Origin of the sequence: Acinetobacter sp. A47 (assembly GCF_000805455.1) — a bacterium.
Lineage (GTDB): Bacteria > Pseudomonadota > Gammaproteobacteria > Pseudomonadales > Moraxellaceae > Acinetobacter.
On record NZ_JSUS01000064.1, the window covers coordinates 115,344 to 173,014 of the forward strand.

A 57,671-nucleotide genomic window follows, 5' to 3' on the forward strand; every position below is an offset into this window, starting at 1 on the left:
GCCGCACACCCTTAAAATCGTAGAAAGGACGCTGCAACACATCGCAAGTGCGCCTATGGTTTAGGTGTTGATCTATATCATTTACGTCATATGCATAAAAAACTACAAAATATCGCCATAATTGGACTACAAATGTGCATTATTCGTGAGTACTATTTATTTCCTAAATGTTGAATCACTTTACATACAGTCAGATTATTCGGTTTCGGGGACTGATTGGTGTAAATTATGCACTTCGCCAAAATTCTTTTTGCAGAAGAATTTCAGCAACAAAATTTTATATATTTGACGGATAATCTCAAGAGTAAGGTATGCCTGCGAACCCGAGTAAAATCAAAAAACCTTTATATATTCCTTATGCTGGGAATGCTCTTTTAGAACTTCCGCTGTTAAATAAAGGCTCTGCTTTCTCTGAAGAAGAAAGAGAAAATTTTAATTTACATGGTCTCGTCCCATACAACATTGAGAACATCGAAGAGCAGACCCAACGCTCTTACCAACAGTACCTTTCATTTGACAGTGACCTGAACAAGCATATTTATTTAAGAAATATCCAGGATACCAATGAAACCCTGTTCTATCGTTTATTGAGTCAGCATCTGGACGAAATGCTGCCGATCATCTATACCCCGACGGTCGGGGAAGCCTGCCAGCGTTTTTCTGATATCTACCGCCGTCACCGGGGTATCTTCATTTCTTATCCGGAACGTAAGTATATTGACCAGATTATTCATAATGTGAATAAGAAAAACGTCAAGGTGATCGTGATTACAGATGGTGAACGTATCCTCGGTCTAGGCGATCAGGGCATTGGCGGTATGGGGATTCCGATCGGGAAACTGTCTCTGTATACCGCCTGTGGCGGAATCAGTCCTGCCTATACCTTACCGATTACCATTGATGTCGGCACCAACAATGAAGCCTTGCTCAACGACCCGATCTATATGGGCTGGAAACAGCCGCGTATCCGTGGCGAGGAATACTACCAGTTTGTTGAGCAGATCATTACTGCGGTGCGTCAGCGCTGGCCGGATGTCCTGATCCAGTTTGAAGATTTTGCCCAGATGAATGCCATGCCGTTACTGACCCGGTACCGCGACAAGATCTGCTGTTTCAATGACGATATTCAGGGAACGGCAGCCGTAACGGCAGCGACCCTGATCGCGGCTTCCCGTTCACAAGGCAAGCAGTTGAAAGACCAGACCATTACCTTTGTGGGTGCGGGTTCGGCCGGTTGTGGCATTGCAGAGCAGATCGTCCGCCAGATGATGGATGAAGGCCTGAGTGACCATGAGGCACGTTCTCGCATCTTTATGGTAGACCGTTTCGGTCTCATGACCGATCAACAGCCAAACTTGCTCGATTTCCAGCAAAAACTGGCAACCCCGGTGAATGCAATCAGTGACTGGGATTATACGGGTGAATACGTCGGTTTACTGGATGTGGTGAAAAATGCCAAACCAAGTATCCTGATCGGGGTGTCTGGACAGGCTGGCCTATTCAGCGAGGAGGTCATCAAGACGCTGGCGAAATATTATAAGCATCCGATTGTCCTGCCACTGTCGAACCCGACTTCACAAGTGGAAGCACAACCTAAAGATATTATCGAATGGACCGATGGGGCGGCGATTGTTGCCACAGGCAGTCCGTTTGCACCGGTTTATTATCAGGGCAAGGCCTATAGCATTGCGCAATGTAATAACTCGTATATTTTCCCGGGCATTGGTCTGGGTGTCATTGCCTGTGGTGCAACCCATATCAGTGATGCAATGCTGATGGCTGCAAGTACCGCATTGGCAGATTGTTCGCCACGCCTGAAAAATCCGGCAGCGGATTTATTGCCGAATATTAATGATATTCAGCAGGTGTCCAAGTTTATTGCCTTTAAAGTGGCAAAAGCCGCGATGGCAGATGGTCTGGCAGTGCCGATGAGCAATGATCTGTTGAAAACGGTGATTGATGATAATTTCTGGACTCCGGAATATCGCAGTTACCGCCGCGTCACGGCTTAAGCCATCAGTGATTTTTGGAGGGCGCATGATCATGTGATTATGCGCCCTTATTTATGTCTTTAAGCTTTAAGTTCTGGTCAGATCAAGTTTTATAGGTCGACAGTAAGATACTGGTTTCACTGTTATAAATGCCTGAAATATTTCGGATTCGCTCAAGCGCCTTATCAAAGTTTTCCAGACTGTCAGATTGCAACTCAACCAGAATATCCCACTTGCCATTGGTGGTATGCAGACGCTCTACCGCAGATTCGAGGCGTAATTCCCGGATGACCGCCTGTGCGCGTGTTCCTTCAACCATAATATTCATCCAGGCCCGGATAATGTTTTTCTCTGCATTGGGGCGAAAACGCACGGTATAACCGGTGATCACGCCAGTCGATTCCATATACTCGATTCGCTTTTGCACGGTTGCACGCGATACCCGGGTTCTGGCCGCCAGATCGGTAATTGACATCCGTGCGTTATCTTTGAGTAATCCTAATATAATATGGTCGATATTGTTCATTTTGATACTTACTATTGGCAATTTGATAAAAAATAATTCATTTTAGTTACTATAACAAATTTTGTGAATCAATTTGATTCTTAATAATAATGACTATACAACACCCCAAACATTTTTACGTTCGCAAAAAAGAACAAAAAATGTAGGCCAGGGAGGATGGGGTAGGATGCCCTGAAACAAAGGGAATCTGTGAATAACAGGGACAATGGATGAATGAAGGAATAAATAATGTCTTTATCATATGCGGCTCAAAATGGCAGTGCTTGGCAAACCTTTCTTACTCAAGTTGATCGGGTAGCTCCTTATCTGGATGCTGACCTCAGCAACTTTGTCAACACTTTGAAAACCCCCAAACGTACCCTGATTGTTGATGTTCCAATCGTGATGGATGATGGCACAATCCGCCATTTTGAAGGCTATCGCGTACAACACAACCTATCACGCGGGCCGGGTAAAGGCGGTATCCGCTATCATCAGGATGTGGAACTGAATGAAGTGATGGCCTTGTCTGCATGGATGACCATTAAGACTGCCGTACTCAACTTGCCTTTCGGCGGTGCCAAAGGCGGTATCCGTGTGAATCCAAAAGAATTGTCAACACGTGAACTAGAGCGTTTAACCCGCCGTTTTACCAGTGAAATCAGCCCGATTATCGGCCCACAAATTGATATTCCGGCACCGGATGTCGGCACCAATGCCAACATTATGGGCTGGATGATGGACACTTACTCAAGTATCAAGGGACATACCGTTACAGGCGTGGTGACGGGTAAACCTGTTCATCTGGGCGGCTCGCTGGGCCGTGTCCGTGCTACAGGCCGTGGTGTATTTGTAACCGGTATGCAGGTGGCAGAACGTATCAAGTTACCGGTCGAAGGCAGTAAGGTCGCAGTACAGGGGTTTGGTAACGTCGGTAATGAAGCTGCTTACCTGTTTAACCATGCCGGTGCAAAAATTGTTGCGGTCCAAGATCATACCGGCACTATTTTCAATGCCGAAGGTCTGGATGTAAAAGCACTGCAAAAGCATGTGGTTGAAACAGGCGGTGTCAAAGGCTTTGCCGGTTCCAGCGTAATTTCAGATGAGGAATTCTGGACGGTCGATATGGACATCCTGATTCCAGCTGCACTGGAAGGCCAGATTACGGTTGAACGCGCACAAAAACTCAAAGCCAAAATCGTACTTGAAGGGGCCAATGGTCCAACCTACCCGGAAGCCGATGATGTCTTTGTCAGCCGTAACATCACGGTGGTGCCGGATGTGATCTGTAACGCAGGCGGGGTAACGGTCAGTTATTTTGAATGGGTTCAGGATATGGCGAGTTACTTCTGGAGTGAAGACGAGATCAATGAACGTCTGGACAAATTGATGATCCAGGCTATTGCAGATGTCTGGAACACGGCAGCACAAAAAGAATGCAGCTTGCGTACCGCAGCATATATTCTGGCGTGTGAGCGTATTCTGAAAGCACGTAAAGAACGCGGGATTTTCCCAGGCTAATTGGCCCGTCAGACCATCAGTGTACAGGCCTGTTGAGCATTCAACAGGCTGGAAGATTAAAACAGGAAGTGAGTAAATAAAATGAGCAATGTCGCAATTACACGTAGCAACTTTAACGACTGGATGGTACCGGTTTTTGCCCCGGCAAATTTCATTTTAGTACGTGGCGAAGGTTCTCGTCTTTGGGATCAAAACGATAAAGAATATATTGATTTCGCGGGTGGAATTGCAGTAAATGCCTTGGGTCATGCACATCCTGTAGCGGTCAATGCCTTAACTGAACAGGCACAGAAACTCTGGCATATCGGCAATGGTTATACCAACGAGCCGGTATTGCGTCTTGCCAAACAACTGGTCGATAACACGTTTGCAGACAAGGTGTTTTTCTGTAACTCAGGTGCAGAAGCCAACGAAGCTGCACTGAAACTGGCACGTAAAGTCGGTTTGCTCAGCGGCAATGCAAACAAGAACCAGATTGTTGCCTTTAAAAATGCCTTCCACGGCCGTACCCTGTTTACTGTTACGGCAGGCGGCCAACCAAAATATTCTCAGGACTTTGCACCACTCCCGGGGGGGATTGAACACACGGCATTTAATGACCTTGAGGCAGCCAAGGCCGTCATTAATGAAAATACCTGTGCCGTGATTGTTGAACCGATTCAGGGTGAAGGCGGGGTTGTCCCGGCAGATATCGAGTTTTTGAAAGGCCTGCGCGCGCTATGTGATGAAAAAGGTGCGGTACTGATTTTTGATGAAGTACAAACCGGTGTTGGCCGTACTGGTTCACTGTATGCCTATATGAACACCGGTGTCACACCAGACATTCTGACCACGGCAAAAGCATTGGGCGGTGGTTTCCCGATTGGTGCCATGATCACCACAGATCATTATGCCAACATGTATGCCGTAGGCGATCATGGTACTACTTATGGCGGTAACCCGCTGGCCTGTGCTGTTGCAGGCGCGGTACTTGAGTTTATCAATACGCCTGAAGTATTAGACGGGGTAAAACAGCGTCATCTGTATTTCATTGATGCCCTGAATAAAATCAATGCCGAATATGGTCTGTTCAAGGAAATTCGTGGGCAAGGCCTGTTAATTGGCTGTGTATTAAAAGATGAATATGCAGGTAAGGCAAAGAATATTGTGACTTTGGCGGGTGAAGAAGGCTTGTTGGCTTTGGTGGCCGGTGCCGATGTAGTGCGTTTTACGCCTTCACTGATCATTCCACAACAGGATATTGATGAAGGTCTAAGCCGTTTTGCCCGTGCATTAGCACGTCTCTAAGTCTGTTGTGAGCATCTAACCATGATGATTGTTAGACATGCAGCGCATCGGGACTTAGATGATATTTATCGTTTGGCGCAAAGAGCGGGGGAGTCGGGCATTGGCCTGACATCCTTACCACAAAATAGAGACATCCTGGCTGAACGCATTGCCCGTACTACCCGTACCCTGGATGGCCTGGCTGAAAAGTGCGAGGCAAGTTACCTGTTTGTACTGGAAGATACCAGCATCCATAAGGTGGTGGGGGTCAGTGCAATTGAAGTTGCAGTCGGGCTGAATGAACCGTTTTACAACTTCCGTGTGGCAAAACAGGTTCATGCCTCTAAGGCCTTAAATGTGTACAAGACCTTGGACACCCTGTTTTTAAGTAATGATCATACCGGATGCAGCGAACTGTGCACCCTGTTCCTTGATCCGGACTATCGTAAAAACCAGAACGGCAAATTTTTATCCAAGGTTCGTTTTCTGTTTATCGCAGCTTTCCGTTCTTTTTTTGAAGAACGGCTGATTGCAGAGATGCGGGGTTTTTCCGACCAGAATGGACGTTCGCCGTTTTGGGACTCGCTTGGTTATCTGTTTTTCAATATGGATTTTGCTGCGGCAGATTACTTGAGCGGTGTCGGGCAAAAAGCCTTTATTGCAGAGCTGATGCCCAGATTTCCGGTCTATGTAGATTTGCTGACTGTGGATGCGCGTGAGGTGATTGCCGAAGTGCATCCGCATACCTTGCCAGCAGCCAAGGTTTTAATGTCTGAAGGGCTGACCTATCAAGGCTATGTCGATATTTTTGATGCAGGCCCGACCCTGGAAGCCAATACGGCCGATCTTCGCGCTGTAAAGGAAAGCTGTCTGTTTAAAGTCAGGATTAGTGAAGAGGTTGAGTGTACCGAAACACATGTTCTGGTGGCCAATGACCAATATAAAGATTACGCCGTGTTGCTGGTCAATAACCGACTCGATGAGAGCGGAATATTGCAGTTAACCGCAGCACAAGCACGGGCACTGAATATTGCTGAACACGATGAAGTACGCGTTTTAGCATTAGAAAAAATGGAGAAAAAAGAATGTCACAAGGCGCATTATTAATTGATGGTGTCTGGGTTCAGGGACAAGGAAACTCATTCAGTAAAACCAATCCGGTCAGTAACCAGCAAATCTGGACCGGACATGAAGCCAGCGCAGCTGATGTTGCACAGGCATGCACTGCCGCACGTCAGGCATTTCCAGCTTGGGCACGCTTAGCCTTAGATGAACGTATTGCCATCATTGAGCGTTTTGCCGGCTTATTGGAACAACATAAAACCCGGCTGGCTGAAGTGATCAGTCAGGAAACCAGCAAACCGCTTTGGGAAACCTTGACCGAAGTACAATCGATGATTGGTAAAGTGGCGATTTCAATCCGTGCTTATCATCAACGCACAGGGTTCAGCGAAACTCAAATGCCAGATGGCGTGGCGTCGTTACGTCACCGCCCGCATGGCGTTCTGGCTGTGTTTGGCCCATATAACTTCCCGGGTCACTTGCCAAATGGTCATATTGTTCCTGCCCTGATTGCTGGCAATACCGTGGTATTTAAGCCAAGTGAACTGACCCCTTGGACTGCAGAAGAAACTGCAAAATTATGGCAACAGGCCGGTTTACCCAAAGGTGTGCTGAACCTTGTACAAGGCGGACGCAGCACAGGTGAAGCGCTTGCGGCGGCTGAGCAGATTGACGGTTTACTGTTCACAGGCAGTGCCAATACCGGTTATCACCTGCATAAACAGATGGCCGGTGCGCCTGAAAAAATTCTGGCTCTGGAAATGGGCGGCAATAATGCCCTGATCATTGATGAAGCAACCGATATTGATGCGGTGGTGAATTTAGCCATTCAATCGGCTTTTGTTTCTGCGGGACAACGTTGTACCTGTGCACGCCGTATTATTGTTAAACAGGGTGCCAATGGCGATGCCTTCATTCAACGTTTTGTTGAAGTTGCTAAAAACTTGGTGGTTGGTGCGTGGAATGCAGAACCGCAACCGTTTATGGGCGGGGTGATTTCTGCACATGCCGCAGAACAGATGCTGGCAGCGCAAAGCAAACTGATGGCTTTAGGTGCAAAAGCATTGTTGGAAATGACGCGTCCACAAGCAGACAGTTCCTTGCTTACGGCGGGTATCTTAGACCTGACTCAAGTGTCCGATATCCCTGATGATGAATATTTTGGTCCATTGACCACGATCTATCGTTATCACAGCTTCGAGGAAGCCCTAAACATTGCCAATAATACCCGTTTTGGACTGGCGGTGGGTCTGGTGTCACCAGATCGAGAGCTGTTTGAACGTGTATTGATTGAAGCCCGCGCAGGCATTGTGAACTGGAACAAACCATTAACAGGTGCATCTAGTGCAGCACCGTTTGGTGGGGTGGGTGCATCTGGCAATCACCGTGCCAGTGCCTTCTATGCAGCGGACTATAGCGCATGGCCAATGGCATCACTGGAAAGTGACAGCGTTACTTTACCTTCAAAATTATCACCGGGCATTGTGCTGTAAGTCGGCTTGTATCGGGACACAGGGAGAAAAAAATGTCAGGTTATGAAATTAATTTTGATGGTTTAGTGGGACCGACCCATCATTATGCGGGTTTATCGTATGGCAATGTGGCATCGACTAAAAACCGGAATAATGCATCAAATCCGAAGTTAGCCGCCAAGCAAGGCTTAAAGAAAATGAAAGCCCTTGCCGATTTGGGACTCAAGCAAGGTGTGTTTGCCCCACAAGAGCGTCCGCATGTGCCAACGCTACGCCGTTTGGGTTTTACCGGCAGTGATATTGACGTGATTACCCAGGCCATGCGCACTGCACCGGCATTGTTATCATCATTGAGTTCGGCCTCATCGATGTGGACGGCGAACTCCTGTACGGTGTCGCCATCGGCAGATAGCGCTGATGGTCGTATGCACTTTACTGCGGCAAACTTGAACAACAAATTCCATCGTTCAATTGAGCATCATACCACCACACGTATTTTGCAGGCGATGTTCAACAATGATGTATATTTTGCGCATCATGAAGCATTGCCTGAAGCAGCACTGTTCGGTGATGAAGGTGCAGCCAATCATAACCGTCTCGGGGGGGACTATGATCAGGCCGGTGTACAGGTTTTTGTTTATGGTCAGCAACAGCTCGGTGGCAAGGTTGCACCGCAGAAATTCCCTGCACGGCAAACCCGTGAGGCGAGTGAAGCGATTGCGCGTTTACATCGTTTAGATGCGAAACGCACGGTGTTCATTCAGCAAAACCCGCATGTGATTGATCAGGGCGTGTTCCATAACGATGTGATTGCGGTGAGTAACCAGCAGGTCTTGTTCCATCATCAGCATGCCTTTCTGGATCAGGCGGCAGCTCTGGATGAAATCCGTAAAAAAATGGCGGGGATCGGGCAAGAGTTTATCTCGATTGAAGTACCGGAAAGTCGTGTCAGTGTTGATGATGCCGTGGCTACCTATTTGTTTAACAGCCAGATTCTGACCCGTGCAGATGGCGGTATGAGTATCGTGGTCCCTGAAGAGTCGCGTCAGAACAAAGCGGTGTGGGACTATTTGAGTAACATGATTCAAATGGGTACGCCTATTGATGACATCAAGGTGTTTGATTTGCGTGAAAGTATGCGTAATGGCGGCGGCCCGGCATGTCTGCGCTTACGTGTGGCGGTAAATGACGCGGAACTTGCTGCGGTGAATCCAAACCTGTTTATGAATGATGCCCTGTTCAAAACCCTGAACCAGTGGGTCGATCAGCATTATCGTGACGAGTTAACCCAGGACGATTTGGCCGATCCAAATTTATTGATCGAGAGCCGTACCGCGCTGGATGAACTCACCAAGATTCTGGGTTTAGGCTCGGTTTATCACTTCCAGAGATAAGCACGCAATAACGGCTTTTAAGGATGAAAGTACATGGTTGATCTACTCGCGTTGACTTTGGCGCAACAGACCCCTGAGCAGACACAGGGAGAAACGGCTGGGTTTAGCTGGCAGTGGCTGGGTGAAGGGCTATTGCAATGCACGCCCAAAACCGCTTATGAAAAAACCATGGTGCTTTCTGCCGGTATTCATGGCAATGAAACAGCACCGATCGAACTGCTGGCACAGATCATTCACGATCTGTTTGCCGGCCAGCTGGCTTTGGCGGTTCGGGTGCTGTTTGTATTGGGGAATCCTGCTGCGATCCGGCAAGGGGTACGTTATCTGGAAAATGATATGAACCGCATGTTTTGCGGGGCCTATCAGAGTTTACCGCAGGATCAGGAAACTGCCCGGGCTGCACAATTAGAGCAGGCGGTAGCAGCATTCTTTGAACAGGATCAACTTGCGACGCAACGTTATCACTATGATTTGCATACTGCCATTCGTGCTTCGCTATTGCCTGTATTTGCCTTATTTCCTTACCAGACGCGGCCCTATGATGAGGCTATGCTGCAAAGCCTAAATGCTGCCAATCTGGATGCGCTGGTTTATCACAATGCGGCGGGCAAAACCTTTACCCATTTTACCACTGAGCATTTCCAGGCTGCGAGCAGCACCCTGGAGTTAGGCAAGGCCAAACCATTTGGCCAAAATGATCTGGCCGATTTTGCCAGCATTGATCAGGTGTTACGTGCCGTACTGGCAGAGCAGGCCTTACCCGCCAGACAGAAGCCTGCGATTCGCCAGTTCAAGGTAGTAGATTCCATCTTAAAGCAAAGTGAAGATTTTCAGCTGAATCTGGGTACCGATGCGCCGAATTTTTCTACCTTTCAGCAAGGTGAGCTGATTGCTTCTCAGCAGGCAGGTGACTATGTGGCACAGCAGCAAGTCTGGATTTTATTCCCGAATCCGAATGTAAAGACCGGACTCAGGGCTGGACTGGTATTAAAAGAAATGTAATAAGGCTTTGCCAATAAAGCGGTCAGATGTCGGTATGTAAGGCACATGGATGGAGTTTGAAGATGGATGTTCAGTGAATCAAGACAGGTCAAGAAATATCGTTTAGATATTCATTTTTATGAAAGTGAAACAGCAAGGACAGGTTGTCATAAGGATACAGTGGGAGTGACCGTGTATGAGTAACAATAATGAAAAGACATTTCCCTCAGCAGAGTTTCTGGGCGGACAATGTGCACCACAGCAGGATGCTGCCAGTTTGTCAGGTCTTTGCAGTGCCGGAGCAGAGACGGGTAAGCCGTTAAAGCGTGCCATGACCAAACGACATCTGGTGATGATTTCACTGGGTGGTGCAATTGGAACCGGACTATTTCTGGGTTCCGGTGATGTTATTTCTCAGGCAGGTCCGGTGGGGGCAATTTTTTCTTACCTGCTAGGTGGCGTGATTGCTTACATGGTGATGCTGTGTCTGGGCGAGCTGGCGGTGCAGATGCCGGTTTCCGGTTCTTTTGGAGAATATGCCAGAACCTATATCGGGCCGGGTACCGGTTATATGATTACCTGGCTCTACTGGCTGACCTGGACAGCAACGTTAGGAACCGAATTTACCGCAGCGGCGTTACTGATGCAGGAATGGTTTCCTTCAATTTCCATGTGGACATGGACCTTGTTATTTGCCGGCCTGATATTTGGCCTGAATGTCAGCTCCACCCGTTTATTTGCCGAATCCGAATTCTGGCTGTCTCTGGTCAAGGTCTTGACCATTATCTGTTTTATCGGATTAGGTCTGGCGGCAATTTTCGGATTAATTTCTTATCATGGACACGAATCTGCGCCTTTATTCAGTAAACTGACTGAACATGGCTGGTTCCCGAATGGTATTTTCCCGATTTTTGCAACCATGCTGATCGTAAATTTTGCCTTCTCCGGGACTGAACTGATCGGGGTTGCCGCAGGAGAAGCAGAGGAACCTGCCAAAACCGTACCTAAGGCAATCAATGCCGCAATCTGGCGGTTGCTGATTTTCTTTGTGGGAACCATTGTGGTGATCTGTGCATTACTGCCTTACGAGATGGCTGGTCTCAATGCCAACAGTGTCAGCAATAGCCCGTTCGTTACCGTATTTAACTATATCGGCATTCCATACGCAGAAGACATTATCCGTTTCGTGATCATTACTGCACTTTTATCGGCAGCAAACTCGGGCTTGTTTGCCGCTTCACGCATGATGTGGTCATTATCGGCAAAAAACCAGTTACCTAAAGTTTTTTCAAAATTGACACGTTCCGGTACACCGATTATTGCCATCATTGTGACCATGTTTGGCGCCATTCCGGGATTATTGTCAGAACAATTTGCACCAGAAACGATTTTCAAGAATTTACTGGGCGTAGCCGCTTTTACCATGGTGGTGGTATGGATTTCGATTTGTGTCTGTCAGTTTAACTTCCGCAGACAATGGATCAAATCGGGTAAAACCGTGAAAGACCTGAAATTTGCAGCGCCTTTATTTCCCCTGACGCCGATTCTGGGTGGGCTGTTCTGTGTGATCACCTGTATCAGTATGGTGACGGACCCTTCCATGCAGGTGGGCTTTGTTTGCTGTATCTTGTTCATCGTGGCATGTTATGTCAGCTATTATGTTTTTTATCGGGATAAAACCGCCTGACAGATTTGTTCATATCAAATCGCTTGCTGCACAAAATAGGTTACAGAGGCTGTCTGTAACCTATTTGTTTTTATGGTGAGGCAGCAGCGGTTAACAAGCTTTGGCCGTCAGTTTTTTGTTTTTTCGCTACACTTTCGCGCGCACATGCGCTACTTTTATGCAACAGCCAGCTGACCTGCCCATGTGTCTGGAGTCGTTTTAAAAAAACACTGGTGCAGGCTGGATTAGCAAAATAACGGTATCACTGGTTAATATTAATATTTGAATATGACAACATCTGGGTAACGGGCAAGGCATCATGGCGAATAAAAATCAGCAGCCCTGGCGAATGGCTCAACCGGTCCGGTTAACAGAGCTGGCAGGTTGTGAAGAATGCGATGCGGTTTATCGCAGGATCGAGCTTGCCGCCGGAGAGCGGGCTTATTGTACCTGTTGTGGTGCAGAACTGTATCGTAGAGGCCAGTCATTTTCCTCTTTGCTCGCACTGGTGGTTACGGCGCTGATTGTTTTCGTGATTGCCAACAGTTTTCCAATCGTGATAGTCGAGTTGCAGGGCAATACCTCTCAAACTACCCTGATTGGTGCTGCATGGACCATGTTCCATATCGATCGGGCGCTGGTCGGGGTCTTGATCCTGATAACCACGTTTATCGTCCCTCTGGTTGAGCTGTTATTGCTGAGCTATGTGCTTTTCAGTATCGGTTTTCTCCAGCGTCGACCGAAATATTTAACCCCGGCCCTTAGAATCTTGTTTTTATTCCGTACCTGGGGAATGGTCGAGGTATTTTTAATCGGTGTGCTGGTCACCTTGGTCAAACTGGTGGGAATGGTGACGGTCATTCCGGGCATTGCACTGTGGGCATTTACCTTATTAAGTATCCTTTTGGTTTATATTGCTTCGCTCAAGATCAAGGATCTCTGGGACGAAGTAGACCGGAGCCTGCAATGAATGAATCCTATCCGGACGAGATCGGCATCATTACACCGCATCTGCCTGCCGAAGACTTAAAGATCAGGCCTTACCTGCGGGCAAAGGATGCCGGATGGATCCAGTGTCACTGTTGTGGTTTGCTAAATGTCGTAACCGCTAACAGGCGCTCGCAGCAGCCTTCCCGTTGCACAAGATGCAAAAGCCCTTTACATCAGCGTAAACCACAAAGCCTGAACCGTACTTTTGCTTTGGTAGTTGCTGCCGCTATTTTATATATTCCAGCCAATGTCTTGCCGATGACGGTTACAGACTCGTTATTGGGCCGTCAGCAAGATACCATTATTAGCGGTGTCATTTATTTCTGGAACAATGGAGATTATCTGGTCGCGACCGTGATTTTTATGGCCAGCATTTTTATTCCGATACTTAAACTGCTGATTCTGTTATTTTTGCTAATTGCCGTTTATATGCAGTCTTCGTCCCGATGGCATTTTTCACCGGAACATTGTGCCTTGTTGTACCGGATTGTGGAGTTTATCGGGCGCTGGTCAATGATTGATGTGTTTGTCGTCGCCTTATTAACTGCCCTTATCCAGATTCAGTCACTTGCCACCATACTGGCAGGGCCCGGCGCGGTTGCATTCGGGGCAGTGGTGGTCTTGACCATGCTGGCATCCATGAGTTTTGATCCGCGTATGATCTGGGATAATTATTTTCAGGCCAAAGCAAGGCACGATCAACGAGCAAACCCTATAAACCCGACACCAACCCGGCAATTGAAAAGTTAGAATTGTATACGTAACCTGTTTTGACCTATAAAAGAACGATCACTATGTCAGAAAATACACAAAATGGCCAAGATTCTGAACAGAGCTTGAATGAGTTCAACCAGAACGATGAGGCCTTTGCCGAACCTGAAAAAAAGAAAGGACGCTGGAGACCAGCGCTGATCTGGCTGGTGCCTTTTGTTGCACTATTAATTGCGCTGTCACTGGCGGCAAAGGCTGTGCTGGCGACCGGCCCGACCATTGAGGTCTCGTTCCGTACCGCTGAAGGGCTGGTGGCGGGCAAAACCACAGTCCGCTATAAACAGGTCGATATCGGACTGGTGCGCCAGATTGATCTTTCTGAAGATCGTTCTCATATTGTTGCCAAGATCGAGCTGCGTAAGGATGCCAGCAATTTTGCTGCCAAGGACTCGCGTTTCTGGGTGGTAAGACCGCGTATAGGCACCGGCGGGATTTCGGGCATTGATACATTATTATCTGGTGCCTACATTGGGGTTGATGGCGGCAAGGCAGAGGAAAAACAGGAACATTTTATCGGGCTGGAAGTACCGCCTGTGGTTTCCTCCGATATACCGGGCAAGGTTTTTTTCCTGAAGGCTCAGGATTTAGGATCGCTGGATATCGGGGTGCCTATTTATTATCGTAGAATCAATGTCGGACAGATTACTGCCTACAAGCTGGCCAATGATGGTAAAAGCGTCGAATTACAGACCTTTATCCAATCGCCTTATGACAAGTTTGTCACCACAGATGCCCGTTTCTGGCAGGCCAGCGGGGTAGATGTCACCTTAAATGCCTCCGGATTTAATTTAGACACCCAGTCCCTTGCCAGTATCGTTGCCGGCGGGATCGCATTTGGCTATCCAGAAAACTCGCATGGCGAGATTGCACCGAACCATAGTTATTTTACCTTGTCAGATTCACGCAAGGAGGCCATGAAGGAACCTGATGGCAAACCACGTCAGATCATCATGTATTTTGATCATTCCTTACGGGGGCTCAGTGCGGATGCACCAATTGACTTTATGGGCATTGAAATTGGTAACGTCAAGGCAATCAATGTGGAGTTTGACCAGAATTATACCCATTTGCGTATGCGTGTAGACGCCGTGATCTATCCTTCACGTTTAGCACATGGAAAAGAGCTTGATCCGGATGGTGAGATTTTCAAATACTTTATTGCAAAAGGATGGCGTGCCCAGATGCGGACCGGCAATCTGTTAACAGGCCAGAACTATATTGCCTTTGATAAGTTTCCAAAAGCCAAGCCTGCGACTTTAATCATGCGACCGGATGGACGGGCCGAGGTACCGACCACGGCAACAGAGCTGAGCGGTTTACAGGCACAGGTATCGCAAATTGCCGATAAGGTCAGCAAGTTCCCGCTGGAGGAAATCGGGCAGGACGTTCGTAAAACCCTGAAGAATATGAATACCACCATTGAATCGACTGACAAGCTGGTGAAACAGCTGGACGGTAAAGTAGCTCCTGGTTTACAGGCAACCCTGAATGATGTACGTAAAACCATGCAATCGAGCGAATCAATTTTATCCAGTGATGCACCGATGCAACAGGACGTGCGTAAGGCATTGCAACAAATGACCCGGGCTGCGGCATCATTACAGTTGATGGCCGATTATATTGAACAGCACCCTGAATCATTGATTCGTGGCAAGAAAACAGAGGCAGATAAAAAATGAGAATGATGACAGGCAAAGGGCAATGGACGGTTTTACCCAAGCTCAGTATTTTATCGCTGGCCTTGCTGCTGGGCGCATGTTCAAGCTCACCTACGCCAAACTATTATACGCTGGCAACCCAGGTTACACCGTTGCCAAGTTCTAAAGTGAAAGTGATTGAAGTCTTGCCGGTGGGTTTGCCTGACCGTATTAACCGCGCCCCGATGGTAATTCAGGATGCCACGGGTAAATCAAAAATTCTGGAGAATGAACGCTGGACTTCAACCCTGGCATCAGAATTAAGGGATAACGTGTCAGCCGGTTTACAGCAAAAGCTGGGTGCAGTCGACCGCTATAATAGTGGTATGGCAGGCGGCAAGGTGTCTTATCGGGTGGCGACAGATTTTTCCCATTTTGATGTGGTAACAACCGATGTAGCCAGAAAAAGCATGGCGGTCGCTGTGGCCTGGATTGTCAAGCGTAACGATCCGAATATTACCCTGGACCCGAATTCAAATCAAAACCAGCAGCTGGCCTGCCGGATGAGCTTTAGCCAGCCAATCGGGGGCGACAGCACATCGGTTCAGGATATTGTCCGTGTTGCCAGTGCCTCGTTGGGGCAGGTGATTGATGCAATGGCGGTTTCCATCGCCTCACTGGATAGCAAGGTGCCCCTCAGGATAGAAGGGGCCGTGTGTTCTTAGTTTTTTATAATGAAAGAGTTGCATGATCATGGACGAATGCAACTTATAAAAACATAACCATTAAAAACTGCTTAAACTGGAGTAGAAAATTATTTTTATTCGATGCATAAATTTAATTTTTCTTTAAGCTGTTATTTCTAATCTTGCTGATATTTAGTCATCATGGAACGATTGACAATGTCAGTTCAATCAATGGATATTTATCTATTTAACTGGATTAACTCGGCAGCAATGCAACATCCGGTGCTAGATAAAATGGCAATATTTGCATCACATAATTTAATTGCCAGCTTATTTATATTTTTAATTGCCTCTATATTTTTTAAGGAGAAAAAATATAGAGAGCAGTTTATGAAGACCTTATGCATTGTGCTGGTTTCTTTATTGGTGACGCAGCTTATCCATGCGGTCTATTATCATCCAAGACCTTTTGATCTGGGGATTGGGCATATACTGACCGGGCATGGTTCATCATCTTCATTTCCAAGCCAGCATACCCTGACTGTGGCAACTATTGCTTTTGCATATTTACTTGCGGGCTATCGAAAAATAGGGAGTGCAGCATTAATTCTGGGCTTCATTGTTGGATGGTCACGGATTTATATTGGGGTTCATTTTCCTTTTGATGTATTGGGCTCTTTTATTATTGCGTTTATACTGGTTTTAGCCATGAATATATTGTTTAGGACATTTAACGCTAAAGCTAAACACAAGCAACCACTCCCGGTCACAGATTAAAAAGCTTTTATTTTAAGGTGACTTGTATCCCAGAAATAATCCTGAGCAAAAATAAAACCGGTCTATTGTATAAACCGGTTTTATTTAATTCGAGCCCGTTTTAGCGGGTTCAAGACTCATTTGCACTGGCTGTCAGCTGACCTTCAGCAATCAGCTGATCTGCCATTTCCTTGGTTTTTCTTAAACCTGGCATCCGATACTCGGTATGACCATAATCTTGAATGGATTTCCAGCGGCCACCCCAGGTCAGACCAACCGATTCGGCCACCTGACCATAAAGCTGATAACCCCGCATGGCCCACGGGTCCCGTTCACTAATCACCACTTTTCCATTACGTTTAAAGGCTACATCTGCGGCCAGACCGAATTGGTGATAACTTTGATAACCTTTGGCCCGTGTGGTATTCGGGTTGCCAGCCAGCATGTTTTGACGGCTTGGGCTTCGGTAACCTTCAAGTAATACCAGTTCATAGCCGTGCTGTTCTTTCATGATCTTAAACACCATCAGCAGACGTTGTTTGTAGCGTGGATTGATCTTGTCCCATTTACGATCCACCATGGATGAATCCAGACTACCATGAGAATGGGTTATCGGCACTTCGATTTGTGACGCGTCAATGCTCGGATCGGTTGTATGTTGCGCCTGATAGGCCTCTTCCAGCCGGGTTGCTTCAACAATCGCATCCTGAATCAGGTTTTCATCGACATCGGGAGGTGGACTCAGCAGTTCCCCGTTCAGTAGGGCATAAATCTGAGGGTCGGTTTCTTTTAAATATTCAGCTTCAATCCGTGTAGAGTTGATCGGCCGGGTAAACGCAAAAATGAGGATACTGGCAAATAGAAAGAAACCTGCGATCAGAATCCACCATTGTTGCAAATGCCAATGGGACTGGAGTTTTTCCGGAGATGCCGCCTGATGCATGTGTTCTGCAAACTGCATGGCATTGGCGATCTTTTTTTTCCCGCTTGGCAGTAGGGATTGCAAGAGCTGTGTACATTTGTAACGCAGCTCATAGGACATTAACAGGGTAAGTCCTATGGCAACCCCGACAAAGCAGAGAAAAATAAACCAGATCATCCGTTATTTGAGTTCATTGACAGCAAAAGGCTTCTGGGTCACTTTAATCTGTACGGTTGCATCAGGTGCTTCGGCTTCTGGCTCTTTCGGTGCCACAGCCTTCGCCGGTTGCGGGGCAGGCTTTACTGCTTTTGCCGGTGCGGCTTCATTCTTCGGCGCAATTGCCTTTGCCGGAGTTGTAGCCGGTTGGGCTGGTTTGGCATGAGGTTCATTGGCAAAAGGTGAAACATGAGGTCTGGTCTGGGCCGGCGCAACAGCAGCTGGCGGAGTCCGCTGGAAGAATTTATTCAGATCATTACTGCCCGGTTGTGCAAAGTTGCTATCTTCTACAGACTCTACAGCTTCATGATGAGTTGCTTCTGGCGTTTCTGTGACCGGGATGCTGGCTTTAGGGCTTACATGAGCGACCGGATCGTCCTGTTTTTGCTGGGTCGGGTCGAACGCTTCACGACTTGGTGGTGCATCGGTAGATAACATGAAGAAAAATAATGTGGTCAGGATAATTCCTGACACAAAGCCTATAATTAAATAAATAACCGGAGAAATCGTTTTTTTCTTATTTGTCTGTAAGATGCGTAAAGAGGTTGTTCTTTCCTGACTCATACTTCAATCAACTAAGGCAAATGGATAGTAATATGTGCTTCTTCTGCAGGTGCTGAAATCACATTTTGATAAGGGGTTAACGCATTTTGATTTTGCTTGTTCAGCATAAATTTCAGACCGGCAAAAGTCAGGGCAGCGAACAGGAGCAGGAAAATGAGAATCCAGAAAAAAGGCAATTCATGATGAATAATGTGCTTGATCTGGTCGGGAATCGCGGCAAACGGAGAAAACGCTGCTTTTTTTCCTTTGAGATAGTCAATTTCATCACCGACACGCGCCACTAGATGATTCAGGCTTTCGACAGATTCCAGACGGTATTTGCCCTGAAAACCCAGCAATAAACAATAATGAAAGACTTCCAGTGAAGCCAGGCGTTCTTTACCGCGGCTACGGAGTTGTTCCAGAATCTCGAAAAAACGATAGCCGGCAAGTTGGGAACCAAACAGGCTTAATTGCAACGGGCTGATCAGCCAGCTATTTTGCAGGTTAAAGTAGGCTGCATCCTGTTGCGTGGCAATGGTTTCATCAATCAGGGCACAGAAGGCATATTTGGCATCGTGAATATCGTCTGCAGAAAACTGCAGACGTTTCGCCTGTTGCTCGAAACGGTTGAGCAAATCCAGAATCTTTTCACGAAAATCACCCGGATTTGCAGGGATATAACGGTTGCGTAGCAAGAACACCAGATAAAACCCATCATGTAACAGATCGATCAGGTTGGTAGTTTGTGCCTTGTTCTGTGGCTGGTCAGAGCTGGGTAAGCCTGAACCGATTTTTCCGTCATCGAATAAGGAAGGGATGCCAGCTGGATGTTGAGTCATGGTGATTCTCTTAACTATTCATTACAGCAATCAGTTCAATACTAATGTCTTGGAAACCGGCAGGGACATAGACACAGATCGATTCTGACTCAAGCATACGTTGATAGAGCTCGTGATGCGGTTCGATCTCAAAATAGCTGACGCCCGAGCGAACCGGAATTGCTGTAGGCACCTGCATCAAATGATGGAGCGGAACAGCAGGGAGTGCCGCAATCACACGTTGCTCGACATCAATGGTACTGCCCACCTTAAAGCGTAAAGGGACAATCTGGATGAGCTCATGGGTTTGCATCATGCTGCTTGAGACCGCGATGTAGAGACGCGTATCCCGGGTAATCTTGTCAGATTCGAGGCTGCCAACCCAGTATGACGGACGTGTCTCTTTCAGGGCAATGCTGAAATAGCGGCTTGAAATAATGGTATCGAGTAAATCTCTCAGAATGATATCCAGTTGCTGGAAACTGTCCTGTAGCTGGTGATGCCGATAATGGGGTAAATGATCGACATCATAAGCGGTTGAGAAGGTAAGCAGAGAACCGGTCAGGCGCAATAACTCGGAGAACAGGCGTTCCGGGTGAATCTGCGGATACTGGAGTAGATGATTCAATCCTGCATAGGCCGTATTCAGCGCATTGATCAACCAGAATGAAACAATGTCTCCTGAACGGAATTCGATTAGTTTTTGCTCGTTTTCACGATTGTTGCTTTGAATGGTCTTGATCTTGGCCTTAATCACGTTGAGGGTACGTTTTAGGTTATTGATTAAAGACTCTGATGCAGCAATATGTAAAATGGGCGGAATAAACTTGGCATCCAGTTCAAAGCTGCCTGAACTCTGGCGCTTTAAACGGCCTACTGCCAGATACAGGAAACCGTCAAGATTCTGGGTCGGCTGAATATGGGGTTCAAGCAGTTTGAATTCTGCACGGCGGCGTAGCAGGCTCAGTTCAGCCGGGCTGGCATCTGTAAACAGGTCATGTGTTTCGGACAGGTAGTTATGATAACGGCTCGACAGGGAGCGGCTTTCATCTGCAATATTTTTCTTGTTGGCCTGCAAAATCGGCAGGGCAAGGTAAACGATCATTTCACCTTGCAGGTTCAGGTCGTCCAGCAATAAAGGTTCTGGTAATAGATCCTGTGCAGGGGCATGATAGATTTCGCCATCTTGCCAGATAATTTCAGCCTCTTCCAAGGCCAGAATATGGGTAGAGAGCTGGACTTCATCAAATTTGAGCTTCTGTACACCGTAAGCATAAGGAACTAAGGCCCGAACGGTGTGGTTCAGGCGCTGCTCATGATAGGTATCCTGAATCTGGAAATGCTGGGGGCGCAAAAACAGGCCTTCACCCCAAAGAATTTTCTCTGCTTTAAACATATCGATTTACCAACAATTATTCGTAGTCATTCTTTGGTTGTACACCGAGCGTATCTTGCAGCATTTGTAACGGATGCTCATCTTTAATCACCTGGGTTAACCATTCATGTAGTGGCATTTGGCTCCACTTGATGGTTTTTTGCAACATATAACTCACAGGGCTATGTGGTTCATTCTTCTGGAAGTACGTCGCAATTTCCTGAAGTACCCGCATGGCTTGCTCACGATTTTCAACATGAGATTGAGCTTGAGGCTGGAAGGCGGGTTGCGCTTGTACCAAAGCGGGCTGGCTGGTCACAGGTTGGGGAGAAGTGGTCATCGCAGGTTCATTATCCAAAGCCACGGTGGGCGCTGCTTGCTCAAACAGCTCGGTTTTATAAATTTTCTTGAGACTGGTATGAATACTGTCCAGACTTGAATCGATTGCTGCAAAGCTTGGTGAATCTAGACCAAGTAAACCATCCAGCACATTCTTCAGTGTCGACCACTGTTGAAAAATCTCGGTAAAGTGCTGATAGTTCTGGCGCTGGAAGGTTTTATCGGTGCCCAGCAAAGCCTGCTCAAACTGTTCCAGCTCGCTTGCATTGCCAGTGCTTTCATAGTCGTCGCTCTGCTTGCGGCGGATATTTTCATGGTAGAGAAAATTATCGTAGTCGAGCAAATGATAAAAAGGGGCATGATTGATCAGGGGGACTTTCTTGATCAGCAAGGGCAACTGGTTAATCAGGCCCTGTAATAATCCAATCCGTTGATCCAGATCGTCATCTTCCACTTCAGGATGCAGCGTCAGCCAGTACTGTTCAAGCAAGCGGTGGCTGAGCTCAAGACTTTTGGCAATCCCTTCAAAACCATACAGGTTGGCCCAGGCTTCCGAAAGCCAGGTCAGTATACGGATATCTTTACTCTTGGTTTGCAGCAGTTCAACCGAGGTTGCTGCAACAAAGTCCCAATCGGCCTGTTTGGGCTCGGTGACCCAATCGCCCTGATCCAGCAAAAGATCATCTTGGGTTCTGGCCTTTTTAATGGCATGGAACTCATTTGAAAAAGAGTAATCTTCACCACAAGGTGACTGCTCATTAATCGGGTTCAGTAACGGGTTAATATCCATATGTATCACGGTATTGGCTCAATCTTAAATTTCAGCTTTGGCTTTTTTGCCCGTACGTTTTCTGCTGGTCTTTTCTACAGGATCAAGCTGATAGATGATGTCATCATCTTTGGTATCAATATTGATCAGTTTCGGCAACTTGTGATCAGCCAGCGCCACCAGGATTTCTGTCGCCAGTGCAGGCAATACGGTCGAGTTTAAAATATTATCCACATTTCGGGCACCACTATCGACTTCGGTACAACGGCTTAAAATCAGTTCAATCACGTCTTCTGAATATTGAACTCTGGTTGCATACTGTTTTTCAATCCGGGCGATAATTTTTCCGAGTTTGTGCTTGATGATCCGGACCAGCAAATCATCGTGTAACGGGAAATAAGGCACAATGCGCATACGGCCAATAAATGCCGGCTTGAACTGTTTATACAGGCTTGGTTTCAAATGTTCGATCAAGTCATCGGCATTTGGCCATTCTTCGACAGGTTGGTTTAAGCAGGCTTGCATGATGGCGCTAGAGCCGGTGTTGGAGGTCAGGATGATGGTGGTGTTCTTAAAATCGATGACACGGCCTTCACCATCTTCCAGCGTACCTTTATCGAAGACCTGATAAAACAGTTCCTGAACATCGCTATGCGCTTTTTCAATTTCGTCCAGCAGCACAACGCTATACGGATTACGACGTACCGCTTCGGTTAAAACGCCGCCTTGGCCATAACCGACATAACCGGGAGGCGCACCTTTGAGGGAAGAAACGGTATGGGCTTCCTGATATTCAGACATGTTGATGGTGATAAGATGCTGCTCACCGCCATACAGCTCATTGGCCAAGGCCAGGGCTGTTTCTGTTTTACCCACCCCGCTTGGGCCAATCAGCATGAATACGCCTTGCGGTTTATTTGGGTCTTCTAGTTTGGCTTTCGAGGTCTTGATGCCTTTTACCAATTGATTCAATGCATAATCTTGCCCCATGACGCGCTCAGCGAGCTTATCTTCAAGGGTCAGGATCTGCTTGATTTCGTCATTGACCATATTGCCAACCGGAATACCGGTCCAGTCGGAAATGATCTCATTAATGATCTGGGCGTTGACGCGCTCAAAGACCAAAGGCGTTTGTCCCTGTAACTGGGTCAGTTCTGCTCTTAATGAGGCAATCTGGGTTTTGAGCTGTTCGGTTTCATCTTGTTGGCTCAATTGCTGGATTTGCTTGACCAGTGCAAGCTCTTGTTGCCACTTGACTTCAATGTCCTGTATTTCCTGATCTAAAGAGGCCAGTTGCTGGTTGAGGTCTTCCAGACGTTCATGATGAATCGGAAAATGCTGATGTTCACTGGTTAGAATCTGCTGTTCCAGTTTCAGGTTGTGCTGCTGCGCCTGTAACTGGTCCAGAATCACCGGCTGGGCATTTTGGGTCAGGGCAACACGGGCAGCTGCCGTATCGAGGACGCTAACGGCTTTATCCGGAAGCTGGCGGCCACTGATATAGCGATGAGATGCATGGACTGCTGTAATGATGGCCTGATCTTCGATTTGCAGGTTGAAATGCTTCTGCATGACCGGGATCATGGCACGCAACATGTCAATGGCGACTTCTTCAGTCGGTTCCTCAATTTTCACGACCTGAAAACGGCGGCTTAAAGCAGCATCTTTTTCAAAGTATTGCTTATATTCTGCCCATGTTGTTGCTGCAATGGTTCTTAACTCACCCCGCGCCAAAGCTGGCTTCAGCAGGTTGGCTGCATCATTCTGACCGGCCTGACCACCAGCACCGATCAGGGTATGCGCTTCGTCAATGAACAGGATAATCGGGTGGGTTGAAGACTGAACTTCCTGAATTACCTGTTTTAGGCGGTTCTCAAACTCACCCTTGACACTGGCACCAGCTTGCAATAAGCCCATATCCAGCACATGCAGGTGAACATTCTTTAATGCCTCCGGTACCAGTCCTTGTGCAATTTTCAAGGCAAGACCTTCTACAACGGCAGTTTTACCTACACCGGGCTCACCGGTCAAAATCGGGTTGTTCTGACGGCGACGCATCAGGATGTCGAGCATCAGCCGGATTTCAAACTCACGGCCAATAACCGGATCAATGCCGCCATTCCTGGCTTTCTCTGTCAGGTTGATTGTGTATTGGTCAAGGGCCGGGGTTTTCACCGCTGTCGGCTTGCCGGTTTCGTTTGCAGCCGCTGAGGTATCGGAAGCCGGAGCGGGTTCTGTGGCCGGTTGTTCAGAACTGTTGCCGCAGATATCCAGAAACTTGTGCTTCATGGTATCAATCGGGAAAAGCTCAAACAGGCTGGAGGCCCTGAATGCAATCTGTTGCAAATCGGGAGCAGTAAGCAGTGCGATCAATAAATGGCTGCTGCGAATAACCGGGGTTTGCTCGGCTGAAGCCAGTAACCAGGCCTGCTCGAATAACCTGACGATGGATTTGGCAAAAATAGGGGTACGGGTATTGCCCTTTGGCAGAGAGCCGATTGTTTCTTTTAAGTCGTTAATTAAGGCGTCGGCAGCGATATTATTTTTTTTTAGTAAAATATGTAAATCATTGGCAGGATTCTGGTTTAGTAACTCAACCAGTAAGTGCTCGATCTCAATCTCATAATTCAATTGGTTAATACAGTAATTTGCAGACTTTTCTAATGCAGTACGAGTAGGAGGTGATAGTTTTGTAATTAAAACCTTTAAGTTACTCATTTATTACTCACAATAATTTTTTAAATACCAAGTTCTCTTCGGGCGGTATTAACTTGATATGGTTGTTTTCTCTTAAAAATATTTTTTGAATAAAATCAAAAACTTAGTTCAACTCTGCACGAGTATACAGATTATTCTACAACAAAAAATGTCACATTTAAACAAAAAATGCACGCTATTTAAGTTTTTTTTTACAAGAATGTCTGTCATTAAAACTTAATAATGTTAATAAACGTAAATAGTATTGACTTTATGTGTCTTTTTTTTGTTAAATTCGCGAAATGATGTAAATGTACAAAAATTGACGAGTAAGAGGGTTTTTTAACAATAATTGTCAGCTCTTCAATTATAAGTTAAATAAAATGAGGCATATTTTGAAAAAAGGCATTGTAATATCAATTCTTTGTATCACCGCAGGTTTAATCTCAAACTCAGTTTATGCTGAAGAACAGGCGGTAAAACCGATTAAGCTCAAAAGTAAATGTATCAAGCAATATCCGCTGGCTGCCAACCAGACCGATCATGCATTGCTAGACATTTATCAGCAAGCTTGTGACAAAGATAATGCTTCACGCGTCAATGATTTGTTGGCTCAGGCTGCCATGCGCATGTATGAGCTCAAACAGCCAATGAATGCCTTAAAACTGGCCACACAATTACAAGAGCAAAATGTTCGTGGCGCAACTTTAACCGATGTGACTTTTTTAGCAAGTGTTGAAATCGCCAATCAGGCATTACAGCACATGCGTTCAGATGAAATGCGTTATTTGAGCAATGAACTGACCTATCCACCGGCAAAACAGTTAAGTGATGGCATCCGCGCTGCGGTTCCTGCACCGGATACCTCAACCAGCAAAGCCATAACGGACGAAACACTCAAAAAAGAGTCCCGTAATATCGCACCGGCAAATACAAATACGCGACGTACCACCACTAAAAAAGTACGTACAACCCAACCGGCACGTAATAATGTAACTCAGACTGCTGCTCCGGTTAAAAAACAGGCGGCTGTGGCGCCAGCAGTTACGAAACAACCTACTGTCCAGAAGACAGGTTCGAATCCATTCGATTCGTTGAAATAATAAGCAAGGGTGAAAGTTATGGCAAAGAGAGAAAGCGTCCAGAAGAAACTGCAACGCATACGTCCTCCTCGTGTACAGCTCACATATGATGTTGAAGTCGGCGACGGTAAAGAGTCAAAAGAACTGCCTTTTGTGGTGGGTGTCATGGGGGATTTCTCTGCGGCATCCGAATTAGAGAAAACCAAATTAAAAGACAAGAAATTTATCAATGTAGACCTTGATAACATTGATGAAGTCATGGAATCACTGGCACCACGTGCAGCCTTTCAGGTTGAAAACACCTTGACCGAAGAGGGTGGGCGCATGTCGGTTGACTTAACCTTTAACTCGATGGAAGACTTCCGTCCGGAGCAGGTGGTTCAGCAAGTCGATCCATTACGTAAGCTGGTTGCGGCACGTGAGCGCCTGACTGATCTGCGCAACAAGATTTCTAACAGCGAGCGTCTCGAAGACTTGCTGGATGAAGTATTGAAAAATACCGACCAGGTACGCCAACTGAGTGCGGAGGCAGATAATGAGTAATTTACAGGCAGCCGCTGCAGCAAGCGTAGAAGCCGAATCGGCAAACCTGCTCGACTCAATTGTCGAGCAAAGCCGCATTGCACGTAATGACGATGAACATGTCCGTGCAAAAAGCCTGATTGGCGAGCTGGCAAAAGAAGTGATGGCAGGAACCATTACGGTTTCTGAGAATATGACCTTGTCGATTGACAAGCGTATTGCCGAGATTGATGCCCTGATCTCGAATCAGCTGAGCCAGATCATGCATCATGAACAGTTTCAGAAAATTGAATCGACCTGGCGCGGTCTTTACTACTTCTGTCAGGAAACGCCATCTAACTCCATGATCAAGATTCGTATGTTAAATACGACCAAGAAAGAGTTGGTAAAAGATTTCCAGGGTGCGACCGATTTTGACCAGAGTACACTGTTCAAAAAGATTTATGAAGAAGAATACGGTTCATTTGGTGGTGCGCCATACGCTGCCCTGATTGGTGATTTCGAGTTTGACCGTACTCCATCTGATATGTACTTGCTGGAGCAGATTTCTCATGTCGCTGCGGCGGCACATGCACCATTTGTTTCGGCGGCTAGCCCGAGCATTTTAGGCCTTGAATCATTTACCGACATTGATCGTCCTCGCGATGTTTCAAAAATCTTTGAAACAGCCGAATACGTTCAATGGCGTTCTTTCCGTGACAGCGAAGATTCACGTTACGTTGCATTGACCATGCCGCATGTACTGGGCCGTTTGCCATACCATCCGAAAGAGGGCACGGCAACAGAAGGTTTCAACTTCATCGAAGATGTCTCTGGCGAAAACCATGATGATTATTTATGGATGAATGCAGCCTATGCCTTTGGTACGCGTTTAACCAATGCATTTGACATGCATGGCTGGTGTGCTGCAATTCGTGGTGTAGAAGGCGGTGGTCTGGTTGAGGGCTTGCCGGTACATACCTTCAAGACTTCAGACGGCGAAGTGGTGTTTAAATGCCCGACCGAAATCGCAATTACAGACCGTCGTGAAAAAGAACTGAGCGATCTTGGTTTTATTCCTCTGGTTCACTGTAAAAACACAGACTATGCAGCTTTCTTCGGTGCGCAATCGACGCAAAAACCAAAGAAATATGATAGTGATACGGCAAATGCCAACTCGGCTCTTTCTAGCCAGATCCAGTACATCATGGCGGTGTCGCGTATTGCACATTACTTAAAGGCAATGATGCGTGACAAAGTCGGAAGTTTTGCATCTGCAGGTAACGTTGAGGCCTTCCTGAACGAATGGCTGTCTCAATATGTCCTGCTCGATGATGGTGCATCTCAAGAAGCAAAAGCACAATATCCGCTTCGTGAGGCATCTGTAAAGGTTGTAGAAGATCCTGCTCAACCAGGTCACTACAAGTCTGTGGTTTTCTTAAGACCACATTTCCAGCTGGATGAGTTGTCTGTTTCTTTACGACTCGTGACTGAACTACCTCAGTCCTCAAATTAACAATGAGATCAGCTAGATAATAACTTTAAATAAAATAGAGGTAATGTTTCAATGAAAGATATATATGTTGAGTTTCGTGGTAAATATAAGGTAGACGGAGAATCTCGCGATTCTGAACACAAAGGTTGGCTTGAAGTTAACTCTTGGTCTCATAACATTCGTCAGCCAAAATCTGCGACTTCAAGTAGCGTTGGTGGTCACACTGCTGAACGTGTTGAACACTCAGACATGATCTTCGTTAAAGATCTGGATGCAACAAGTCCAAAACTTTGGGAAGCATGTTCTGCCGGTTATACATTTGATGAAGTACAGATCGATTACTACCGTGCAAATGGTGACAAGCGTATCAAGTACTTACAAATCAAATTGAAGCACGTGCTTGTTTCAAGCGTTACACCGACTGTTAATGAAGAAGGTGTTCCAACTGAAACATTCGGTTTGAAATATGCTGCTGTTGAGTGGACATATAACCAGCAAGACATTAACGGTACTGCCAAAGGTGCTGTTACCAAGAAATGGTCACTTTCTAACAACACAGCTTCTTACGCTGCGTAATAGAAACCGTGATGTTCTCATAGAGGTTAATAGGTTCCTATTAGCCTCTATTTTTCCAAGATTTTGTTCTTAAAAATGAATTTAGATCATTTATATCCTTACGGTTTCCGGTCAACATTATTTGATCGTCTGGTGCCAGAGCAGGAAGATTATTTAAGAGGGATGTCGATTCAGCAGCTACGCGAATCGGTTGCCCGTGATCTGGAAGACTTGCTCAATAGCCGGATTGCACAGTTTGACCGTGATATGGATGAGTTCCCACTTGCCAGAAAATCAATCTTGCAGTTCGGGATTATTGACTTTGTTGGCTTATCAACCGCCAATCCGTTAGATCGGGATAAAATCTGCCAGTCAATTGAGCAGTCGATTGCTGCACATGAGCCAAGATTGAGACAGATAAAAGTCGAGATGTTACTGGATGGGCACAATATGGGCTCACTCTGTTTAAGTATTCAGGCTTACCTGAACATACACCCTCTATATGAGCCGGTGTTCTTTGATGCCTTGCTTAAGCCGACAACACAACAATATGTAATTTCTGCCAGAACCTAGTGTGAGCGAACTGTGATCGAGCAACTTTTACCGTATTATGAAAAACAACTACAAGAATTCGGTCAACAATCCAGAGAGTTTGCGCAGAAGTATCCCAAAATTGCGCAGCGACTTTCCTTAAATCAGGAACAGATTGATGACCCGCATATCGAACGGTTAATTCAGGCTTTTTCCCTGATCGCTGCACGGATCGACAAAAAACTGGAAGACAGTTACGACGTATTTACCCATTCTCTGTTTGAGGTGATGTTCCCTCAATATTTACGTCATTTCCCGGCTTGTACCGTGGTCAGCTTTGAAGATATCAATAAGCTGAAACAACTGACAGCCGCCCATGTCATTCCTCAAAAAACTGCGCTGAAATCCCGTAGTTTTAAAGGGGTTCAGTGTGAGTTCAATACCACCTGTGCTGTCCGCCTGCTGCCAATTTCATTGACGCAACTCGAGTTTCAGACTTCGCCAAGTACCCATATGCATTTGAACCAGAATGCCACCTTGAGCCTGAAATTCGAGATTTTTAATGAAGCGCAGAAGTGGATTCTGGATGAGAAGCTGCCGATTTATCTGGATGCCATTTCAAACTTTCCATTACAGGTGCTGGACAGTATTTTCCGTAACGATACAGGTTTTGCCATACGTGTTGGACAGCGTGTAGTTGAAATAGCAAACCCTTTTGAAATCATGGGTTTTACCGAGCAGGAAAGCCTGTTACCGATTGATCAGCATACCCACCATGCTTATCGTTTACTGATGGAATATTTCTGTTTTCCAGAAAAATTTAACTACCTGAACCTGGATTTAAGCCGTTTAAAAGGGGTGCTGAACCAGCAAAACCAGTTTGAAATTCTGATACACCTTAAACTGAACCTCAATGATCAGGCCATCGTACGGAATTATTCCGAGCTGAATGTTGCCAACTTCAAGCTGTTTACCACTCCAGCGATCAATCTGTTTGAAAAACAGGCCGAGCCGCAAAAAATTTCCCATACCCAGTTACAATATCCACTGATCACCGATGCACATCATCCTGAGCTTTATCAGGTCTACTCGGTGACCGAAATGAATATGGTGCGTGAAAAAACCAATCAGGAGCAGACCTATGTTCCGGTGTTGCCGTTTTTTGCGATGAGCCATTACCATAACGATAAGGTACAGTTTTTCTATTCGCTGAATTATGTACCGGCACAGAATAAAACCACACAGATGGGTTATTCGATTGTTTCAAAGCATTTGAAACCGTTTGAAATTAAATCCGATTTTATCAGTACGCGCCTGCTGTGCTCAAATGGTGACTTGCCGCATGAGGCATTGAGCCAGAGTAATAATATCCTGAACCTGAATGACAGCAGTCTGGCCCGGCGTGCATTAATTTTAAAACGCCCAACCTCGCCGTTTTATTTTGATAAGAATAAAAATGAACAGTGGCGCATTATCTCGCATCTTTCCTTAAATACTTTGGCATTGATGAAAGGGGATGCCCTGAGCCACGTAAAAGAATTGCTGGCTTTATATAACTTGCCTCATTCAAAAGAAAATATTCTACTGATTGATGCACTGAAACAGCTGAGTTTTTCAAGCACCAATAAACTCGTCAACTCCAAGCCTTTCCCGATGTTTATCCGTGGGGTGAAAGCCGAGCTCGTGGTTAACAAGAGCGTATTTAGAGGGCATAGCCTATATATTTTCAGTCAGTTACTGAGCCATGTTTTTAATTTGAAAGTTCAGATCAACAGTTTTGTCGATGTGGTCGTGAAAGACAGTCTTAATCAGCAGGAGATATACCAATGCGCGCAGAACGTTGGTGGCAAGACTCTTCTGTAGTCGATCAGGTTTTTAAACGGGCAGGTTCATTTGAATTTGTACAGTCGACACGTTTATTACGCCATTTACCTGTGCCTTCGCGTCAGCAGGACTGGTCTGACGATTTTAAATTTGGCACCTCGTTCAGCTTAAGCTTTCCGGCTACTGAAATTGAGGAACTGAGCTATCAGGAGCAGCGCATCCATTTGACCAATCTGGTGGTCGGTCTTACCGGAACCCAAGGCGCGTTGCCTTATACCTATACCAATAAGCTGAAACAGGGCTCACGTCAGCAACGTCTGGAAATTAAAGAGTTTCTCGGTTTATTTAACCATAAGCTGACCAGTAAGTATGTGGATGCCAGCCTTGCATATAATCTGCCGGTCCGTTATGAAATTGAGCAGCAGAACCATTATCTCGATATTTTGCATGCCTTGAACGGCTATATTCGTTCACAACACGAGCAGCACGATCTGGATGAATATTTTGCTGAATTTTCAGGATTGATGCAGGGACAGAATAATACAGCACATGCCTTAAAAACCATTTTGGGCCGCGTCTTTAATACGCAGGTGCATATTCAGGAATTTGTCAAAGAAAAATTCCAGCTAGGGGACGAGCAGAAAACCAGGTTGGGGGGAAGCCAGCCGAGCCTGCTGGGAATCAATACCTTCTGTGGCGAGACAGTCCAGCAGATTGATGGAAAAATTGAAATTCAGATCGGTCCTTTAAGCCGTGAACAGTATCTGGCATTTTTACCGAACCAGCCGTTGAACCAAAAATTAAAACACCTGATCCAGACCTGGTGTAGCCCGACCTTGTTTATTGATGTACGGCTGATTCTGGATAAAAACGAAATTCGCCCGATGTGTCTGGATTCATCTCATGAAATGGGCTTGGGGCAAGGGGCCTTTTTAATGCCACAGGGACAATTGCAACATAACAGTGAAACGCGTTATGCACTTTTAGGAGCCGCATAATGATCAAGAAAATACTGGCAACTTTAATTACATGTTTTATTCTGGTTGGGCTGGTTGTTATCTTTTACTGGCGAGATACCCAATATCTGCCTGAGTCGGCAGACCTGATCAATTACTTCCTGATTTTGCCTGTAGTTATTACCTTTGTGCTGTTGTCACCCTGGCTGATTTATAAGGGTTATCAAAAGTATAAACAGAAAAAGCAGCAGGCTCTGGTTGCCGGACAAGAGGAAAATGCAACTGAAGACGAGCAGGCACCTGCGTTACAGGAAAGTAAATGGCTGCATGTCAACCTGTATTCAGCTGCGGCTTATCATGCGCTGGGAGAAAATGATGCTGTTCTGGACGGAATCAGGGAGTTCGCCAGCCCGCAACTTGATCCGCTTTTACTGAACTTTCAGGGCTTGCCGATTTTATCTTACCGGATCGGGGCACTGGATCAGCAGGTCACTCAGGACGAGGACAATGAATCTGCATTTGTTTCGGTTCGGCAACAACGCATCATGGCGCTGATCCAGCACCAGATTGAACAGCATCACGATATCCTGACCTCCATTTCGGAACATTTAAAGCGTTCCAGCCTGTTTTATGAAAGCCAGAACCTGCATGAATACCGGATGCATCCGGCATGGATTGACCCCGGGTTGTCTGGGGAAGAACAAAATGAAGAAATGCAGATCGAGCAGGTCTACCGTTTAGATAAGTTAAATTTACATATTTTGCTGTCTGAGGATGTGGTACATACCTGGAATGACCACGCGAGTAATGACATGATTCAGGGCATTTTTTATGAGCTGGGCATCATTCCGCAAAAATTCCATATCGAATATCATTTTATCAATGCAGCATCGACAGACCAGAATGTGGTTGAACTGGTAGAGCGGGTGCTGAAACAGCCGCATGAAATTTCACTGATAATTGCCGGGGATTCGGAAATCGATCAGGAAATTATTGATGAAAAAATCTGGGGGATGAGTGTCTATACGCCTGCCGAGTTTGTCGGGAGCAGCTGTGTGGCGCATCCGGATGTCCAGCTGATGCAGCAACAGCCTTTAAAAACCTTAAAGCTGGTCTCTAATCAAAATAATCTGAATCAAATATTCAAAGAGCTAGAAATACATGATTTACCACAATATCAAGATGAAGAACCTTTTGTACTGGTGGTCGAGGATGGCACCGATATCAAGGTGGTCAAGAAACTGGACCGGTTTTTTGCACAGAGTCCGGTAGAGCAGCACCACTACCTTTATTGTAAGCCTGTTGCCGGACATACCCAGAACGTGGCAAAAGTTTTTGGCTTGATGTTGGGGGCGCATCTTCCAGATCAGCAGGTTGCCTTTGTTTATGGACAAAATTTAAAAGCATTTATTCAGACTTTACCTGAGCTGTCACCAGATCAGGAAAGTGTAGCAATTGCTGGTTGATTAACTTTTATTAAGAATTCGAGAACTCAATGTACATCATTTTAGGTTATCTGTGGCAGTACATCACTAATCCTAAAGCAATCATTGCTTTGTCCTTGTTTGTGGCGCTTATTTCTTCGTATTCGTCTATTCCGCGGCATATTTTCTGGGCGCTGGCGGCAACCTATGCCCTGGGCCTGATTGTGTATGGGATCTACTGGCTGATCCAGCGCAAACGCCATGCCGAACAGGGGGAAGAACTGGCCAATGCCATTGAGCAGGACAGCAAGGCAGAGTACGGACAGCACAAGGATAAAGCCGAATTACAGTTAATCCAGCAACAGATGAAAGAATCGATCCAGCTGATTCGTAAATCCAAACTGGGCGATAAAAAGGGCAATGCCGCTTTATACGAGTTGCCTTGGTATATGGTGATTGGTAACCCGGCTGCCGGAAAGAGCTCGGCAATCTATAATTCCGGCCTGAAATTTCCTTTTGAAGAAACGCACCAGAAGATGGTCTCTGCGGGCTTAAGTGGTACCCGTAACTGTGACTGGTTCTTTTCAACCGAAGGGATTTTACTGGATACGGCGGGGCGTTACTCGGTGTACTCGGAAGATCATTCGGAATGGCTGGGTTTCTTGAATATCCTGAAGAAAAACCGCTCCAAGGCACCGGTGAATGGTCTGATCGTAATTGTCAGTATTGCCGAGCTGATCAGTCAAAGTCCGGAAAGCTCATTGAAACTGGCCAAGAATTTACGTGCCCGTATTCAGGATTTAACCGAGCGACTTGAAGTGGTGGTGCCGGTTTATCTGGTCTTTTCCAAAATGGACCTGATTGCAGGATTTACCGAGTTCTTTGATTGTTATGAATCGCAGGAATACAATCAGGCCTGGGGGGCAACCTTGCCTTATGAGCAAAACTCGTCGCAAAATGCAGTTGAATTATTCGAAAAACATTACAGCATTCTTTACGATGGTTTAAAGAGTGTGAGTACGACGCATTTAAGCCGTCGCCATTCGCAAAATATTTCTCCAAGTGTGATGACGTTCCCGCTGGAATTTAAAACCCTGAAACCGGCATTAAAAAGTTTTATTGGCACCCTGTTTGAAGATAATCCATATCAGTTCCAGCCAGTTTTCCGCGGCTTTTATTTTACCAGTGCCTTACAGGAAGGCATTATTGAAAGTCCAATGACGGAAAATATTGCCCAAGAGTTCCAGCTTCAGCAGGTACCACTCAATGGTCAGGAAGGCGTGAGTCCTTCTTTGGCTCCTAACCATGGCTATTTCTTGCAGGGCTTATTCTCCAATGTCATTTTGCGTGATAAGGATCTGGTAAAGCAGCATATCAATCCGGCGAAAAAGCGTCAGCGTTACATTGGATTTATTGCTGCGCTGGTCGGGGTTTCACTGGTCTTGGGCGTCTGGGTCTGGTCATATCGCAACAACCAGCAACTGATTGCCGATGTTCAGGCCGATCTGGACAAAGTCGTGCATCTGGAAAAAACGTCGGGACAACAGCTTTCTACCCAGCTTGAATCTTTACTGATCTTGCAGGAGCGTTTACAGCAACTCGATGAGTTCAGTGACCATCGTCCGCTCAAGTTCAGCTTTGGTTTATATCAGGGCAATCAATTGCGTGAGAGCTTAAAAGCAGAATACTTAAAAGGGATCAAACAGATTGTCCTGACCCCGACGCAACAAAACATCGCGCAATATCTGCAACGTGTCAAGAACAATGAAGCGACCCTGAAAGCCAACCATGTCAATGTGGAAATCAAGCAGGTCGCCAAGACACAGCAGTATCTGGAGCCTTCGGATACCAATCCGCAAGATGCCTATAATGCGCTAAAGGCTTACCTGATGATGAGCAATCCGGAATATATGGATAGCAGTCATTTAAGTGATCAGGTATCGCGTTTCTGGCGTTCATGGCTAGATGCCAACCGTGGCCAGATGCCGCGTGGTGAAATGATTCAGGATGCAGAGAAAATTCTGTCTTATGCCATGACTCTGGCCAATCAGGAAGGTTTCCCGATTCTTGAAACAGATGCGCAAGTAGTCGATCAAACCCGTCAGGTGTTGTTGTCTGTCATTCGTGGCATGCCGGCCCGTGACCGTGTCTATAACGAAATCAAGATGCGTGCGGCGGTACGTTTCCCTGCAGTGACCGTTGCACAGATCGTGGGTGAGCAAAACCGTTCCATTGTGTTGGGCAGCTATGCCTTGCCAGGCGTATTTACCCAGAAAGCCTGGGACGAATATGTCGAAAAAGCGATTGATGACGCGGCGAATCAGCCAACAGACAGTAAAGACTGGGTGTTGAACAGCCGTCAATCTGATGACCTGACTTTCTCGGGCAGCCCGGAACAGATCCGCAAGCAGCTGGTGGCCTTGTATAAACAGGAATATGTGACCGAATGGAAGAAGTTCCTGAACGGCATCTATTATGCCAAGGCCGATCAGTTCAGCCAGCAGGTCAAGACCATTGATGTGTTAGGTGAACCGCAAAACTCGCCAATCCGTACCTTGTTACAACGGATTGCGATCGAGACCAACTGGGATAACCCGATTGTACAGGCTGAGCTTGCCGTACCTGAAAAAGGCTTTGTGGCCTGGTTCAAGCGCAAGGTCTTGAACAATGCAGACGATAAGGCTGCCACTCAGGCGATGAATAAGGCACAAGGTGCGATTTCACAAGAGTACCAGATGTTCTATCAGTTGGTGCGTAAGCGTGATGACTTACAAGACAAGTCGCTGTTTGATGAGTACATGAATAATCTTGCGCAGGTTCGCAGCAAGTTTAATGACCTGAAAACTGCAGGCGAGATTGGCCCAAGTGCGATGGCACTGGTGAAGCAAACCATCAATGACCAGACTTCGGTATTTAATGTCACCCAGAAATATGTGGATGAGAAAATGATGGTGGGGCTCAAGGATAGCGACCAGCAGTTGTTACAAAAGCTGTTGATGGGCCCACTGACTCAATCATTTGCCAGCCTGATCGCACCAACACAGGATGAGTTGAACAAGCTGTGGGGCATTCAGGCTTATCAACCGTTCAAAACCAATTTGAGCCAGAAGTATCCGTTTAACTCAAGTGTGACCTTACAGGCAACCAGTAGTGAAATTGGCCAGATCTTCGGTGAAACCGGTAGCATCGCACGCTTTGTCAAAGAAGCGCTCGATCCATTTGTGATTCGCCGTGGCTATGTACTGACCTCTAAAACCTGGAAAGATCTGGGGATTAGCCTGAATCCGCAGTTTGTAATGGCGTTCCAGCAATATGTGGCACCGATCAACGGCATGGCGACCGGTAGTCTGGATCAGCCGGCTGCTGCACCTGTATCAAATCAGTCGAACTTCCAGTTCTACCCATTACCAAACCCGCAGTACCTGTCGTATACCATTGATATCGATGGGCAGCGGATGGTATTTGAAAATGGTATCCAGCAGTGGGTGAACTTTGTCTGGCCGAACCAGGGTGCAATACCGGGAGCACGTATTACGGCAGTGGATCTGGAAGGCAAGACCCATACCATTTTTGAAGAACCAGGTGAGTACGGAATTAACCGTTTGATCGATGCGGCACAACGTAAAGAGCAAAATGGCAGCTTTGAAATGACCTGGACCAGCAAGACTGAACCGTCGCTGTCATTAAAAGTAAATTTCCGCTTAATCAGTGGCAACAGCTCTGGCAAGATCGGTTCAAGCCGTGGCTATGCCGGCTTGCAGCTGGTCGATAAGGTGGTTACCGAAAAAGCGGTACGTGTGGTATCGGCGCAGACAACACCTGCCGGTGCTGCGCCAAAACCACAACCTGCACCTGCGGCAGCGGCACCAGCCCAGCCGGGAGTAACACCGTAATGTTAGGGACAATCACGGACTATCAGGAGGCGCCCGGATGCACCAAGTAAAGACTACACCTTTGTATTATGGCAAGACTCCCGCGCGAGGGGACTTTCTAAAGTCCAAAGGTCAATATGCGTTGATTCAGGTGCTTGATCAGTGGATTACCGAGGCACTGGAACATGCCATGCGGGCGCCTGACTTCAAACAGCGTTATGACACGCTTCCTGCACTGGATTTCTTTATCGCCAATCCTGCGGAACCGATGTTTCTGGCGGCTAACCTGATCGCCAGCCAGGACAGTTCCGGACGGGCATTTCCAATGGTACTAAGCCAGTTACTGGAAGTTGAGCAGCCCTACCAGAACCTGCTGCTGGCACCGTATTACTACAAGTCGGTACTGGTTGATCTGTTCCAGCGTAACCGGGTATTACGCAGCATCCGTGATACCAGTATCATGCTGGAAAAGCTGAATAATCTACCCAATGTGGTTCAGCTATTTAGCTCGACCGAATGTAACGGTTTCTATGAAAACCACACCATGCACTCATTTGCACAATTGATGAAAATCAATGTCTATGAACTCGCACAAAGCATGATCGGTCTGGGGCTGTTACTGCAGCCGATTCTAAAGAATGGTACCAGTCGCTTGAACAAGGTGTTGATCTTGCCGATCAATAACCATATGTATTGCTATGAGATTGCTGCCTTTTGGGTCGGGATGATTGGACGCTTCCTCGGCATTAACAATGCCGAAATCCTGATCGGGATACTGCATCGTGAAGAACCGATATTATTTATCGGATTTCAGGGGGCTGACATCATGGCCTTGAGCGATATTTTTACCCAGAATATGCAAAGTGAGCATTGGGTTTCATTGATTCAGGCGCAATGGATCGATGCCTATCTGGAGCAAAATGCCGGTCTTGCGACACTCGAACAATCACTTTGTCAGCGTCAGATGAGCCTGAATCAGGGCTTAAAGCTATTTCGACAAACTTTTTTAGATGAATAAATATGAGAAATAATTTGAAATCTGTATCGGCTGGTTGGGTTCTAGGATTAACACTCCTGGGCCAAAGTGCCGTGCTCAATGCCGCTCCGATCGTGGTGGAAGGTGTCGTACCGAACGATGCCAGCAAACAGGCAATTCTGGTCAAGATGCAGTCGGTGTATGGTGCCGATCAGGTGGTCGACAAAATCCAGGTGCGACCGGTTGCTGCACCAAATGGATGGAGCGATTCGGTAACCCGGGTGATTACCCCTGACCTGAAAAAGATTTCACAGGGGCAACTGCGCGTTAGGGGTACCCAGGTTGAATTGACCGGTAAGATGGCTGACCCGAATCAGATTCAGCCAACCACCAGCAGTTTTCAGGCTCTGGTCCAGCAACCTTATCGCTTTAATGCCCAGCTTTCTGTCAATCAGGCCGAGCAAAAAATTATTGATGATGCCTTGAAAAACCGCATCATTGAGTTTGAATCGGGCAGTGCAATCCTGACTGCCGCAGGGCAGCAGATTCTGGATGAAATGGCGGTGGCTTTAAACAAGGTGGGCGGCAAGAAAGTCAAAATTATTGGACATACGGATAGTTCTGGTGATGCTACCAAGAATACAGTATTAAGCCAGCAACGTGCTGCAGCAGTACAAAGTTATCTGGTCAGTAAAAGTATTGCTGCTGACCGTTTGAGTACAGAAGGCAAGGGCTCTAGCCAGCCTGTTGCAGATAATGCAACGGCAGACGGGCGTCGGAAAAACCGTCGAATTGAGTTTGAAGTGCTTTAAGCCGTGTAATACGGATATGCGAGGGATGTGATCATGGCAACACCTTATATTGTTGTAGGCTGTCCGACCACGGGCGGTGGACAGGTGATTAGCGGCAACAGTAGCTTCTTGATTGAAGGGATTCCGATTGCCTGTGTGGGTGACAAGGCGACCTGTCCAAAACATAAAACGGTTGCTACGATTGTGGCGGGTGACCCGAATATGCAGGTGATGGGTAAGGCAGCAGCACGTGTCAATGATCCTTTATCGTGCGGTTGTAAATTGTTGCCGAAGCAGAACTTAGCTGTGAGAGGTTAAAACTTTTTAAAGCTCTTTGAATAATAAAGGGCTTTAAAATTTAATCTATTTCGGCAAGGTCGCTGGTTAGAGCAATAATTTGGTTGTTGCAGCAAGCTCAACTAAACTGTGTATTTCGCATTTTACTGGACAGATCAATGCTTGATTTTGGGATGAGCATTTACTGATGTCAAAACAATTGCCTATGCTCTTATTGATGGCTTTTCTTGGAGGTTGTAAAGAAAAGCAGACCGAAAATTTTAATTATGAATTTTCAGGTCATCAGCTTTGTGCTCTAAAAACAAGTGAGATGAGTGCTGCTAATAAGTTTGGATTATTAGATAGTTCATTTAAGTATAAAGAAAATGTTTTTGATGAAAAATTATCGATTGATATATATAAAGAAAGTTTAAAAAAATTATCGAATAAACAAAGTAAGTATATTTTCTGTATTGATACTTCAAGCATAAAAGAAGGTACTTTGGAGACACAGATCAGATTGGAAATAAAAAAAGGAAAGTATTTAAGACAGTACGAATTTATAAATTATTCATGCCTGTCGACTCATAATTCTATGTTGAATCTATCAAAAAATGAAATGATACAAATATGTAGCTTCTAGATGAGGCTAAGTAAAGTCCAATATGATGATATTTAATCAATTTCTATTAAAATTTTAAAAGATTTTATTTCTTCTAAAACTTTTTTCCAATGAGCTTAATTTTCACGTCAGTAGCGATGGGTTAAAAAACTAGAGCTTTGCGGGGACCAATCATTGATGCTGAAATGCTGAATTAAGCAGCTATAAAATTTTTTTGCACCCAAAGTCGCGATCTTGCCGCTTTATAGCTCCGCTCCATACTCGTCTTTAAACAGCTGATGGATAAAGCCTAACTAAACTGGCGAAATGTTATTTTTAGTGTATCTTTAGCAGACCATCTGTTGAGATCACATCCCGAAACCTGAGGATAAAACAATGCCGACCCTGCTCAAAGCAAACTGTCTATGTCTGGCTGTATGGGCAGCAAGCGTAATGCTACACAAGCAGGCAATTGCTGCCGACGCCGTTACGGTATATGCCGCTGCCAGCTTGACCAATGCAATGGATGAGCTCGATGCAATCTATGAAAAAAATAATAAAACCCGGATCAAAACCTCTTATGCCGGTTCCTCAACCCTAGCCAAGCAAATTGAAGCCGGCGCACCTGCCGATGTATTTATTTCGGCAGATTTGCAATGGATGGATTATTTACAGAACAGACAGCGGGTTGCTCCAGCAGATCGCATCAACTTACTGGGGAATCGTCTGGTTCTGATTACTCCTAAAGCCCAGCCTGTCCGGTTCAGCATCGATAAACGTGTAGTCCCGGGGCCGCTCATGCAGGGCAAGATCTGTACGGGAAATACCATAAGCGTTCCCGTTGGTAAATATGCCAAGCAGACCTTAAGCTCGCTGGGGTGGTGGGACAAGCTGAAAACACGGCTGGTAGAAACTGAAGATGTACGGGCTGCCTTGAACTTTGTGGCACGTGGGGAATGTCAGTTTGGCATTGTCTATGCAACAGATGCTGCCATCAGTAAAGATGTGGCCGTGGCTGCTATATTTCCGGAAAATACGCATTCAGCCATTACCTATCCTGTGGGACTGATCCGGAAAAATACCGACTCGATGAAATTCTATAAGTTTTTACAAAGTGAGCAGGCCAAAGCCGTATTTAAAAAATATGGGTTTAGCGTATTGCAGTAATTGAATGATGATTTTAAGCCCGGAAGAAATCGAAGTCCTCAGGTTATCTTGCAAAGTCGCCACGGCATGTCTGGCATTTAGCCTGATCCCTGCCATAGCAGTGGCCTGGGTGCTGGCCAGAAAAGAGTTTTGGGGTAAATCACTGATCGAGACCCTGGTGTTCCTGCCTTTGGTTTTGCCGCCTGTGGTGCCGGGCTATTTGTTATTGCAATTGTTTGGTAATCGCGGATTATTCGGACAATATCTGGCGCCTTTGGGTTTAGAGTTTGCCTTTAACTGGAAAGGGGCGGTATTGGCATCGGCAGTGATGGGTTTTCCCTTGTTGGTACAATCGATTCGTCTGGCCATTGAACTGGTTGATCAACGACTGGAACTGGCAGCTCAAAGTCTGGGAGCCTCCCGCTTTGGGGCATTTAGGCAGGTCACTTTGCCGTTGGCCAGCAGCGGGATTCTGGTCGGAAGCATTTTATGTTTCTGTCGCAGTCTGGGGGAGTTTGGGGCGACCATTACCTTTGTTGGCAATATTGCCGGTGACACCCGGACTTTGCCGCTGGCAATGTATAGCCTGATGCAGCAACCTGATACCGACGCTGCACTCTGGCGGCTGGTTATGCTGTCTTTATCCGTTGCTTTTTTTGCCTTGTGGTTTGCACAGTGGTACAACCGTTATCAGAAAAACAGGCGTGGGCATACAACATGATGGATTGTCATATTCAGTTGCAACAGGGGCAGTTTCGTCTGGATCAACGCTTTCAGTCCGACCAGCCGGTGATCGGTTTATTTGGGGCTTCCGGTTCCGGGAAAACCACCATATTACACAGCATTGCAGGTCTCATCCGGCCACAATCCGGCTGGATTAAAATCCAGAATCAGATCTGGTTTGATCAGGGCCAGAAGATTCATCTAAGTACCCAACAGCGTCGCGTGGGTCTGGTGTTTCAGGATGCACAACTGTTTCCGCATAAAAACGTCAGACAGAATTTACTGTTCGGTTTTAAGCATATTGCCCCCCGGCAACGACAGTTTGAGCCGGGCCATATTATTGAACTGCTGAAATTGGAACATCTGGTTGAACGCATGCCGGTAAAACTGTCCGGAGGAGAAAAACAGCGGGTGGCGCTGGGACGGGCTTTACTGTATTCACCGCAATTGCTGCTGCTGGATGAGCCGCTGTCTGCACTGGATACGGCACATAAGGCCGAGATTATTCCTTTTTTTCAACGGGTAAAACAGGAGCTCAAGATCCCGATGCTCTATGTCAGCCATGACCAGAGGGAAATAGCGCAACTCACCGATGAGATCTGGTATTTATAGATAACGTTGTAACAGCGCAAGAAACTGTTGCACTTCTTCATCATTGACCTGTTCAGCATCCTTGAGCACATGCGCTTTTAAATGCTGTTCGATCAGTTGATTCATCAGGCCATTTACAGCGCCCTTAACTGCCGCAACCTGTTGTAACACGTCGATGCACGAGCTTTCCGGGCTGGAGAGCGACTTCTCCACGGCAGCAACCTGTCCCTGTATACGCTTAACCCGGTTTAAAATTTTTTTATCATGGTGTAGATGAGCCATACTTTTTTCCTAAAAAAATATATACTGTGGGGGAGTATATTGGAAGACTAGAATAAATGCAGCATAGTAACCTGAAACGTCGTCATTCTCATCAGTTTGATCAGGGAAATCCACTCGCACAAAAAAGAATTTTAATGGCGACCTTATTGACCGCAGTCATGATGATACTGGAAATCATGGGAGGCTGGGTTTTTAATTCGATGGCCTTGCTTGCCGATGGCTGGCATATGAGCTCGCATGTGCTGGCCTTGGGACTGGCCTATTTTGCTTATCGTATGGCACGACATTATGCCCACGATCAGCGCTTTAGTTTTGGAACCTGGAAAATTGAAATTCTGGCGGGGTATAGCAGTGCCATTTTATTGATGGTAGTTGCGCTGTTGATGGCAATACAGTCACTGGAGCGGTTATTCAATCCGGTCACCATTCATTTTAATGAAGCGATTCCGATTGCCATTGTCGGACTGCTTGTCAATCTGATTTGTGCTTGGTTATTACATCAAGGCGGTCATGATGATCACCATCACCATTCGCATAGCCATCATCATGAAGCACATCACCATGCTCATCATGATTTAAATCAAAAAGCTGCATTCCTGCATGTGGTGGCCGATGCGGTAACCTCTGTTCTGGCCATTATTGCCTTATTTGCAGCCAAGTACTTTGGCTGGAATTTTCTGGATGCACTGCTTGGCGTGGTGGGGGCAGTGCTGGTGGCAAAATGGTCTTGGGGACTGATGCAGGAAACCGGAAAAACCTTGCTGGATGCCGAAATGGGACATCCTGTGGTTGAGGAAATACGGGAGGTGATTGCCGGGTTCCCGCAGGTTGACATTACCGACCTGCATGTCTGGAAAGTGGGGAAAGGCAAGTTCTCGTGTATTGTCGGTCTGGAAACGACATTGACCGATCTTAATCCTGATCAGGTCAAAGCCGCGCTGGCGATTCATGAGGAAATTGTGCATGCCTCGGTAGAAATTCATCATATTTAAGATTGAGGGGCATCGAGTCGGATTTTGCGCTACCCGATGCATCTGCTTAAGCCCCGATATATAAGAGCAGACCACACAGGGCTGAGGCAAATATCACATACAGTACATTGATCTGGAATTTGAATAAGGCAACCAGTGCTGCAAGGGTAATCAAGGCGGCTTCATAATTAATCGGGTGGTCAAAGCCCTTTGGCCACAGCACATGATAGCTAAAGAATAACGCCAGATTTAAAATGACCCCGACCACGGCGGCCGTAATGGCGGTGAGGGGTGCTGTGAATTTCAGTTCATTATGGGTCGATTCAATGATTGGCGCGCCTGCCAGAATAAATACAAAGGAAAATAAGAAGGTAAACCATGTCACGATTACGGCGCCGAGCGCACCTGCCAAAAACAGCTGTTCAGCACCCAATACCGCATGATTGTAAGCCCCTAGAAAACCCACGAATGCCACCACCATGATCAGGGGGCCGGGAGTACTTTCACCCAGTGCCAGACCATCAATCATTTGAGTGGGACTCAGCCATGCATAATGATTGACTGCACCCTGATAGACGTAAGGCAATACGGCATAAGCACCGCCGAAGGTAAGCAAGGCGGCCTTGGTAAAGAACCAGGCCATCTGGGTATAAGCATGGTGCCATCCCAATCCCAAAGTTAAAAGCAGCATCGGTACACACCAAAGCAATGCTGCAATGAGCAGGATTTTGACGAGATTGCGCCAGCGGAAAATGGCATGCGCAGGTGTCGGGGTATCATCATCAATCAGGGCGGGGCCATAGCTTTTATGACTTTTTTGATGGGCTGCCTGAGCCGTAAATAAATCCGGGTTTTGCTTACTGAGCAGATAGCCACTCAGGGCAGCTGCGAAAACGATGAGGGGAAACGGTACATTAAACACAAAGATGGCAATAAATGCCGCAGCGGCGATCCCCCACATAAACGGATTTTTCAGTGATCGGCTGCCAATACGATAAGTCGCATGAAACACGATTGCTGTAACCGCAGGCTTAATCCCGTAAAATAGCCCGGCAATGATTGGTACATCACCAAATTGGACATAAATCCAGGACAGGGTAATCAGGATAAACAGCGAGGGAAGTACAAACAGAATCCCTGCCACCAGTCCGCCCGCTGTTCGATGCATGAGCCAGCCAATATAGGTGGCTAGCTGCTGGGCCTCGGGACCGGGCAGGAGCATGCAATAATTCAACGCATGTAAGAATCTTTTTTCCGAGATCCAGCGTTTATTTTCGACCAGCTCCTGATGCATCACTGCAATCTGGCCAGCAGGCCCGCCAAAACTGATAAACCCCAGTTTCAGCCAGAACAGCAAGGCTTGCCAGAAGGGGACAGCGGTGATGGGCTGATCGGGCTTATTGATTTGTTTTTGTTGCATGATCATTCTCGAGAAAAATTGGCATAGAGGCCATCAAAGACATAATTAGAGAGTTCAAGTAACTGATCATCATCCGTAATTTTAGTGCTTAAGCCCCGGATGACTTTTTCGATCCCGATTGCTTCGGGCGGCTCCACCCCACCAACATCAAGAAAATGCACAATTTCCGCAATCTGCTTTAAAGCAGACTGTTGATGCAGGCCAAAGCTGTGCAACAAGGTTTCAAAGGTGACCCAATGATCAAGGTGACTAAAGCGGGCGCCATCAAAATCAAACCCCAAGGCGGTGGCTGGACAATCATTTGGTGTGTCTAACCACAGGAAGCTTGCCTCAGGGTCAATAAAATTCTGGATCAGCCAGGCAGATGCTAAACGGTCAATCCATGGGCGTTTTCTGGTGGCCCAAACCCTGTGCTGAAAGTCCTGTTTGTGTAGCACCTGAATATCGCCGTGAGCAGCCTGTGGCTCATCGACCTCACCCCAACGTAAAATGCTCTGTTCAACGGCCTCTAACTCCCGAACGGTTTGTTGTTGTGCTTCGGTGGGGAAATAGTCAATTGCAATCAATGCCTGCAGCTGCTTGCGCAGTTTGCGGATCTGTTTCAGCAGTTCTTTTTTATCGGTCTGGTTGAGCGCCTGCCGCAGCTGGCCGAGCTGCTGATAGAGCGCTTCATAGTCTTCTTTCCGGTTAAATAACTGCTCCACATCCAGATGTGCTGTGGCCATGCCTGAAAATAGATAGGCATTGCCACCTTCTGCAATTAAATTTTCAGCAATGGCATCAAACTTTTCTGTATATGCTTCCGGCAGAACATATACTCCATCCCGTAATGTCGCAGCACCGCAGGCCTTGAGTGAGCGCCATACCCGCATCCGTGTAGTGGTGTTCGGGGTGGGGAGTGAGGAAATCAGTAAGGTTATTTTCATGTAATATACTTAACTTATTTGTTGAATATATTACATACAATTTCCGGGCTGTGGTTGCAGTATTTTTATATCCTTTTAGGATGTATATATCAGTTATTTGAATATTCTATGACGGTGTCAGGGTTTTTAAAAAAGCCCATGGAAAGATACCTTGGTCATGTCCATCATCAAAACAGATTTGTATGCCGTAACCTTGTGAGTAGATGGCAGAGATGGCAACACGCTCTGGATATTGAATTTCTTGCTGACGTAGACGTTTGGCACGACAAAAACCGCATGGGCAACTGGCCCGTAGTTGGGCATGGCTAAACTGCTTTTCTGTGCCATCCTGCCAGGACAGCAACAGGCGTTGCTGTTCGGTATCGACTGTAAGCTGATCAGGTTCAAGCGACATACTGTTTCTCCTGAATCAGCGCCAGCCCGATACGAATCGATTTGCGTACTTCCGGGTCTGGGTCTTCGGCATGCTGCAATAAAATATGCTGGGCGCGTTCTCCACCAATTTCTCCTAAGGCAATCGCCACTTCTTTGCGCAGGTTACTGATGTCATGCTGGAAATTTTCCTGAAGCTTGGCAATCGCAGCTTTGGACTGAAGTAAGCCTAAACTGCGGGCCACCGCAATCCGCACTTGCCAGTAAGCATCATCCAGCTGTTGCAACAGTGGTTGTTCTAGTTCAACGGCTTTAAGTTTGCCAATGCTCAAGGCAGCTTCGACCCGGAGTTGCCATGCTTCGGCAGTCAGGGAGCTGTGTAAGGCCGATAAAATCTCGGATGTTAAAGCTCGACTTGCGACCAGACCACCTGTGGCGATTCGACGGATTTCAGCATCAACATCATGCTGGGCAATTTGTGCCAGTGCAGACAGTCCTTCCGTTTTTTGCAACCAGCTTAAGCTGCTGACGGCTTCCTTACGTACCATAGGATTGGCATGTTGTAGCTGTTGCAAAATATCATCAAATAGCTGCTCAGCGCGTAATTCCCTGATGGCCCTTAACACCGAAGCAAGCACAAAGTCATCCTGATGCCTTAAATAACTGGCCAAATGCCCAGCCGATGCGGAATGTTTAATTTCACTTAAGCTTTGCGCGGCTGCAACACGCACATTTTCATGGGAATCGCTCAGGGCTTGGGCCAAGGCATGTAATGAAGTTGCATCCTCCCAGCCTTCTAAACGGGCGGCTGCCAGCTCACGAACCTTGCTGGCCGGATCATGTAGCACTGCATATTGTAACCAGCTTAATAATTCAGGTTGTTCCTCATCGGCAATATTCATGATGGCGACAAAGCGGATATTTTCATCGTCCTGATTCAGTTGAGGCAGATAATTGGCATAATCCGTATCAATATCGGTCAGGAGCGGGTAATTTAGACTCATCTTTTATACTTCCTAAACAGCGGCTTTCTGATTTAAACCGAGCGGATTTAACCGGCTCAGCTCAGTATGGGTGGCCTGTTTTAATACTTGGATGCAATGTTTTTTTATTTGGGTAAATTCGGTCGAAGTGACCAGATCAACTTGTCTTGGGCGGGGGAAATCCAGTTTGATTTCTTCAATGATACGTCCCGGACGATGACTCATGATCAGGACCCGATCTGCCAGAAACAAGGCTTCATCAATATCGTGGGTAATGAATAGCACCGAGGTCTGAACGCTTTGCCATATCTCTAGCAGCAGTTCCTGCATCTTTAAACGGGTTTGTGCATCCAGCGCGCCAAAGGGTTCATCCATCAGCAACACCCGCGGCTGATTAATCAGCACCCGAGCAATTTCAACCCGTTGCTGCATGCCACCAGACAGTTCGGCAGGGTATTTATGTTCAAAACCTTTTAAGCCGACCAGTTCAATCATTTGTGCTGCCTGTGCCTGTCTTTGAGCTCTGGAAATGCCTTTCATTTTCAAGCCAAAGCAGACATTGTCCAGTACACTTTTCCAAGGAAAGAGCGTGTGCTGCTGGAACACCAGACCGCGATCGGAAGAGGGCTTTTCAATGGTTTTTTGATCGAGCAACATGCTGCCCGAGCTAATCGGTAAATGTCCTGCCAGTGCACCGAGCAGGGTGGATTTACCGCAACCCGAAGGGCCCAGTAAACAGACAAATTCACCCGCCTGAACCTCAAAAGAGACCTGATCGAGTGCCTGAAAGCGTTGTTTGTCCTGACCCAGATGCAGGTTGATATTGTTTAAATGAATATGACCGTACTGACGCATGTTATGCCTTCCTTAACTGATACCAAGGGGTAAGTTTTTTACCGAGATAGCGTAGAAAAGCACTGCTGAACATGCCTAATGCGCCAATCAACAGCATGCCGACAATAATGTCTGCGTAGTTTTGCAAGGTGAAGGATTCCCAGGTGAAATAGCCAATGCCAAGCTGACCAGAGATCATTTCAGCCGTGACCAGACAGAACCAGCAGGTGCCCATGCCAATCGCCAGACCTGTAGTAATACTCGGCAAGGCACCCGGAATAATCACTTCACGCAAAATGGCAAACTGACCCGCACCCAGACTTCTGGCAGAAGCAATCAGACGTTGATCCACGCCTTCAACGCCATGAATGGTATTGAGCAGGACTGGAAATAGCGCACCTAAAAAAGTGATGAAAATCATCGAGGCTTCTGAGGATGGAAACATCAGAATGGCCAAGGGAATCCATGCCACTGCAGGAATCGGACGCAAGATTTCTAAAGGTGGCATCAATAAGGCAGCCAAGGTTCTGGAATAACCAATCAACAGCCCTAAAATGACACCGACCACGGACGCGAGCAAGAAGCCAATCAAAACCCGGATTATACTGGCTTTGACATGCGCAAGCGCGCTGTCCAGTTCGGCAAAAGCAACTAAAGACTGAATCACCTCTCGTGGTGAAGGCACATTGGCAAAATTGATTAGCCCCAAATTGAAATGATGCTGTGAAGCCAGTTGCCAAAATACCAGACTGAACAGCAGTGACACGGCACCTAAGCTATATGAAATCACACGATTTTTTGAAAATATCAGCACAGGGCGGATGGCCTTAGACTGAATCGGTTGGGTATCCGCTAAACTATTCATATTGTTTTCTCCTGAATCTCAAAATCCCCCTAAATCCCCCTAAATCCCCCTTTAAAAGGAGGACTTTTCACGAGTCTAAACACTGACCAAGATTCGTGAGGCTCCTCTCTTTCTAAAGGGAGGTTGGGAGGGACTGGATCACTTCACCAGTTTTTGGGCCTGATTAAAGTCATAGACTTTGCCGCCATGTGCCTTGGCCCAGTTATTGGCATCGCCACGCAGTAAGAAGGCACTGATCTGGCCATTTTTATCGGTGGCGTACCATGCCAGATTGGCCAGTAACTTGATGTTTAAATTACGGTCCTGGTTATAGACCACACGGATATTTTTACCGCTCTGCTTTAATTTATTTAAATCTGCAAAGGCCGTTTCAGGCGTGGCATAACTACGCACTTGGGCTTCACCTTTGACCCAAATTTGTGTAACGCGATCAAAACTCTGGATTGGTTTTTGCGTCAGGGCATCTTTGGCAACAAGTGGCGATGGTGCGTAATTTTTGAGTTGTTGTGCGTAATTCAGGCCGGCACTCTGGAAGGCTTTTTTGATGTATTGCTCATCAATGAATTGATTGACATGAAGATCAACATCATCACGTCCCAGATATTTCAAGGTGTCGACCGCAGTTTGCGTGGCACGTTTATATTCAGGTTTCCAGCTCAGGTCACGGGTTTGTACACCCAGCGGTCCATGAAATAAATACACCACTTCGGCCGGGATGCCGGTTTTGGCTGCGATCAGTTCACTATATTTTTCCGGTTCTTTACGGATCAGCTGATCGGCTTCAATGGTCGCGCGTAAGTAGGCCTGAATAATTTCCGGATATTGCTGGGCATAGGATTTGCTGGCTAAAGCACCATGAAAGGTAGGCGTTTTGGCCTGTGCGCCGTCATAAATTTTGCGGGCAAAACCTTGATAGGGGAATAATTCGGCAAAAGGGACGAAGTCGGCATGAGCATCAATCTTGTTACTTTTCAGGGCTGGGCCTGCCACTTCAGGCGCTTGGGCAATAATTTTGACATCCTTTTTCGGGTCCCAGCCTTGTGCAGCAACGGCCCGCAGTAACAGGCCATGTGCAGTGGAAGCAAAAGGAACCGAAATGGTTTTGCCTTTGAGTTCCTGAATCGAAGTGACTTTTGAACCCGCAGGTACCACTATACCGTTACCACTTCCCGTAGTACTGCCAGAGAGAACGCTCAGAAAAATACTTTCTTTGCCTGTCTTTTTAAACGCGACACTGTTATTGACCGCGGGGAAGTCGGCCATGGCGCCAATATCCAGACGACCCGCCACCATTTCGCTGGTCAATGGTGCCCCGGAAGTAAAGTTTTTCCAGACAATATCGTATTTGGCATCTTTATATTTACCTGTTTTAGGCAAATATTTGGGTAGCAGGTTTAATTCGCGAATCAGCAAGCCACCCGTAGCACAGTTGATGGTGGTGTCCTGTGTGCCAATGGCGATGCGGATATTTTCTGCCTGTGCCGGGCTAAAAAGCAACAGTAAACTACTGCTCAGAATCAGGCTTTGGGCCAGGTGATTGAGTCTCATGGTGTTCCCCTCATTTAAGTAAATATGGAATGTTGACCTGAATGGCATCGGTCGGGCAGTCTTTCTCGCATGGCATGCAATACCAGCATTCATCAAACTGCATATAGGCTTTGTTGCTGACCGGATGGATTGCCAACAAGTCCATTGGACAGACATCCACACAGACGGTGCAGCCCTTGTCCGCAATACATTTGTCTTCATCCACCAACACGGGTGCAGCAGTGCGATGGGCAATTTCCTTAAAAATAAAAGCCATGTGTTATTCCTTATTCGACTGTCTCGGCGACGAATTTTTTATTAATCCGTAACAGGTTGTAGGCGTTGGCCTCATCTTGCTCAATCGGGATCAGATAGGGCTCAACCGCTTTTTTGAAGCTGATCATGTTGCCGTGCTGATCCTTTTTCAGATGGGCATGACAGAACCAGTCCCGATCGTTTTTTTCAGGGCAATCTGCACGGTAGTGATAGAGACCCCAGCGACTTTCTTCACGAAAGAGCGAGGCCCGTGCGGCCATTTCGGCACAGTCACGAATCACGGCAACTTCGGCAGCACGCATCAGTTCATGGGGATGACTGGCATTGATCTGGTCGATATCGGCTTTGATTTCCTCAAAGCGTTTCAGCGCAATCTCAATTTTTTGCCGGGTTTTGGGTGGTTGTAAGTAGTCGTTGACCATACGACGCAACTTGTATTCGACCTGTTCTGGTGACAGCCCTTCTGGACGATGTAAAGGCGCAAAAATACGGGCTTTTTCAGCTTCGATTTCCTGCGCATTCAGTTCTGTATCGGCTTGTGCTACGACATATTCTGCGGCATTGACCCCGGCAAACCAGCCATAGGTAAAGGCACCCAGCATGTAGTTATGTGGAACAGCGGCCATATCGCCCGCGCTATACAGGCCTTTGACCGAGGTTTCGGCCTTTTCATTGACCCAGACCCCGGAAGCACTGTGACCACTACAGAAACCGATTTCCGAAATCTGCATTTCCACCATGTCTTGTCGGTAATTGGTGCCACGGCCTTCATGGAAACGGCCACGACTTGGGCGTTCATTGCTATGCAGAATTTCTTCAATGGTTTGAATGGTTTCTTCGGCCAAATGATCCATTTTCAGGAACACCGGGCCATTGCCGCTTTGCAGCTCCTGATAGAACTCCCACATCATCTGGCCTGACCAGTAGTCACATTCAATAAAGCGTTCACCTTTGCTGTTGGCGGTATAGCCACCCAATGGGCCAGTCACATAGGCGCAGGCAGGGCCGTTATAATCTTTAATCAATGGATTGATCTGGAAGCATTCCAGATTGGACAGTTCAGCCCCTGCATGGTAAGCCATGGCATAGCCATCACCGGCGTTGGTCGGGTTTTCATAGGTGCCCATCAGATAGCCAGATGCAGGTAGGCCCAAACGTCCGGCAGCCCCACAACACAAAATCGCAGCCTTGGTCTTGATCACATAGAAATCACCCGTACGGCAGTCAAAACCGAGTACACCATTGATGGCACCTTCGGCATTTTTGAGCAGACGGGTGGTGACAATGCGGTTATTGATCTTGACCTGAGCACGTTTCAGCTGGCGATACAGGACTTTTTTAATGTCGTGGCCTTCAGGCATCGGCAGTACATAAGCGCCCATGTGATGGACTTTTTTAACTGCGTATTCACCGGTTTGGTCTTTTTCAAATTTCACCCCCCACTGATCCAGTTGCTGAATGGTGGTGAAACTATGCTTGGCATAGGCATAGACCGTGGCCTGATTGACAATGCCATCATTGGCAATGGTAATTTCCTTGGTGTATTGCTCAGGTGTGGCATAGCCTGGAATGACGGCATTATTCAGGCCATCCATGCCCATTGAAATTGCACCACTGCGTTTCACATTGGCTTTTTCAATCAATAAAACTTTCAGGTTGGGGTTGGCTGTTTTGGCTTTGATGGCTGCCATCGGGCCAGCCGTCCCCCCACCGATGACGACAATGTCATAGTCCAGTGTAATCGTATTCATGTTGTGCCTTTTTGAGTGCGTTTTAATTCACACGGTTGCTGATGTCAGGTATGTCTTTTTCGATCGACTCTTAAACGGTATTGGAAGGTCTCTCCCGAGAAATAGAGATATTCAAAGTCAATCGGGTGTCCGGCATGATCATGGGTCAGTCGCTCCACTCTTAACAGCGGTGCATTGATATCGACGTGCAGCAGTTCACTGAGTTCTTCGTCAGCCAGGGTGGCATCAATGTTTAAATCGGCATGTCCCAGGGCAATGGATAAATCCTCTTCGATTGCTAAAAACACATCTCGCGTAGAAAGGTTGATCTGTTGCAAAGCTAAACCAATCGCTTCGGGTAAATAGGTCAGTTCAAATGAAACCGGTTTACGGTTAAGCAGGCGAATACGTTTGATTTCCACCACGGTACTGTTCACTGAAAGTTTTAATTTCGATGCAATTTGCGGTGTGGCGGGAATAAAGCGAAATTCTTTGACCACGTTAAACACCTCATGTCCCATATTGGTCATGGCTTCTGCAAAGCCTTGTAGCTGGGAAATGTTTTGGAAGGTTTTCGGTGCGCTGACGAAAGTACCTTTGCCTTGAATCTTGTAAACCAGGTGTTCGAGCTGAAGTTGATTGAGTGCCTGACGAATGGTGATACGACTGACATTAAATAATTCACTCAGTTCTTTTTCAGATGGCAATTGCTGATGAATCTGATAGCTCCCCTCGACAATCTGCTGTAGCAGGGCCTGATAGACCTGATCATACAGAGGGCGTTCGCCAGTCGTTTTATTTACAATCGCTTGGTTCATTCAACTTCAACTTGTTATAACAACCTGGTTGCTAGATTAGCGATTGTGCAAAATGAAGAAAAATAACTTATGCAGCAAAAAATATCTGTTTTTGTGCATTGATGGATGGGCAGATTGAAAATAAAGATGCTTTTTATTGTTTTATGGATGAGCTTTTTTTGTTTGTATGTAATTAAAAATCAATAAGTTAAAGTGTGCTGATTTGCATCTTGTTTTCTGTTTTCGTCAGATTTATAAATGAAAGTGATCGTTTTAGCTTGGGGTATTTTGCGGAAACAGGACCGGTTCTGCGGCTAATTTTTCTGCCAGATATTGAATGAACACACTCAACTTGGGTGGAACATGACGGGTCGGGGGATAGAGCAACCATGCGCCACCACTGTAATGGGTCTTAAAATGCCAGTCGGGCAATACCTGTACCAGACTGCCTTGTTCTAAGGCATGGCGCGCCACGAAGTAAGGCAAACTGGCAATGCCCAAATGCTGTAGGGCGGCACTGAGACGCACGCCGGTATGGTTGGCGGCATAACGACCACGGACTGGCACCGTAATCGATTTCTGTTCCTGCTGGAATTTCCATTTGGAGTCACTCGGCTGTTCACCCAGATAGATACATTGATGCTGCTTTAAATCATGCGGATGTTGCGGTGTGCCATGTCGCTGTAAATATTCTGGCGTGGCACAAATTAAATGATCAATATCAATCAGTTTTCGTCCCATTAACCCACCTGGCGGCTGTTCGGTAATGCGAATCGCCAGATCGACACCATCATCAATCAAGTCAATGTAACGGTCTTCCAGCAGCAGTTGAATATCAATTTGAGGATATAGCGCCAGGAATTCGGGTAAGTGCGGATGCAGCATAAAATGCCCCACGGCTTTGGGTACGCTGATCCGAATCACGCCTTGCGGTTCAATATGAAACTGTCCCGAGCTTTCCATTACTGCCTGTGCCGCATTGACCATGTTGACACAGCGCTCATAGACCTGTTGACCACTTTCACTTAAGCGCAGTTTACGTGTGGTGCGATGCAATAAGCGTGTACCTAAGGCCCGTTCCAGACGGGCAATCGCGCGGCTGACCGCAGAAGGGGTAGAACCGAGCTGCCGTGCCGTTTCAGAAAAGCTTTCCGTTTCGACAACTTTAACAAAAGTTGCCATTTCAGTTAACAGAACCAGACCTTGATTTGTGCTCATGAAGCAAAAGTTATTTGGATTTTGACTAGATTATCGCGCTTTAAAAATCGCAATACAATCTTTTTCCTGTCGTAATTATGGAGATAAATCAAATGTGGCAATTGTATGGACATGAGTTTCTGGCCTTGGCATTGATCCATTTTATGGCAGTTGTTTTACCGGGCCCCGATTTTATTATTACCGTACGCCAGAGTGTCCGCTATGGCTATGCCATTGGCTGTCTTACAGCAATCGGGATTGGTGTCGGCATTTCGGTACATGTGTTTTATACCTTGGTCGGTGTGGGCGTGCTGATCCAGCAAAGTGTCTGGTTAATGTCGGTATTGCGGGTCGCCGGGGCGGCCTATCTGATTTACTTGGGCTGGCAATGTTTGCGCAGCCAGCCAGATGCCAGTCTGGATATTCTGGCAGGTGAAGCACCGGGCAAACCGAGCGCGTTGCAGGCCTTCAAGATGGGGTTTTTAACCAATGCCCTGAATCCGAAAGCGACCGTGTTTTTTCTGGCGATTTTTACCACCATCGTGAGTCCGGCAACCCCGTTAAAGATACAAATCGGTTATGGCATCTGGATGTGTCTGGTCAATGCGCTGTGGTTTATTCTGGTCAGTTTCATGTTCGCCCAGCCGGTGGTACGTAAACGCTTTTTGCAGTTTGGCGTGTATTTTGAACGGGTGATGGGGGTTATATTGAGTGCAGTTGCAATACGATTGATCTGGAGCGTTGCCTTTGCCTGAATAGAAAAATGACTGCTCTGAGGCAGTCATTTTGATTGGAGCGCGTTTAAGCGCTCCTTTGGTTTCTGGTCAGCTGATGTAAGACTGACACCAGCAAATCAATTTCTTCCGTGGTGTTGTAAAAGGCCAGAGAAGGGCGTACCGTCTGTTCCACCCCAAAACGACGCAAGATCGGCTGGGCGCAATGATGACCTGAACGCACGGCAATGCCATGCTGGTTCAGCGCCTGACCCACTTGCGTGGTTGAATAACCTGCAAGGGTAAAGGACATCACGCTGGCTTTGTTTTTCGCCGTGCCAACCGGTCTCAAACCTGCGACGCTGCTTAAGGCATACTGGCCATATTGCAGCAAGTCATGTTCATAACGGGCAATATTGTGTATGCCAAGGCGTTCTACATATTCCAGTGCTGCCGCTAGACCAACTGCATCGGCAATATTACCCGTGCCAGCTTCAAACTTGTTGGGAGCAGGCTGGTAAACCACCTGTTCAAAGCTCACATCCTGAATCATATTGCCGCCACCTTCCCATACGGGCATGCTTTCCAGAATTTCAGGTTTGGCATAGACCGCACCAATCCCGGTCGGCCCAAACACTTTATGTCCGGAGAACACAAAAAAGTCGGCATCAAGCGCCTGCACATCGGTTGGCATATGCGAAACCGATTGAGCACCATCGACCAGCACCCGCACTCCTTTGGCATGCGCGATCTTGATGACCTCGGCGACAGGAGTGACCGTACCTAAGGCATTGGACACCTGGGTAATCGAGATCAGTTTGGTGCGTGCATTGATCAGTTTTGGCAGTTCTTCCAGAATGATCTGGCCGGTATCATCCACCGGAATGACACGAAGTCTGGCGCCGACTTTTTTGCTCAGTTGGAACCACGGGACGATGTTGGCATGATGCTCAAGATGCGACACGATGATTTCATCACCTTCAGCAATATGCTGCTCTCCCCACGTCTTGGCAATCAGGTTAATGCCTTCAGTGGTGCCACGAACAAAAATGATCTCTTTGGAGGAGGCGGCCCCGATAAAACGGGCGACCACATGGCGTGCATGTTCATAGGCATCGCTTGCCCGTGCGGCCAGTTCATGTGCAGCCCGATGAATATTGGAATTTTCGTGCTGATAAAAATAGGCAATACGATCGATTACACTTTGTGGTTTCTGCGTGGTCGCTGCATTGTCAAACCAGACCAGAGGTCGACCATTGACACGTTCTTGCAGAATGGGAAAATCACGACGAATCGCCTGAATATCCAGAGCTTGAGCTGCATGACTTACAAACTGCGGTTGTGACGGTCGATAATTGCCATAACCTGCATTGTGTTGCGGCAGATTCAGAAAGTAAAAGCCTGAAGATGCATGATTCTTTGCTTGAGTTGAAGCTTGAGAATCTTGCTGTAACACGCTTTTTAGTACATCGCCGTGCGGCAATTGAAATGATTGTGCAGTCGCAAAACTGGCAGCATCAAATTCGGAACCTGATGTGCCCGGTGCTGCAAAATCATTTAAAAAGTAAAACGGCGATGCCTTGCTTGCAGAAGGATGAGAAGGTTCAACCACAGGCACATTCGGCGCACGATGAATGGTCTGTGGAAAATTGGGTTCAAGCGGAGGACGCGGTAAATTCGCACCACCGACCACGGGTGCAGAGGCAATGGCACGACGCTCAGGATCATCGGGATAGTTGGGAATATGCTCGGGATAGTCCGGATTCAAGCCTTTCTGGTAAGCAAGATTTGGTGCACGGCCACTCAACGCTGCTAAAGGCTCGGCAGGTTGTGGCTGATGGGGCGGTGGGCCAACATTGGGGACATCCAGATTCAGGCCGGCAGCATGGCCGCTGCCTGAGGCAGGTCGTGCAGCAAACAGTTCGGAAGCCAGCCGAGCAAGGGCTGCTTCATCCGGCAAGCTGGACGGTGGAAGAACACCGGCCACTTCAGAACCCGATGGATGAGCTTGTCCAGCAGTGATAGATGAAAGCTTATTTGTAGTTAACTGGGTAGTCATGATACTTGTCCACCTCCACATCTTCGAGTACAGCCAGAGCATCCTCGGTCAAAACTGCCAATGAGCAATATAGCGAGATCAGATACGAGGCAATCGCATTACGGTTAATGCCCATGAAGCGTACCGAAAGCCCCGGCGACTGCTCACCAGCCAGGCCCGGCTGGAACAAGCCCACCACACCTTGACGTTTTTCACCCACACGCAGTAGCAGGATTTTGGTTTTACCATCTTCTACCGGAATCTTGTTGGATGGAATCAGTGGTACACCCCGCCAGGTAATGAACTGGGAACCAAACAGGCTTACCGTTGGTGGGGGGACGCCACGACGGGTACATTCACGGCCAAATGCTGCAATTGCATCTGGATGCGCCAGAAAGAAGCCCGGTTCCTTCCAGACTTTCCGCAATAAATCATCAAAGTCATCGGGCGTAGGCGGGCCGTTCAGGGTAGAAAGGCGCTGTTCATCTGCGACACTGGCCAACAAGCCGTATTCAGGGTTATTGATCAGCTCGCTTTCCTGACGTTCTTTAATGGTTTCAATGGTCAGGCGTAACTGTTCCTTGATCTGGTCATGCGGACTGCTATAAAGATCGGCAACACGGGTATGAATATCCAGAACGGTAGAAACACCGTTTAAAAAATATTCACGCGGCTGGGCATCATAATCAACAAAGGTTTGTGGCAAAGTGGCTTCATCACGTTGCGTACATGCCACCTGGATGTCGTCGGTATTGCTGACCCGGTTGACGCGGTAAATCCCGGCTTCAACAGGCAGCCACTGCAATAAATGCGTAAGCCAGCGTGGGGTAATGGTGGAAAGTTGCGGTACGGTCTTGGTGGCATTGGCAAGCTGTCTGGCTGCGTGATCCCCGAGTGCAAGTTGGGCTTTATCTATGGTTTTTGCCATGAATCGGTTTTCCTGTATTTTTGGCGTTGTTAATAAAAGGTCTGGTTTTATTTCAGTGTTGTTGGGGTATTTATTTAGGCAGACTAGA

General features: G+C 46.9%; 52 protein-coding genes. 31 read left to right on the forward strand and 21 right to left on the reverse strand.

Going from position 1 to position 57,671, the window contains the following annotated elements:
• The first annotated feature begins 311 nt into the window (after positions 1-311).
• On the forward strand, positions 312-2,012 hold the full coding sequence (locus tag OC23_RS12735; protein WP_038345241.1) for an NAD-dependent malic enzyme: 1,701 nt from the start codon (positions 312-314) through the stop codon (positions 2,010-2,012).
• An 82-nt stretch (positions 2,013-2,094) separates the two neighbouring features.
• Here the strand turns inward: OC23_RS12735 and OC23_RS12740 are convergent, their stop codons facing one another.
• Positions 2,095-2,517, reverse strand: coding sequence for an Lrp/AsnC family transcriptional regulator (locus tag OC23_RS12740; protein WP_038345242.1), 423 nt, complete (start codon positions 2,515-2,517; stop codon positions 2,095-2,097).
• Between the two features lie 225 nt (positions 2,518-2,742).
• Between OC23_RS12740 and OC23_RS12745 the strand changes: the two genes are divergently transcribed.
• The 12 genes from OC23_RS12745 (at position 2,743) to OC23_RS12800 (ending at position 16,719) form a co-directional block, all read left to right on the forward strand.
• Positions 2,743-4,017, forward strand: a complete 1,275-nt coding sequence (locus tag OC23_RS12745) for a Glu/Leu/Phe/Val family dehydrogenase (protein ID WP_171194798.1) — start codon at positions 2,743-2,745, stop codon at positions 4,015-4,017.
• Positions 4,018-4,098: 81 nt separating this feature from the next.
• Positions 4,099-5,304: an aspartate aminotransferase family protein gene (locus OC23_RS12750; RefSeq protein WP_038345244.1), complete on the forward strand. Its 1,206-nt coding sequence runs from the start codon at positions 4,099-4,101 to the stop codon at positions 5,302-5,304.
• 21 nt (positions 5,305-5,325) lie between these two features.
• Entirely contained in the window at positions 5,326-6,390 is a 1,065-nt protein-coding gene (astA, locus tag OC23_RS12755) for an arginine N-succinyltransferase (RefSeq protein ID WP_038345245.1), read from the forward strand.
• A complete protein-coding gene (gene astD / locus OC23_RS12760) occupies positions 6,369-7,838 on the forward strand; it encodes a succinylglutamate-semialdehyde dehydrogenase (RefSeq protein WP_038345246.1) in 1,470 nt (489 codons plus the stop codon). The genes astA and astD overlap by 22 nt, the downstream gene beginning before the upstream one ends.
• A 32-nt stretch (positions 7,839-7,870) precedes the next feature.
• Positions 7,871-9,211, forward strand: a complete 1,341-nt coding sequence (gene astB, locus OC23_RS12765; protein ID WP_038345247.1) for an N-succinylarginine dihydrolase — start codon at positions 7,871-7,873, stop codon at positions 9,209-9,211.
• Between the two features lie 33 nt (positions 9,212-9,244).
• Positions 9,245-10,213: a succinylglutamate desuccinylase gene (astE, locus tag OC23_RS12770; RefSeq protein ID WP_038345248.1), complete on the forward strand. Its 969-nt coding sequence runs from the start codon at positions 9,245-9,247 to the stop codon at positions 10,211-10,213.
• 175 nt (positions 10,214-10,388) lie between these two features.
• Positions 10,389-11,879, forward strand: coding sequence for an amino acid permease (locus tag OC23_RS12775; protein ID WP_038345249.1), 1,491 nt, complete (start codon positions 10,389-10,391; stop codon positions 11,877-11,879).
• A 298-nt stretch (positions 11,880-12,177) separates the two neighbouring features.
• On the forward strand, positions 12,178-12,828 hold the full coding sequence (locus tag OC23_RS12780) for a paraquat-inducible protein A (protein ID WP_038345250.1): 651 nt from the start codon (positions 12,178-12,180) through the stop codon (positions 12,826-12,828).
• Positions 12,825-13,598 (forward strand): paraquat-inducible protein A, encoded by a 774-nt coding sequence (locus tag OC23_RS12785; RefSeq protein ID WP_038345252.1) that lies wholly within the window; start codon positions 12,825-12,827, stop codon positions 13,596-13,598. The genes OC23_RS12780 and OC23_RS12785 overlap by 4 nt, the downstream gene beginning before the upstream one ends.
• Before the next feature lie 44 nt (positions 13,599-13,642).
• Positions 13,643-15,298, forward strand: a complete 1,656-nt coding sequence (locus OC23_RS12790) for an intermembrane transport protein PqiB (RefSeq protein ID WP_038345253.1) — start codon at positions 13,643-13,645, stop codon at positions 15,296-15,298.
• On the forward strand, positions 15,295-15,981 hold the full coding sequence (locus OC23_RS12795) for an ABC-type transport auxiliary lipoprotein family protein (protein WP_038345254.1): 687 nt from the start codon (positions 15,295-15,297) through the stop codon (positions 15,979-15,981). The genes OC23_RS12790 and OC23_RS12795 overlap by 4 nt, the downstream gene beginning before the upstream one ends.
• A 177-nt stretch (positions 15,982-16,158) precedes the next feature.
• Positions 16,159-16,719, forward strand: coding sequence for an undecaprenyl-diphosphatase (locus OC23_RS12800; protein WP_038345255.1), 561 nt, complete (start codon positions 16,159-16,161; stop codon positions 16,717-16,719).
• Positions 16,720-16,828: 109 nt separating this feature from the next.
• Here the strand turns inward: OC23_RS12800 and OC23_RS12805 are convergent, their stop codons facing one another.
• From OC23_RS12805 to tssH, 6 genes are read right to left on the reverse strand one after another with little or no spacing between them, the layout of a single operon-like run.
• Entirely contained in the window at positions 16,829-17,797 is a 969-nt protein-coding gene (locus tag OC23_RS12805) for a M15 family metallopeptidase (protein ID WP_161792292.1), read from the reverse strand.
• Between the two features lie 3 nt (positions 17,798-17,800).
• A complete protein-coding gene (locus tag OC23_RS12810; protein ID WP_038345256.1) occupies positions 17,801-18,400 on the reverse strand; it encodes a hypothetical protein in 600 nt (199 codons plus the stop codon).
• A gap of 11 nt (positions 18,401-18,411) precedes the next feature.
• Positions 18,412-19,221 (reverse strand): type IVB secretion system protein IcmH/DotU, encoded by an 810-nt coding sequence (gene icmH, locus OC23_RS12815; protein WP_038345257.1) that lies wholly within the window; start codon positions 19,219-19,221, stop codon positions 18,412-18,414.
• A 10-nt stretch (positions 19,222-19,231) separates the two neighbouring features.
• Positions 19,232-20,596 (reverse strand): type VI secretion system baseplate subunit TssK, encoded by a 1,365-nt coding sequence (gene tssK, locus OC23_RS12820; RefSeq protein ID WP_038345258.1) that lies wholly within the window; start codon positions 20,594-20,596, stop codon positions 19,232-19,234.
• A 16-nt stretch (positions 20,597-20,612) separates the two neighbouring features.
• Positions 20,613-21,704: a type VI secretion system protein TssA gene (gene tssA / locus OC23_RS12825; RefSeq protein WP_171194792.1), complete on the reverse strand. Its 1,092-nt coding sequence runs from the start codon at positions 21,702-21,704 to the stop codon at positions 20,613-20,615.
• Between the two features lie 24 nt (positions 21,705-21,728).
• Positions 21,729-24,401 carry a type VI secretion system ATPase TssH gene (gene tssH / locus OC23_RS12830; protein WP_038345259.1) on the reverse strand — a complete coding sequence of 891 codons (2,673 nt, stop codon included), beginning with the start codon at positions 24,399-24,401 and terminating at the stop codon, positions 21,729-21,731.
• A gap of 374 nt (positions 24,402-24,775) precedes the next feature.
• Between tssH and OC23_RS12835 the strand changes: the two genes are divergently transcribed.
• From OC23_RS12835 to OC23_RS12910, 16 genes are all read left to right on the forward strand, one after another.
• Positions 24,776-25,483, forward strand: coding sequence for a hypothetical protein (locus OC23_RS12835; RefSeq protein ID WP_038345260.1), 708 nt, complete (start codon positions 24,776-24,778; stop codon positions 25,481-25,483).
• Positions 25,484-25,501: 18 nt separating this feature from the next.
• Complete coding sequence (tssB, locus tag OC23_RS12840; RefSeq protein ID WP_005229256.1) at positions 25,502-26,005, forward strand: type VI secretion system contractile sheath small subunit; 504 nt, start codon at positions 25,502-25,504, stop codon at positions 26,003-26,005.
• Entirely contained in the window at positions 25,998-27,479 is a 1,482-nt protein-coding gene (gene tssC, locus OC23_RS12845; RefSeq protein ID WP_038345261.1) for a type VI secretion system contractile sheath large subunit, read from the forward strand. The genes tssB and tssC overlap by 8 nt, the downstream gene beginning before the upstream one ends.
• 51 nt (positions 27,480-27,530) lie before the next feature.
• On the forward strand, positions 27,531-28,034 hold the full coding sequence (locus OC23_RS12850; RefSeq protein WP_004654761.1) for an Hcp family type VI secretion system effector: 504 nt from the start codon (positions 27,531-27,533) through the stop codon (positions 28,032-28,034).
• Positions 28,035-28,109: 75 nt separating this feature from the next.
• Positions 28,110-28,586 (forward strand): type VI secretion system baseplate subunit TssE, encoded by a 477-nt coding sequence (tssE, locus tag OC23_RS12855; RefSeq protein ID WP_038345262.1) that lies wholly within the window; start codon positions 28,110-28,112, stop codon positions 28,584-28,586.
• Between the two features lie 12 nt (positions 28,587-28,598).
• Complete coding sequence (gene tssF, locus OC23_RS12860; RefSeq protein ID WP_038345264.1) at positions 28,599-30,407, forward strand: type VI secretion system baseplate subunit TssF; 1,809 nt, start codon at positions 28,599-28,601, stop codon at positions 30,405-30,407.
• On the forward strand, positions 30,371-31,366 hold the full coding sequence (tssG, locus tag OC23_RS12865; protein ID WP_038345265.1) for a type VI secretion system baseplate subunit TssG: 996 nt from the start codon (positions 30,371-30,373) through the stop codon (positions 31,364-31,366). The genes tssF and tssG overlap by 37 nt, the downstream gene beginning before the upstream one ends.
• Positions 31,366-32,790 (forward strand): hypothetical protein, encoded by a 1,425-nt coding sequence (locus OC23_RS12870; RefSeq protein ID WP_038345266.1) that lies wholly within the window; start codon positions 31,366-31,368, stop codon positions 32,788-32,790. The genes tssG and OC23_RS12870 overlap by 1 nt, the downstream gene beginning before the upstream one ends.
• 29 nt (positions 32,791-32,819) lie before the next feature.
• Positions 32,820-36,641 (forward strand): type VI secretion system membrane subunit TssM, encoded by a 3,822-nt coding sequence (gene tssM / locus OC23_RS12875; RefSeq protein ID WP_038345267.1) that lies wholly within the window; start codon positions 32,820-32,822, stop codon positions 36,639-36,641.
• Positions 36,642-36,678: 37 nt separating this feature from the next.
• A complete protein-coding gene (gene tagF / locus OC23_RS12880) occupies positions 36,679-37,638 on the forward strand; it encodes a type VI secretion system-associated protein TagF (RefSeq protein ID WP_038345268.1) in 960 nt (319 codons plus the stop codon).
• A 2-nt stretch (positions 37,639-37,640) separates the two neighbouring features.
• Positions 37,641-38,408: an OmpA family protein gene (locus OC23_RS12885; RefSeq protein WP_038345269.1), complete on the forward strand. Its 768-nt coding sequence runs from the start codon at positions 37,641-37,643 to the stop codon at positions 38,406-38,408.
• Between the two features lie 33 nt (positions 38,409-38,441).
• Entirely contained in the window at positions 38,442-38,705 is a 264-nt protein-coding gene (locus OC23_RS12890; RefSeq protein ID WP_004654745.1) for a PAAR domain-containing protein, read from the forward strand.
• A gap of 166 nt (positions 38,706-38,871) precedes the next feature.
• On the forward strand, positions 38,872-39,306 hold the full coding sequence (locus tag OC23_RS12895; RefSeq protein WP_038345270.1) for a hypothetical protein: 435 nt from the start codon (positions 38,872-38,874) through the stop codon (positions 39,304-39,306).
• Positions 39,307-39,660: 354 nt separating this feature from the next.
• Positions 39,661-40,431, forward strand: a complete 771-nt coding sequence (gene modA / locus OC23_RS12900; protein WP_038345271.1) for a molybdate ABC transporter substrate-binding protein — start codon at positions 39,661-39,663, stop codon at positions 40,429-40,431.
• 4 nt (positions 40,432-40,435) lie between these two features.
• A complete protein-coding gene (modB, locus tag OC23_RS12905) occupies positions 40,436-41,131 on the forward strand; it encodes a molybdate ABC transporter permease subunit (protein WP_038345272.1) in 696 nt (231 codons plus the stop codon).
• Positions 41,128-41,745 (forward strand): ATP-binding cassette domain-containing protein, encoded by a 618-nt coding sequence (locus OC23_RS12910; RefSeq protein WP_038345273.1) that lies wholly within the window; start codon positions 41,128-41,130, stop codon positions 41,743-41,745. Before modB ends, OC23_RS12910 begins: the two co-directional genes overlap by 4 nt.
• Here the strand turns inward: OC23_RS12910 and OC23_RS12915 are convergent.
• Positions 41,740-42,006, reverse strand: a complete 267-nt coding sequence (locus OC23_RS12915; RefSeq protein WP_038345275.1) for a metal/formaldehyde-sensitive transcriptional repressor — start codon at positions 42,004-42,006, stop codon at positions 41,740-41,742. The two genes, OC23_RS12910 and OC23_RS12915, sit on opposite strands and share 6 nt — an antisense overlap.
• A 56-nt stretch (positions 42,007-42,062) precedes the next feature.
• Here OC23_RS12915 and dmeF point away from each other — a divergent pair, with 56 nt between their 5' ends.
• Positions 42,063-42,998: a CDF family Co(II)/Ni(II) efflux transporter DmeF gene (gene dmeF / locus OC23_RS12920; RefSeq protein WP_038345276.1), complete on the forward strand. Its 936-nt coding sequence runs from the start codon at positions 42,063-42,065 to the stop codon at positions 42,996-42,998.
• 46 nt (positions 42,999-43,044) lie between these two features.
• Here dmeF and chrA read toward each other — a convergent pair whose 3' ends face one another.
• The 11 genes from chrA to OC23_RS12975 all read right to left on the reverse strand — a co-directional run bounded on the left by chrA (position 43,045) and on the right by OC23_RS12975 (position 53,925).
• Complete coding sequence (gene chrA / locus OC23_RS12925) at positions 43,045-44,397, reverse strand: chromate efflux transporter (RefSeq protein WP_038345609.1); 1,353 nt, start codon at positions 44,395-44,397, stop codon at positions 43,045-43,047.
• A 2-nt stretch (positions 44,398-44,399) separates the two neighbouring features.
• Positions 44,400-45,323, reverse strand: coding sequence for a chromate resistance protein ChrB domain-containing protein (locus tag OC23_RS12930; RefSeq protein WP_038345277.1), 924 nt, complete (start codon positions 45,321-45,323; stop codon positions 44,400-44,402).
• 106 nt (positions 45,324-45,429) lie between these two features.
• The gene (locus tag OC23_RS12935; protein ID WP_038345278.1) at positions 45,430-45,717 is read right to left on the reverse strand and encodes a DUF971 domain-containing protein; all 288 of its coding nucleotides are present in this window, start codon (positions 45,715-45,717) and stop codon (positions 45,430-45,432) included.
• A complete protein-coding gene (locus OC23_RS12940) occupies positions 45,707-46,699 on the reverse strand; it encodes a HEAT repeat domain-containing protein (RefSeq protein WP_038345279.1) in 993 nt (330 codons plus the stop codon). Before OC23_RS12940 ends, OC23_RS12935 begins: the two co-directional genes overlap by 11 nt.
• A gap of 12 nt (positions 46,700-46,711) precedes the next feature.
• Complete coding sequence (locus OC23_RS12945) at positions 46,712-47,533, reverse strand: ABC transporter ATP-binding protein (RefSeq protein ID WP_038345280.1); 822 nt, start codon at positions 47,531-47,533, stop codon at positions 46,712-46,714.
• Between the two features lies 1 nt (position 47,534).
• On the reverse strand, positions 47,535-48,377 hold the full coding sequence (locus tag OC23_RS12950; RefSeq protein ID WP_038345281.1) for an ABC transporter permease: 843 nt from the start codon (positions 48,375-48,377) through the stop codon (positions 47,535-47,537).
• A gap of 138 nt (positions 48,378-48,515) precedes the next feature.
• Positions 48,516-49,925, reverse strand: a complete 1,410-nt coding sequence (locus OC23_RS12955) for an ABC transporter substrate-binding protein (protein WP_038345282.1) — start codon at positions 49,923-49,925, stop codon at positions 48,516-48,518.
• A 10-nt stretch (positions 49,926-49,935) separates the two neighbouring features.
• Positions 49,936-50,181 carry a ferredoxin family protein gene (locus OC23_RS12960; RefSeq protein WP_038345284.1) on the reverse strand — a complete coding sequence of 82 codons (246 nt, stop codon included), beginning with the start codon at positions 50,179-50,181 and terminating at the stop codon, positions 49,936-49,938.
• Between the two features lie 10 nt (positions 50,182-50,191).
• A complete protein-coding gene (locus OC23_RS12965) occupies positions 50,192-51,931 on the reverse strand; it encodes a fumarate reductase/succinate dehydrogenase flavoprotein subunit (protein ID WP_038345285.1) in 1,740 nt (579 codons plus the stop codon).
• Between the two features lie 44 nt (positions 51,932-51,975).
• Entirely contained in the window at positions 51,976-52,728 is a 753-nt protein-coding gene (locus tag OC23_RS12970) for a GntR family transcriptional regulator (protein ID WP_038345286.1), read from the reverse strand.
• Positions 52,729-52,980: 252 nt separating this feature from the next.
• Positions 52,981-53,925 carry a LysR family transcriptional regulator gene (locus OC23_RS12975; RefSeq protein WP_038345287.1) on the reverse strand — a complete coding sequence of 315 codons (945 nt, stop codon included), beginning with the start codon at positions 53,923-53,925 and terminating at the stop codon, positions 52,981-52,983.
• Positions 53,926-54,017: 92 nt separating this feature from the next.
• Between OC23_RS12975 and OC23_RS12980 the strand changes: the two genes are divergently transcribed.
• Complete coding sequence (locus OC23_RS12980) at positions 54,018-54,659, forward strand: LysE family translocator (protein ID WP_009514499.1); 642 nt, start codon at positions 54,018-54,020, stop codon at positions 54,657-54,659.
• A 46-nt stretch (positions 54,660-54,705) separates the two neighbouring features.
• On the opposite strand, the gene OC23_RS12985 is transcribed toward OC23_RS12980, so the two are convergent.
• Together OC23_RS12985 and OC23_RS12990 are read right to left on the reverse strand one after the other, a co-directional pair.
• Entirely contained in the window at positions 54,706-56,676 is a 1,971-nt protein-coding gene (locus tag OC23_RS12985) for a family 2A encapsulin nanocompartment cargo protein cysteine desulfurase (RefSeq protein WP_038345288.1), read from the reverse strand.
• Positions 56,651-57,583, reverse strand: coding sequence for a family 2A encapsulin nanocompartment shell protein (locus tag OC23_RS12990; RefSeq protein WP_038345289.1), 933 nt, complete (start codon positions 57,581-57,583; stop codon positions 56,651-56,653). The genes OC23_RS12985 and OC23_RS12990 overlap by 26 nt, the downstream gene beginning before the upstream one ends.
• Positions 57,584-57,671 lie beyond the last annotated feature (88 nt).

Coding starts and splice junctions, on each gene's coding strand:
- OC23_RS12750 (WP_038345244.1), top strand. CDS start 4,099: ATGAGCAATGTCGCAATTACACGTAGCAACTTTAACGACTGGATGGTA.
- OC23_RS12805 (WP_161792292.1), bottom strand. CDS start 17,797: ATGATCTGGTTTATTTTTCTCTGCTTTGTCGGGGTTGCCATAGGACTT.
- OC23_RS12780 (WP_038345250.1), top strand. CDS start 12,178: ATGGCGAATAAAAATCAGCAGCCCTGGCGAATGGCTCAACCGGTCCGG.
- OC23_RS12945 (WP_038345280.1), bottom strand. CDS start 47,533: ATGCGTCAGTACGGTCATATTCATTTAAACAATATCAACCTGCATCTG.
- OC23_RS12775 (WP_038345249.1), top strand. CDS start 10,389: ATGAGTAACAATAATGAAAAGACATTTCCCTCAGCAGAGTTTCTGGGC.
- OC23_RS12955 (WP_038345282.1), bottom strand. CDS start 49,925: ATGAGACTCAATCACCTGGCCCAAAGCCTGATTCTGAGCAGTAGTTTA.
- tssC (WP_038345261.1), top strand. CDS start 25,998: ATGAGTAATTTACAGGCAGCCGCTGCAGCAAGCGTAGAAGCCGAATCG.
- OC23_RS12915 (WP_038345275.1), bottom strand. CDS start 42,006: ATGGCTCATCTACACCATGATAAAAAAATTTTAAACCGGGTTAAGCGT.
- astA (WP_038345245.1), top strand. CDS start 5,326: ATGATGATTGTTAGACATGCAGCGCATCGGGACTTAGATGATATTTAT.
- OC23_RS12850 (WP_004654761.1), top strand. CDS start 27,531: ATGAAAGATATATATGTTGAGTTTCGTGGTAAATATAAGGTAGACGGA.
- OC23_RS12895 (WP_038345270.1), top strand. CDS start 38,872: ATGTCAAAACAATTGCCTATGCTCTTATTGATGGCTTTTCTTGGAGGT.
- OC23_RS12935 (WP_038345278.1), bottom strand. CDS start 45,717: ATGTCGCTTGAACCTGATCAGCTTACAGTCGATACCGAACAGCAACGC.
- modA (WP_038345271.1), top strand. CDS start 39,661: ATGCCGACCCTGCTCAAAGCAAACTGTCTATGTCTGGCTGTATGGGCA.
- OC23_RS12960 (WP_038345284.1), bottom strand. CDS start 50,181: ATGGCTTTTATTTTTAAGGAAATTGCCCATCGCACTGCTGCACCCGTG.
- astE (WP_038345248.1), top strand. CDS start 9,245: ATGGTTGATCTACTCGCGTTGACTTTGGCGCAACAGACCCCTGAGCAG.
- OC23_RS12800 (WP_038345255.1), top strand. CDS start 16,159: ATGTCAGTTCAATCAATGGATATTTATCTATTTAACTGGATTAACTCG.
- OC23_RS12885 (WP_038345269.1), top strand. CDS start 37,641: ATGAGAAATAATTTGAAATCTGTATCGGCTGGTTGGGTTCTAGGATTA.
- OC23_RS12790 (WP_038345253.1), top strand. CDS start 13,643: ATGTCAGAAAATACACAAAATGGCCAAGATTCTGAACAGAGCTTGAAT.
- tssM (WP_038345267.1), top strand. CDS start 32,820: ATGTACATCATTTTAGGTTATCTGTGGCAGTACATCACTAATCCTAAA.
- OC23_RS12970 (WP_038345286.1), bottom strand. CDS start 52,728: ATGAACCAAGCGATTGTAAATAAAACGACTGGCGAACGCCCTCTGTAT.
- OC23_RS12975 (WP_038345287.1), bottom strand. CDS start 53,925: ATGAGCACAAATCAAGGTCTGGTTCTGTTAACTGAAATGGCAACTTTT.
- tagF (WP_038345268.1), top strand. CDS start 36,679: ATGCACCAAGTAAAGACTACACCTTTGTATTATGGCAAGACTCCCGCG.
- OC23_RS12795 (WP_038345254.1), top strand. CDS start 15,295: ATGAGAATGATGACAGGCAAAGGGCAATGGACGGTTTTACCCAAGCTC.
- astD (WP_038345246.1), top strand. CDS start 6,369: ATGTCACAAGGCGCATTATTAATTGATGGTGTCTGGGTTCAGGGACAA.
- tssK (WP_038345258.1), bottom strand. CDS start 20,596: ATGTTTAAAGCAGAGAAAATTCTTTGGGGTGAAGGCCTGTTTTTGCGC.
- OC23_RS12980 (WP_009514499.1), top strand. CDS start 54,018: ATGTGGCAATTGTATGGACATGAGTTTCTGGCCTTGGCATTGATCCAT.
- OC23_RS12950 (WP_038345281.1), bottom strand. CDS start 48,377: ATGAATAGTTTAGCGGATACCCAACCGATTCAGTCTAAGGCCATCCGC.
- OC23_RS12940 (WP_038345279.1), bottom strand. CDS start 46,699: ATGAGTCTAAATTACCCGCTCCTGACCGATATTGATACGGATTATGCC.
- OC23_RS12785 (WP_038345252.1), top strand. CDS start 12,825: ATGAATGAATCCTATCCGGACGAGATCGGCATCATTACACCGCATCTG.
- tssH (WP_038345259.1), bottom strand. CDS start 24,401: ATGAGTAACTTAAAGGTTTTAATTACAAAACTATCACCTCCTACTCGT.
- OC23_RS12930 (WP_038345277.1), bottom strand. CDS start 45,323: ATGAAAATAACCTTACTGATTTCCTCACTCCCCACCCCGAACACCACT.
- OC23_RS12990 (WP_038345289.1), bottom strand. CDS start 57,583: ATGGCAAAAACCATAGATAAAGCCCAACTTGCACTCGGGGATCACGCA.
- OC23_RS12870 (WP_038345266.1), top strand. CDS start 31,366: ATGATCAAGAAAATACTGGCAACTTTAATTACATGTTTTATTCTGGTT.
- tssB (WP_005229256.1), top strand. CDS start 25,502: ATGGCAAAGAGAGAAAGCGTCCAGAAGAAACTGCAACGCATACGTCCT.
- OC23_RS12910 (WP_038345273.1), top strand. CDS start 41,128: ATGATGGATTGTCATATTCAGTTGCAACAGGGGCAGTTTCGTCTGGAT.
- dmeF (WP_038345276.1), top strand. CDS start 42,063: ATGCAGCATAGTAACCTGAAACGTCGTCATTCTCATCAGTTTGATCAG.
- icmH (WP_038345257.1), bottom strand. CDS start 19,221: ATGACTCAACATCCAGCTGGCATCCCTTCCTTATTCGATGACGGAAAA.
- tssA (WP_171194792.1), bottom strand. CDS start 21,704: ATGGATATTAACCCGTTACTGAACCCGATTAATGAGCAGTCACCTTGT.
- OC23_RS12965 (WP_038345285.1), bottom strand. CDS start 51,931: ATGAATACGATTACACTGGACTATGACATTGTCGTCATCGGTGGGGGG.
- OC23_RS12735 (WP_038345241.1), top strand. CDS start 312: ATGCCTGCGAACCCGAGTAAAATCAAAAAACCTTTATATATTCCTTAT.
- astB (WP_038345247.1), top strand. CDS start 7,871: ATGTCAGGTTATGAAATTAATTTTGATGGTTTAGTGGGACCGACCCAT.
- chrA (WP_038345609.1), bottom strand. CDS start 44,397: ATGCAACAAAAACAAATCAATAAGCCCGATCAGCCCATCACCGCTGTC.
- OC23_RS12740 (WP_038345242.1), bottom strand. CDS start 2,517: ATGAACAATATCGACCATATTATATTAGGATTACTCAAAGATAACGCA.
- tssG (WP_038345265.1), top strand. CDS start 30,371: ATGCGCGCAGAACGTTGGTGGCAAGACTCTTCTGTAGTCGATCAGGTT.
- tssE (WP_038345262.1), top strand. CDS start 28,110: ATGAATTTAGATCATTTATATCCTTACGGTTTCCGGTCAACATTATTT.
- OC23_RS12985 (WP_038345288.1), bottom strand. CDS start 56,676: ATGACTACCCAGTTAACTACAAATAAGCTTTCATCTATCACTGCTGGA.
- modB (WP_038345272.1), top strand. CDS start 40,436: ATGATGATTTTAAGCCCGGAAGAAATCGAAGTCCTCAGGTTATCTTGC.
- OC23_RS12810 (WP_038345256.1), bottom strand. CDS start 18,400: ATGAGTCAGGAAAGAACAACCTCTTTACGCATCTTACAGACAAATAAG.
- OC23_RS12890 (WP_004654745.1), top strand. CDS start 38,442: ATGGCAACACCTTATATTGTTGTAGGCTGTCCGACCACGGGCGGTGGA.